At 51.6% G+C, this 57,671-nt stretch carries 47 protein-coding genes (1 of these 47 cut by a window edge); 17 read left to right on the top strand and 30 right to left on the bottom strand.

Annotation, left to right across the window (positions count from 1 at the left end; translation table 11 throughout):
* Positions 1-35: 35 nt before the first annotated feature.
* A complete protein-coding gene (locus tag JJD41_RS11020) occupies positions 36-1,556 on the bottom strand; it encodes a mechanosensitive ion channel (protein WP_370583788.1) in 1,521 nt (506 codons plus the stop codon).
* A 543-nt stretch (positions 1,557-2,099) separates the two neighbouring features.
* On the opposite strand from JJD41_RS11020, the gene JJD41_RS11025 reads away from it, so the two are divergent.
* A complete protein-coding gene (locus JJD41_RS11025; RefSeq protein WP_200665958.1) occupies positions 2,100-2,555 on the top strand; it encodes an SRPBCC family protein in 456 nt (151 codons plus the stop codon).
* Between the two features lie 107 nt (positions 2,556-2,662).
* Here JJD41_RS11025 and JJD41_RS11030 read toward each other — a convergent pair whose 3' ends face one another.
* From JJD41_RS11030 to dxr, 4 genes are all read right to left on the bottom strand, one after another.
* Positions 2,663-3,475: a SirB1 family protein gene (locus JJD41_RS11030; RefSeq protein ID WP_200665959.1), complete on the bottom strand. Its 813-nt coding sequence runs from the start codon at positions 3,473-3,475 to the stop codon at positions 2,663-2,665.
* A gap of 309 nt (positions 3,476-3,784) precedes the next feature.
* The gene (locus tag JJD41_RS11035; protein ID WP_200665960.1) at positions 3,785-4,033 is read right to left on the bottom strand and encodes a hypothetical protein; all 249 of its coding nucleotides are present in this window, start codon (positions 4,031-4,033) and stop codon (positions 3,785-3,787) included.
* A 142-nt stretch (positions 4,034-4,175) separates the two neighbouring features.
* The gene (locus JJD41_RS11040; protein WP_200665961.1) at positions 4,176-4,865 is read right to left on the bottom strand and encodes a tetratricopeptide repeat protein; all 690 of its coding nucleotides are present in this window, start codon (positions 4,863-4,865) and stop codon (positions 4,176-4,178) included.
* A 150-nt stretch (positions 4,866-5,015) separates the two neighbouring features.
* Positions 5,016-6,212 (bottom strand): 1-deoxy-D-xylulose-5-phosphate reductoisomerase, encoded by a 1,197-nt coding sequence (gene dxr, locus JJD41_RS11045; protein ID WP_200665962.1) that lies wholly within the window; start codon positions 6,210-6,212, stop codon positions 5,016-5,018.
* A 534-nt stretch (positions 6,213-6,746) separates the two neighbouring features.
* On the opposite strand from dxr, the gene JJD41_RS11050 reads away from it, so the two are divergent.
* Positions 6,747-6,980 (top strand): Nif11 family protein, encoded by a 234-nt coding sequence (locus tag JJD41_RS11050; protein WP_200665963.1) that lies wholly within the window; start codon positions 6,747-6,749, stop codon positions 6,978-6,980.
* Positions 6,981-7,084: 104 nt separating this feature from the next.
* On the opposite strand, the gene JJD41_RS11055 is transcribed toward JJD41_RS11050, so the two are convergent.
* From JJD41_RS11055 to JJD41_RS11080, 6 genes are all read right to left on the bottom strand, one after another.
* Positions 7,085-8,461 carry a lysophospholipid acyltransferase family protein gene (locus JJD41_RS11055; RefSeq protein ID WP_200665964.1) on the bottom strand — a complete coding sequence of 459 codons (1,377 nt, stop codon included), beginning with the start codon at positions 8,459-8,461 and terminating at the stop codon, positions 7,085-7,087.
* 182 nt (positions 8,462-8,643) lie between these two features.
* A complete protein-coding gene (locus tag JJD41_RS11060; protein ID WP_200665965.1) occupies positions 8,644-12,477 on the bottom strand; it encodes a hypothetical protein in 3,834 nt (1,277 codons plus the stop codon).
* Between the two features lie 107 nt (positions 12,478-12,584).
* Positions 12,585-14,606, bottom strand: a complete 2,022-nt coding sequence (locus tag JJD41_RS11065; RefSeq protein ID WP_200665966.1) for an RNB domain-containing ribonuclease — start codon at positions 14,604-14,606, stop codon at positions 12,585-12,587.
* A 393-nt stretch (positions 14,607-14,999) separates the two neighbouring features.
* Entirely contained in the window at positions 15,000-15,215 is a 216-nt protein-coding gene (gene rpsR, locus JJD41_RS11070; RefSeq protein ID WP_168568149.1) for a 30S ribosomal protein S18, read from the bottom strand.
* 100 nt (positions 15,216-15,315) lie between these two features.
* Positions 15,316-15,504 carry a 50S ribosomal protein L33 gene (rpmG, locus tag JJD41_RS11075; protein WP_168568148.1) on the bottom strand — a complete coding sequence of 63 codons (189 nt, stop codon included), beginning with the start codon at positions 15,502-15,504 and terminating at the stop codon, positions 15,316-15,318.
* Between the two features lie 121 nt (positions 15,505-15,625).
* Entirely contained in the window at positions 15,626-16,207 is a 582-nt protein-coding gene (locus JJD41_RS11080) for an RDD family protein (RefSeq protein ID WP_200665967.1), read from the bottom strand.
* Between the two features lie 35 nt (positions 16,208-16,242).
* Here JJD41_RS11080 and JJD41_RS25330 point away from each other — a divergent pair, with 35 nt between their 5' ends.
* Genes JJD41_RS25330 through JJD41_RS11090 form a run of 3 tightly spaced genes read left to right on the top strand, consistent with a single transcriptional unit; the run spans position 16,243 to position 17,642 of the window.
* Positions 16,243-16,377, top strand: coding sequence for a hypothetical protein (locus JJD41_RS25330; protein WP_255547273.1), 135 nt, complete (start codon positions 16,243-16,245; stop codon positions 16,375-16,377).
* 21 nt (positions 16,378-16,398) lie between these two features.
* Positions 16,399-17,445, top strand: coding sequence for a succinate dehydrogenase/fumarate reductase iron-sulfur subunit (locus JJD41_RS11085; protein WP_200665968.1), 1,047 nt, complete (start codon positions 16,399-16,401; stop codon positions 17,443-17,445).
* Positions 17,442-17,642: a chlorophyll a/b-binding protein gene (locus JJD41_RS11090; RefSeq protein ID WP_200665969.1), complete on the top strand. Its 201-nt coding sequence runs from the start codon at positions 17,442-17,444 to the stop codon at positions 17,640-17,642. Before JJD41_RS11085 ends, JJD41_RS11090 begins: the two co-directional genes overlap by 4 nt.
* A gap of 138 nt (positions 17,643-17,780) precedes the next feature.
* Here the strand turns inward: JJD41_RS11090 and JJD41_RS24760 are convergent, their stop codons facing one another.
* From JJD41_RS24760 to JJD41_RS11110, 6 genes are all read right to left on the bottom strand, one after another.
* Entirely contained in the window at positions 17,781-17,981 is a 201-nt protein-coding gene (locus JJD41_RS24760; protein WP_370583789.1) for a sensor histidine kinase, read from the bottom strand.
* A 12-nt stretch (positions 17,982-17,993) separates the two neighbouring features.
* Positions 17,994-18,647, bottom strand: a complete 654-nt coding sequence (locus tag JJD41_RS24765; RefSeq protein ID WP_234488587.1) for a sensor histidine kinase — start codon at positions 18,645-18,647, stop codon at positions 17,994-17,996.
* A complete protein-coding gene (locus JJD41_RS24770) occupies positions 18,644-18,856 on the bottom strand; it encodes a response regulator (protein WP_234488588.1) in 213 nt (70 codons plus the stop codon). The genes JJD41_RS24765 and JJD41_RS24770 overlap by 4 nt, the downstream gene beginning before the upstream one ends.
* Positions 18,856-19,296, bottom strand: a complete 441-nt coding sequence (locus JJD41_RS11100) for a response regulator (RefSeq protein WP_200665970.1) — start codon at positions 19,294-19,296, stop codon at positions 18,856-18,858. Before JJD41_RS11100 ends, JJD41_RS24770 begins: the two co-directional genes overlap by 1 nt.
* Positions 19,297-19,791: 495 nt before the next feature.
* Positions 19,792-23,187: a PAS domain S-box protein gene (locus tag JJD41_RS11105; RefSeq protein ID WP_200665971.1), complete on the bottom strand. Its 3,396-nt coding sequence runs from the start codon at positions 23,185-23,187 to the stop codon at positions 19,792-19,794.
* A 281-nt stretch (positions 23,188-23,468) separates the two neighbouring features.
* Entirely contained in the window at positions 23,469-23,678 is a 210-nt protein-coding gene (locus tag JJD41_RS11110; RefSeq protein WP_200665972.1) for a hypothetical protein, read from the bottom strand.
* A gap of 114 nt (positions 23,679-23,792) precedes the next feature.
* Between JJD41_RS11110 and JJD41_RS11115 the strand changes: the two genes are divergently transcribed.
* Positions 23,793-25,574 (top strand): glycoside hydrolase family 10 protein, encoded by a 1,782-nt coding sequence (locus JJD41_RS11115; RefSeq protein ID WP_234488589.1) that lies wholly within the window; start codon positions 23,793-23,795, stop codon positions 25,572-25,574.
* 145 nt (positions 25,575-25,719) lie between these two features.
* Here JJD41_RS11115 and JJD41_RS11120 read toward each other — a convergent pair whose 3' ends face one another.
* On the bottom strand, positions 25,720-27,282 hold the full coding sequence (locus JJD41_RS11120) for an FAD-dependent oxidoreductase (RefSeq protein WP_370583790.1): 1,563 nt from the start codon (positions 27,280-27,282) through the stop codon (positions 25,720-25,722).
* 29 nt (positions 27,283-27,311) lie between these two features.
* Positions 27,312-27,506, bottom strand: a complete 195-nt coding sequence (locus tag JJD41_RS11125; protein WP_200665974.1) for a hypothetical protein — start codon at positions 27,504-27,506, stop codon at positions 27,312-27,314.
* A gap of 675 nt (positions 27,507-28,181) precedes the next feature.
* Here JJD41_RS11125 and JJD41_RS11130 point away from each other — a divergent pair.
* Positions 28,182-28,568, top strand: a complete 387-nt coding sequence (locus JJD41_RS11130) for a late competence development ComFB family protein (RefSeq protein WP_234488590.1) — start codon at positions 28,182-28,184, stop codon at positions 28,566-28,568.
* 321 nt (positions 28,569-28,889) lie between these two features.
* On the opposite strand, the gene JJD41_RS11135 is transcribed toward JJD41_RS11130, so the two are convergent.
* From JJD41_RS11135 to JJD41_RS11170, 8 genes are all read right to left on the bottom strand, one after another.
* A complete protein-coding gene (locus JJD41_RS11135; protein WP_200665975.1) occupies positions 28,890-29,942 on the bottom strand; it encodes a WD40 repeat domain-containing protein in 1,053 nt (350 codons plus the stop codon).
* Between the two features lie 142 nt (positions 29,943-30,084).
* Positions 30,085-31,302: an ABC transporter permease gene (locus JJD41_RS11140; RefSeq protein ID WP_200665976.1), complete on the bottom strand. Its 1,218-nt coding sequence runs from the start codon at positions 31,300-31,302 to the stop codon at positions 30,085-30,087.
* Positions 31,303-31,920: 618 nt separating this feature from the next.
* The gene (locus tag JJD41_RS11145) at positions 31,921-33,645 is read right to left on the bottom strand and encodes an efflux RND transporter periplasmic adaptor subunit (protein ID WP_200665977.1); all 1,725 of its coding nucleotides are present in this window, start codon (positions 33,643-33,645) and stop codon (positions 31,921-31,923) included.
* Between the two features lie 68 nt (positions 33,646-33,713).
* Positions 33,714-34,199, bottom strand: a complete 486-nt coding sequence (locus JJD41_RS11150) for a GbsR/MarR family transcriptional regulator (RefSeq protein ID WP_234488591.1) — start codon at positions 34,197-34,199, stop codon at positions 33,714-33,716.
* 349 nt (positions 34,200-34,548) lie between these two features.
* A complete protein-coding gene (locus tag JJD41_RS11155; protein ID WP_200665978.1) occupies positions 34,549-35,553 on the bottom strand; it encodes a pentapeptide repeat-containing protein in 1,005 nt (334 codons plus the stop codon).
* Positions 35,554-36,124: 571 nt separating this feature from the next.
* Positions 36,125-36,739: a CP12 domain-containing protein gene (locus tag JJD41_RS11160; protein WP_200665979.1), complete on the bottom strand. Its 615-nt coding sequence runs from the start codon at positions 36,737-36,739 to the stop codon at positions 36,125-36,127.
* Positions 36,740-36,961: 222 nt separating this feature from the next.
* Positions 36,962-38,110, bottom strand: a complete 1,149-nt coding sequence (locus tag JJD41_RS11165; protein WP_200665980.1) for an alginate O-acetyltransferase AlgX-related protein — start codon at positions 38,108-38,110, stop codon at positions 36,962-36,964.
* Positions 38,111-38,151: 41 nt separating this feature from the next.
* Positions 38,152-39,615 carry an MBOAT family O-acyltransferase gene (locus JJD41_RS11170; RefSeq protein ID WP_200665981.1) on the bottom strand — a complete coding sequence of 488 codons (1,464 nt, stop codon included), beginning with the start codon at positions 39,613-39,615 and terminating at the stop codon, positions 38,152-38,154.
* Between the two features lie 802 nt (positions 39,616-40,417).
* On the opposite strand from JJD41_RS11170, the gene JJD41_RS11175 reads away from it, so the two are divergent.
* From JJD41_RS11175 to JJD41_RS11215, 9 genes are all read left to right on the top strand, one after another.
* On the top strand, positions 40,418-40,801 hold the full coding sequence (locus JJD41_RS11175; protein ID WP_200665982.1) for a response regulator: 384 nt from the start codon (positions 40,418-40,420) through the stop codon (positions 40,799-40,801).
* Positions 40,802-40,870: 69 nt separating this feature from the next.
* A complete protein-coding gene (locus JJD41_RS25715; protein WP_200665983.1) occupies positions 40,871-43,051 on the top strand; it encodes a chemotaxis protein CheA in 2,181 nt (726 codons plus the stop codon).
* A 58-nt stretch (positions 43,052-43,109) separates the two neighbouring features.
* Complete coding sequence (locus JJD41_RS11185) at positions 43,110-43,592, top strand: chemotaxis protein CheW (RefSeq protein WP_200665984.1); 483 nt, start codon at positions 43,110-43,112, stop codon at positions 43,590-43,592.
* Positions 43,593-43,662: 70 nt separating this feature from the next.
* Positions 43,663-45,786 carry a methyl-accepting chemotaxis protein gene (locus JJD41_RS11190; RefSeq protein WP_200665985.1) on the top strand — a complete coding sequence of 708 codons (2,124 nt, stop codon included), beginning with the start codon at positions 43,663-43,665 and terminating at the stop codon, positions 45,784-45,786.
* Between the two features lie 56 nt (positions 45,787-45,842).
* Positions 45,843-48,713: a HEAT repeat domain-containing protein gene (locus tag JJD41_RS11195; RefSeq protein WP_200665986.1), complete on the top strand. Its 2,871-nt coding sequence runs from the start codon at positions 45,843-45,845 to the stop codon at positions 48,711-48,713.
* 60 nt (positions 48,714-48,773) lie between these two features.
* Positions 48,774-49,628 (top strand): CheR family methyltransferase, encoded by an 855-nt coding sequence (locus JJD41_RS11200; protein ID WP_200665987.1) that lies wholly within the window; start codon positions 48,774-48,776, stop codon positions 49,626-49,628.
* A gap of 395 nt (positions 49,629-50,023) precedes the next feature.
* Positions 50,024-50,383 (top strand): response regulator, encoded by a 360-nt coding sequence (locus tag JJD41_RS11205; RefSeq protein ID WP_168568407.1) that lies wholly within the window; start codon positions 50,024-50,026, stop codon positions 50,381-50,383.
* Positions 50,384-50,388: 5 nt separating this feature from the next.
* A complete protein-coding gene (locus JJD41_RS11210) occupies positions 50,389-51,018 on the top strand; it encodes a chemotaxis protein CheC (protein ID WP_168568408.1) in 630 nt (209 codons plus the stop codon).
* A 487-nt stretch (positions 51,019-51,505) separates the two neighbouring features.
* A complete protein-coding gene (locus tag JJD41_RS11215; protein WP_200665988.1) occupies positions 51,506-52,549 on the top strand; it encodes a protein-glutamate methylesterase/protein-glutamine glutaminase in 1,044 nt (347 codons plus the stop codon).
* 98 nt (positions 52,550-52,647) lie between these two features.
* Here JJD41_RS11215 and JJD41_RS11220 read toward each other — a convergent pair whose 3' ends face one another.
* Entirely contained in the window at positions 52,648-53,625 is a 978-nt protein-coding gene (locus JJD41_RS11220; RefSeq protein WP_234488592.1) for a Gfo/Idh/MocA family protein, read from the bottom strand.
* A gap of 383 nt (positions 53,626-54,008) precedes the next feature.
* Here JJD41_RS11220 and JJD41_RS11225 point away from each other — a divergent pair, with 383 nt between their 5' ends.
* Positions 54,009-54,308 (top strand): ferredoxin, encoded by a 300-nt coding sequence (locus tag JJD41_RS11225; RefSeq protein WP_168568411.1) that lies wholly within the window; start codon positions 54,009-54,011, stop codon positions 54,306-54,308.
* A gap of 415 nt (positions 54,309-54,723) precedes the next feature.
* Here the strand turns inward: JJD41_RS11225 and JJD41_RS11230 are convergent, their stop codons facing one another.
* Positions 54,724-56,436 carry a SpoIID/LytB domain-containing protein gene (locus JJD41_RS11230; RefSeq protein WP_200665989.1) on the bottom strand — a complete coding sequence of 571 codons (1,713 nt, stop codon included), beginning with the start codon at positions 56,434-56,436 and terminating at the stop codon, positions 54,724-54,726.
* 134 nt (positions 56,437-56,570) lie between these two features.
* A protein-coding gene (locus tag JJD41_RS11235) for an RNA-guided endonuclease InsQ/TnpB family protein (protein WP_234488593.1) crosses the window boundary here: on the bottom strand, positions 56,571-57,671 show its 3' portion. The gene runs 114 nt beyond the window's last position; only the last 1,101 of its 1,215 coding nucleotides appear in the window; its start codon lies off the right edge, out of view; the stop codon is at positions 56,571-56,573.

The following is a 57,671-nucleotide window of genomic DNA, read 5'->3' on the forward strand; positions in this document are numbered from 1 at the left end:
GCTGTGATAATGGCGATCGCCGCGCGGGGGCGATGTTATTCTTTGTTTTTGAATTGGGCGAGCCATTCGCGCAGTTGTTCTCCGGCGACATCCCGTCCGCCTAAACCGAAGGCGAGGGCAATGGCAATGGCGATCGCGCCGAACAGCAAGCCGAAGGCCAGATTGACGATATGCGGGGCAATTCCCATTTGTTGCAAGGCCATCGCGCCCGCCAAGGCGATAATCGAGATGCGGGCGGCTTGACCGAGAATTTCCGCTTGGGCGGTTTTCGATTGCGCGATCAAGGAGTAGGCGAGATTGGCTAAGTACAAGCCGATGCCGAAGACGATGACGCCGACGAGGACTAACCCGGCAATTCGCAGGATTTCGCCGGAGATAATCGTCAGCACTTCAAATTGCAGCACTTCGGTCGCGGCGACGGCAGCAAATAACAGAATGGCTACCATCACGACGATGCCGACAATTTCCGACGGCGTTTTACTCGTCAGGTCGGATCCGGATTCCGGGGTGCTGTCGGCGGTTGAAGCCGTGGACGGTCTGGAAAAGCCCAGGGCGGCGAAGATGTTGTTAAAGCCGATACTGGTGAGGATGTTGGTGACGAAATCGGAGACGAAACGCCCGACGACGTAAAAGACGCCGAAGATTAAGCCCGCCGTGAAGATTTTGGGAATTGCGTCGAGGATTTGCTGCAGCATGGCGATCGCCGGATCGGAAATCGCTTCGATCTGCAGGGAATTCAACGCCGCGATCGCCGTCGGAATCAGGATCAGAACGTAGACGGTGGTTCCGATCAAGCCGGAGAGGGACATTCCCTCATTTTGTTGGGTCAACCCCATGCGCTGCCCGAGGCGATCGGTTCCCGTCGCCGCCAACAAGTTGGTGACGATCCCGCGCACGATCCGGGCGATCAGCCAGCCGATGGCGCCGATAATGACGGCGGTGAGAATCTTCGGCAATGCCGAGAGGATCTGATCGACGAGGTTTTGAACCGGACCGAGGGCTCCTGGCAGTTGTAAGGCATCCAGGATCGGCGGCAGGAAGAAGAGAAACACGAACCAATACAGGGCATTGGCCAGGGTTTCATTGAGCATGAAGGGGCTTTCCCCTCCTCCCGTCTGTTGGGCGAGGCGATCGTCGAGGCGGAAACGCTGCAAGCCCGTGGTGAGCAACATTTTGCAGATCGTGGCCACGATCCACGCGACGCCCAAGAGTAAGGCGGCTCCACCCAAACGGGGCAAGTAGTTGAAGATTTGATCTAAAAAGCTGTTGAGTGGCTGCGAAACCACCTCTAATTTGAGGGCGTTGAAAAAGGCAACCAAGACGAAGATCATGATTACCCAATAGACGCCACTCGCCGCCCATTTTTCGATCGGCGGTGGTGACTCCTGACGCCCCATCACCGCATTGGCGATCCGATTGTCGATATCGGTACGGTTGAGTAAACCGCGAACCCCCGCCGCAATTATGGTGGCCGCGAACCAACCGACGATCAGGATGGCGATCGCCCCGAGCAAGCTCGGCAGGAAATCCATCAAGCCATTAATAAAGTTTGTCACAGGATCGACCACCATTGCTTGGGGGTCGAATCCGCCTGTTGAAGTCTGAGCCAGTAGCGAGACCGAATTGGGGAGATCCCCCACTGGCTCTGGTCTTATGTACCACATGTCATTCATAGCTGGTTGGTTGTAGTTGGAATAAAAATGTTGCCGACCGACATCCCAAGACAGGATGAGGCCGATACTACCAATAGCAGCATTTGCCACTATCCTACAGGGTCAAGTCGGTTTTTTGCGGTTTTGAGAATGCCTTTTTATGGAGATTTCAGGTCTTTAACCCTATCTTGAAACTGTCTTTCCTGAGATAATGAGTTTAAATGTAACTTTTTGATGAATAAAGATTAAAAAATACGAATTTTTACATTTTTTACAAAATTCTACCCAAGGATAGAGGGCAACGGCGATCGCGCGCTGTCAAGACAAGATCCACTACAGCGAGACTGACGACAGACCGACCGAGGCGATCGCTTCTTCCAGGATCCCAACTCTGGAAATCTAAAATCTAAAATCTAAAATGCCGTCTGTGGAGAAAGGACCGATCGCATGTCACCGCCGAGAGTTTTCGAGCAATCCATCCAAATTCGTGCCAATGCGAGCATTGTCGAGCGTTGCATTACCGATCGCAGTTTGATGCATCGCTGGCTCAATCCCCTGTTGCGCTGCGAACCTGTCGGCGAATGGAGTACGGACATTGGCAGTCGTAGCCGCTTCATCATTCAAATTCCCCTGTTGCAACCGACTTTAAATAGTGTAGTCGCCGAACGCGAACCCGGGGCGATCGTCTGGGAATTTCAGGGCTTTTTCAAAGGTCGCGATCGCTGGGAATGCCTGCCTGAAGGTCAAGGAACCCGACTTTTGAACCGCTTCGAGTTCGAGATTCCCAATCGAGCGATCGCCTGGGGCTTCGATCGCTTCGCCGCCGCTTGGACTCGCGAAGACATGCAAGCGCAATTGCGACGACTCAAGCGACTGGCGGAAGAATTGCAATTGAGGGATTGAGAGAGTCGAGAGAAACAGTGTGGGGAGTCGGGAAAGTTTTGCGCTTTCACGAGTCCCCATTCCCGACATTGCCCAATCTAAAATTCTAGATCTAAAATTGATACTTCTTACAGGCGATCGAGTAACTGACGGATGGCCGTAGCATCGCGCGCTTGTGGTAATAAATTCAAGTACATTTCCAAATCTTGGCGGGCGGCGGTTCGCCGATCCATTTGATAGTATAGTAAACCGCGATCGCGCAACTCGAAGGGGCGATCGGGAAACAGCAGCAAAATTCGCTCGATCGCCGCCAGGGTGCGTTTGGCATCGTGGCGGTGCAAATAAATCATCTTTAAATTGGTCAGCATCCGCGCTAAAAATTGCTTGGGGGCGATCGGCTCCAAAAATTCCGGTTTCAGGCTAATCTTTTTGCCGTAAATCTGCATTAAACGCCGTTCGCAATCCGTGGGAAATAGCACCTCGCCGCCATGAAACGGATCTACAAAAAAGCCGACCTCTTCAAACACCGGGCGAATTAAAAAATGTCCCGGCATTCCTATTCCCACCATCGGAAAATCGATGCGTTTGGCAATTTCGAGATAAATTAACGATAAAGTAATCGGAATTCCCGTGCGGCGATCGATCGCCTCATTCAAAAAACTATTGCGCGGGTCGTAATAATTTTGGCTATTCCCTTTAAACCCCAAATCATCGTAAAGATACTCATTAATTGTCTGAATAATACGCAGGGGATAGCGTTGTTGTGGCAGACGCTCTTGGATTTCTAATGCCATCTCGTCGAGGGCATTGAGGTAGGCATCGGGTTCGAGTTCTGGATACTCTTCTAAGGCAAAATAGAGCGCAGCTTTCGCCAGGTCGATGTCTTCGTCTGGCCGATGAATTTCGCGATAAAATAGTTGTCGGGCTAAAGGAAAATCCATTTAAAACAGGGAATTACGGACGATTTTCGATTATTTTATTATAGGCTTATTTTTATAGCTGTAAACTCTTAAATTTATGAAAAATTTTTATTTTGAATTTGTTTTAAGTAAATTCAAGAGATTGTCCGTAAAAAAACATAAAAAATTTTGTAGGGGTTTGGTTACCAAACCCCTACTACAAGGCACAATAGCAACGTGGAGAGAATTGGGGTAACCCGATGACAGTCCTGTGTCCTTTGATGCTCTAGCGATTGCCTCTTTTCAAACAGGACTCTTAAGGTTAATGTTATAAACAGTGTTTAAATAAATTTAAAAGGCGCGATCGCCTCGATACGGTGGCGGCGGTTCTTCTGGTTGAGGAAAGACGAGTCGGGGTAACTCGATAATTTGCTGCCATAAATCTTGAGGGCCGATTCCGAAAAGTAATTGTAAAGCCAGGACGATCGCCGCGATCGTGATGGCCGTTTTTAAGGTGGCTTTAAGAACATTTAAAACCAACATAAAAACGAGCCAGGTCACGATAAATGCAGCGATAATAATGATTAAATCTACAGGCATTCGCTCTTATGATTTGAGAGTTGAAAGTTGAAATGTTAGATTTTAGATTTGAGACGGGCAAAGTCAGGCATAAGAAGCACAAAAATCTCCCCACTCCCGACTCCCCACTGCCTATTTTTGCCGCTTGTCTTAACTGTGCTGTTTAATTTTGCTGCAACCGTTGAATAAATGCTTGTGCTTGTTGGGATAGGGTATTGTTTCCCTGAGATTGAAATAAACTGGAAGCTTGACGAAAATCGGAAATGGCGGCTTCACGATCGCCCTGTTGGGCGCGAATTAAACCGCGATTGAAATAAGCGGCGCCATCGGCGGGATTAATTTCGACAGCTTCGTTAAAATCGTCCATGGCGCGATCGAATTCGCCGATCGCGGCGTAGGCGGCGCCCCGACCGACATAAGCTTCCGCCGAATTATTATTAATTCGCAACGCTTGAGTGTAATCTTCGATCGCCGAGGCTTGATTGCCGATCGCGGAATACGCACTCCCCCGACCGATATAGGCTTCAATTTTCTTGGAGTTGAGACGCAAGGCTTGGGAATAATCGGCGATCGCCCCGGATTGGTTGCCCGCTTTTGACAACACATTCGCCCGACCGATGTAGGCTTCCACGTAATTCGGCTGCATTTCGATCGCCTGGGAATAGTCCCGGACGGCCCCTTGAAAATCTCCCCGTTCGGTTTTTTCGACGGCGCGATCGAACAAGCTTTGGGCTTGGGATTGGGCGATGAATCCCCTCGGCAACTCGGCGCTGGCGATCGCGGGAGGGGCGCCGATACTGCCGAAAGCGCCGAGAATTCCTAAAATGACAACGCGGTTAAACAGTTGATTCATGGTGAGGGGGCAAAAAGCGCAAACCTGCACTTTTGAAAATGCTACAACTCTAGATTTTACGAGTTTTTTTCACTAGTTGCCCGCCTCCGTCCCCGGGCGATCGCCCCCAATCCGCGCGACTGTCCGCTTCGTTTGGCCGAAATTGCCGATTTATTTGAGCGAAACTGAAAGGGGCGTTTTGGCTAAATCTGCCGCCGTTTCTAAAACCGCCTGTCTCGCCCAGCGATCGGCTTCGATAATCTCCTCTAACGAAGGATTCTCTCGACGATCGTTACGATGGCGATCGCAAGCCCGTTCGATGGTTTTCGGAATCTCTAAAAATCCGATTTTCTCCTCTAAAAACAAGGCGACGGCTTGTTCGTTAGCTGCATTTAACACCGCCGTCATCGAACCGCCGATCCGTCCGGCTTCGTAAGCCAATTGCATACAGGGATATTTGTCGCGATCGGGTTCTCTAAATGTTAAATTACCCGCTTTCACTAAATCCAACGTTTCCCAATCTGTATAAATGCGATCGGGCCAAGACAGGGCATAAAGCAACGGCAAACGCATATCCGGCCAGCCCAACTGCGCCAAAACTGAAGTATCTTGAACTTCAATCAAAGAATGAATAATACTTTGCGGATGGATGACAATATCGATGTTGTCGTAATCCATATGAAATAAATAATGGGCCTCGATGACTTCGAGTCCTTTATTCATTAACGTGGCCGAATCGACGGTAATTTTACGCCCCATCGACCAATTGGGATGTTTTAAAGCATCGGCGACTTTGACCTCTTTTAATTTCTCCACGGGCCAATCGCGGAAAGCGCCCCCGGAGGCGGTCAAAATAATTCGCCGCAAGCCGCCATCGGGAACTCCTTGCAAACATTGGAAAATCGCCGAATGTTCCGAGTCGGCAGGTAATAATTTAACCCCGTGTTTTTCGATTAACGGGTTGACGACCGGACCGCCTGCAATCAGGGTTTCTTTATTGGCTAAAGCGATATCTTTTCCCGCTTCGATCGCCGCAATGGTCGGGAGTAATCCCGCACATCCGACAATCCCCGTGACCACCGCTTCCGCGTCGCCGTAACGGGCCACTTCGATGATTCCGGCTTCTCCTGCTAGTAGAATCGGTTGGGGGTCGAGATCGGCGATCGCCGCTTTGAGTTCGCTTAATTTTTCTTCGGCCCGAATGGCGACGATTTCCGGTCGAAATTGCCGGACTTGATCCGCCAAGATTTTAACGTTACTGCCTGCAGCCAATCCCACCAACCGAAACTGGTCGGGGTATTGCGCGACGATATCTAAAGTTTGGGTTCCGATCGATCCGGTCGAACCGAGTAGAGTAATTGCTTTCAAAATGTTTTCCGAAATAACCGCAACTCCTACAATCTTAAAGTCTCGGGGGTCATTGTTCGCATTCAGTTTTGAGATTTTTAGCGCCGATCCCCCTCCCGAATCGCCCTCTCGATCGCGCGATCGTCCCGTTCGATCGCGCGATCGAGAGGGGAATTGTCAATACATAATCTTTAACTTTTGTCAATTTTTGTCAAAATTTTCCCACTTTTTGCCGATCGCCCTTTATCCTCTAAACTAACTCAGATTACACGGGGATCGACGGCTAATAGACTTTGACCGCACGATTTCAGAACCCGCGATCGCCCTCCGTGGCCGTCAGTGGCGGCTGAAATTGCGATTTTTCCTCTCAAAATCGACGGTAATTTTACCTATCACCCACGGGGGCGATCGCCAGAACATAAAATGCAACTTTTGTGCAAATTTTGCTATCTAAAATTTGGACAATTTCATTAGTCCGTCATCCCCCATTTTTAATGTTTTAACTGAGTTAATTTCAACGATCTATTAAAACTTAAAACCTGGAGGTTTAATTCAATGCTCAGTCAAAATGCAGCTACTTTATTTAAAGAAATTCAAAACAGTTTAGCCCTGCGAGAGAAACGCGACGCGATCGCCAATCTCGATCGATTTATGGAACTCGCCCGCCAAAAAGGCTATCGCTACACCCAGCAAGAATTACGCCAAGAGATTGAAAACTTATCCGAAGAAGAGTTAGCCACTCTCATCAATCCCGGCGTTTCTCCACGCCATCATATTTTGGCGAGATAATCCGAAGTTTTGCGTCTTCCTTCCCTCTTTTGCCTAGGATTAAGAAAAGAATAAAAAGGGCGATCGGTCTCAAGGTCGATCGCCCTTTTTCTGGCCTTAAAATCTCACTGAACGATCGAATTTTCTAACGCCGTTTGGAGGTCTTGAGTCAGAGACGCAACCGCCAAGCGGCGACTATTTTTATATTCATCCCGGCGGTCGGAAACCGAAAGCGGTTCGCCGACTCTGACCGAGACGCATTGATGCCCTAAATTGGGAAAGTTGCGACGTTCTCCCTTAATGCGATCGAAGGTAGATTGAATCAGTAAAAGGGTTTCGGCAAAGCGATCGAAGGTCGGTTTTTCGGCAACGTAACGACCCGTTACGGCGACAAAACTTTCCACTAATCGCATATGCCACATCCTTAAACTGGCTTCTTCCGCCACGCGATCGGCGAGTCCGCGATCGAGGGGAGAAAGACGATCGAAATCATTCAAATCTTCTCGATAAATGCGATCCCATCCCGCTTGTTCCAACCGCCGACAGCGATCGATTAAATTGCCTTTTGGAGATAGACGAAAATAATCTTCCGCGACGGTTAAGGCGACATCTAATAAATTAGAAAGGCGATCGCTTAACTCCGACGGTTCGGGGGGATTTTCCGGTAGCTTTTGGTGATAGAAGCGTCGGTAAAATTCTTCCATTTTAGACAGTAAGTGCAACCCGATCCGAATTAAACGCGGATAAAATCCCGCCGGAAGGGGGGAATCGGGGAACGGATCGCGAACGGCAGTTCCATCGCTAAAAGGAGGCAAACCGCAATCATTTTCGAGGCGATCGAGGACCGTGGCTAACCGATCCCAATTGCGATCGCGGTACTCGTATTGAAGACCTAAAGGAACAATCAAAACTTGTTCCGGGCGATCGCTTTTTTCGAGGTCTTCCACACACCAAAATCCCATTTGGGCGATTCCCGGTTCTAACGGACTAATCACTTCATTGTGTCCGTTGGTTCCACCTTCGGGAGACGCCGCCATCGGAAAACGCCCGTTCGCGAATAAATCTCGTGCCGATTTTAACCCGAGACGGTCGATTTTACCCCGTTGAATCGGCGTGGCCCCGAGTCCGGCGAAGACGCGACCCAGCCACTGTCCCGCCCACAGGGGAATCCCGCGATCGTATAATCCGTGAACGTGAACGGTGTCGGTCAACGGTATCCCTTGCTGGCGGGCAGTTTTTGGAACTTCTTTCCAGAGTAAATGGGCGATCGCAAATGGATCGCAGGTACTCGGATGTCGAAAGGCTAACAGAAAACGAATTTTACCGTTTTGAAATTGACGATACAGTTCGGCGAGGCGATCGACATTTTCACAGCGAATATCGGCGATCGGCGTGTGAAATTGCCGCCACAACGGCACGATAATTTTAGCCGTTTGCAATAAGATCGGATTGAATTGCGGTGCAATAAATTCTAAGGCAGGTTTAGCTTGAGTCACTGTCATCCTTGTGGAAGTTCAGAAGTCGGAAAGTCAGAGAAAATAGCCAAGAAGTCTTTCCTAAGTCGGCATCCTCGCGATCGAGACATCCCTAAAAGGAGGGAAGGAATAAACCTCTGGGGGAGGGGCATCTTGCCCGCGAAAACAATGCCAATCTACAATTACACCATCTAAAATCTAAAATTACCTCATTCCCATTGTTTTAATTCCACTAACCAATTTTGGACAAAGCTAATTATTTGTTCTCGTCGAGTTTCAAACGTTGCTGCCATCCAAATTAAGAAAACACCGACAGTCAAACCGACCAGCGATCGCATGAAAAAAGACAGAGTATTGAGAAAAATCAGCCGTTCGATCGCGTTGAGTAAAAATGTCCCCGTTCCGATATAAAGAAAAGCCCGAACTCGAAACATCAATCCGGCAAAGATAAAGCCCAAACTGACCAATCCGGTCAGAACCCAATTCCCTTGGAAAAAGAGGACGATACAAACTAAACCCGTGGCGAAAATTCGCACGAAGTGGCGCGGTTGTCGTCGGCTGGTCAACCAGGGATCGACGGCGGCCAGGTACAGTAAGGAGGCGGACGGGGGGAGGACGAACCAGAGGGGATCGCTGAGTTGGAGGGCGCCGAGACCGCGCCAGATTGCCCAATTGAGGAGGGCGATCGCGGTATAACCGATCCGGAGGTTGCGATCGCGGCGACTGAGAAAGCCGTAAAAGGAGACGACGATCGCGGCGGAAATATACCAAGGATAGGCGGTGACTTCGCAAAATTGGCTCGTCCAAATGGCGGCGATCGCGGGCCAAAGTAACGCAGTATAACGCCAAGGTCGCGCGGGCCATCCCCACCGTTCCCAGGGCAAGAAATAGAGGAAATAGGCGATACACGAGGCGATCGACCCGCCCCAAACGATCGCGGTCTGTTGCCAGACGGCGGGCAATCGCACGATGAGATAGACAATGACGGCGGAGGCTTCGGCAATTCCGGCATAAACCCACATTTCGGCAGCGATTCCCGCTTGCAGATCCCGTCCTCGGGCGTTCGCGTAGCGGCTTAACAGCGCCCCGGTTCCCAACGCCACCCAGCTCGTTTGTGCGATCGGACGGGAGATGCTATCGACGAGGACGATGCTGCCGATCGCCCAATGCAGGTGAGCGATCGCCTCCACTTCAGCTACGGGTAAGCCGAAATAACGGCTGAATGGGCGTTTGACGACGTGATAAATATAGGCGATCGCGCTGGCGAGGGTGGCGACTAAAACGAGGCGATCGCCGAGGGCCAAGGGAGCGACTTGATACCACGTTAGCTCGAAGGCGGCGGCGGAAATCCCGGCGATCCCAGCGTATAAGACGGGCTTCGCGGCGGGCGATCGCCGTCCGACGCCGAGGGCGATCGCCGCCAAACCGAAGCTGGTCAATCCCGTCCAGGCGGTGGCAGTTCCCGATCGCAGTAACACCCCCAAAACGCCGTAAACTAAGGGAATTGCTTGCCACAATTGGGGGAACGGGCGTTCGGTGGCACGATACCACCATTGGGAAATCCACTGGGTGACCAGTCCGAGGGCGATATTGGCGACGCCCAAGCTCAACACCGAGAGATCGAAGTAGCCCACGGTTTGCGCTACGGCGGATTCCAAGGCCCAGCCAAAGGCCAAGATCGCCCAGTCCGAGGGCTGCCTAGGCAGTCGAAGGGCGATCGCCGCGAGTAGAATCCCGTTGGCGAGGAGGATGGGGATCTCCGGGGTGCTGTAGTCAGAAAAAATACCGACGGTATGAATCGACAGGAACAGCAGTTCGATCGCCCCCAAGGCGATCGCCCAGCCGCCGACACTGCGGGCGTAAACTTGGCTCAGAGGCGTCCCCCGACGGCGTAAAGGCGGCTCGACGAGGGTAAAGGTCGCGATCGCCCCGGAAAGGACGAGCCACCAGTTTTGACCGGAAATCGGGGGGATTCCCCAGACCCCGATCGCCAAAAATTGAGCGCAAAATAACAGTCCGAAGCCGACGGCGATCGCCGCAGTCGGGATCCGTTTGAGCGATCGCGTATTGACGACGGACAAGATCGTGGCGAGTCCGAACCCCATCAAGCGGGTGGCGTCGGTGGTGGTGGTTAACGTAACGGCGGCGATCGTGGCGATCGTCGCCAAGGTGCGACCGAGGCGAGGATCGAGGGGCAAGCGATCGGCGATCGCACTGAGGGCGATCGGAATCGCAAACCAAACTAAGCCCCCATTTCCCAAGCTGGAACCGTCGAGGAGATAGATATTTTGAAATCCCAAATAACTCAAACTCGCCAAGCCCAAACCGAAATATAAGCCGCTTTCTGCGAGGGTCGTTCGCCAGCAAAACCGGGGGCGATCTTCTGTCCCTAAGCGGTTGAAGGTGGCACTGAGCCCCCACTCGGCGATCGCGGTGGCGGTGAGAACGCTCCCCCAGGCGCGCGCGGACAGGCCCGGAATTGCCCAATCGAGCAGGGAACTGGCGCTGAGGAGGATGCCGAAATGGGTCAGGTAGAGGAGGAGGCGCGGTTGGATCGGGTTGAGGGGAAGCGACGCGCGGCGGACGGTGAGAACGGCTAGGGTGGCGCTGCTGGCGAGCAGGTAGAGCGATCGCGTGGGTGGGTTGGCGCTGCCGAGCAGTCCTAAAAGGAGGGCAAAAATGGCGGTCAGCAGGTCTAGGGTAATGGCGCATTTTCGAGCATCCCGTTGGCGTTCGCGTACGGTCTCCACAGCAGAATCGCCGGGAGTATGGGCGTAGAAGCGATCGCCGACCCAGAGAACGAGGAACAGATAGGGTAACAGGGTCAGACTCAGGAGTACCCAGGGATGAGATTGGGAGGCGGTCAGTTGGGTTCCGGTGGAGAAGGCGCCGGAGCGCACCACGGGGGGAATTAAATCGCGAGTCAGCCAATAGGCTTGCAAGCCGATAAAAAATAGGGCGATCGTTTCGCCGACGTTGAAACTGTGGCGGAGGCGATCGCCCAACCACCACAAGGCGAGCAGACTGACGCCGAGGCTCTGCCAAGTCAGGGTTTCAATGGAAAGCAGCCAGCCGCTTACGAGCAGTAGTAGGCCGAGGGTGACGATGGCCGGAGGTTTGATTTTCGAGGGTTTTTGAAGAGTTTTATGTTTTTCGTGCAATGTTAAAACGATCCAGCCGATCGCGCCGACGGCCAGACCGAGGGACTCTGGGGGCAAGGGGACGAGGACGATACCGCGTCCGAGTAAAATTATCGTGGCGTAAAGCAGGAATAAGCTATCGGCGATCGCGATTCGGCGGGGGATGGCGATCGTGACCCCTGTGAGGGCGATACTGAGATAAATGGCTGACACGGGCCAGTTGACGAAGGTCCACCCCCAATGGGCGATCGCGCTGGCGAGGTAAACGGCGCCCGTCCCGAACTTGTAGGATCGGCGATCGTGCCAAGGGGGATAGCGCGCGATGATGGTACCTAAAACTGGGGTGGCGATCGCGATCGTCAGCCATCCTCCCCAGTGATTCCACAACCCGAAGCCGTCGATCGCCCAAAAGTTGACTGGAACGAGCAAAACGCCGATAATTTCTAAGGTTCGGGCGGTTAATTGTAAGTTATCCCGGCGTTTCGCCCACTGGCTGACGCCCCAAAACACTCCGGTATAGGTGAATAAGACTAAATATTGCGCGGTACGGTCGAAGCGTTCCCACTGACTGGCGGCGAGGACGACGGAGGAGATCGCCACCATAAACACGCCTAAAAATAGTAACCACCGCACGCTAAATTCCGCTTTGAGCGATCGCAGCAGTTCGGGCGATCGCCTCGGAGGCGGTGGCGGCGGCGGCGGGCTGGCGGCGGTCTGAGGCGGGGTCTCAACCTCAGAGGGTTCGGGTAAAGCTTCGCTGAAATACTGTAGCGCTAAAACTTTAGCCTGGTCGTCGGTCAGCCACCCCCAACCGATCAGGGTGTCGAGGCGATCGATCAGGTGGGGATCGCCACTGGATACGTCTAGATAGACGGAAATCAGGGGATGCTTTCGAGAGGACATGGTACGGATACCGAGGGCGTTACCCGATTATCCCCTCTGTGGTTCGGCATTCCCGTTTTTAGTTATGCCAGTTGCCCGATCGTCCGTAGGGGCGATCGTCCAAAACCTCAGTTAATCGAAGTTTGAGCAGTTTGATAGAGCATTTCTTGGAAATTAATTTGATCTTCGCGCGGGTCGGAGTGCGTGACCTGCACTTCCAGGCGTTCCCCTAACGAGACCGCACGCGGGAAGCGCCAGGGCAGTTCCATTCCCAACTCTTCTAACAAGATCAGCCCTAAGTTTTCTTCTTCGCGCAGCCAGCGCAAGACCAGCACTTGCCACACTTGGTTCGGATGACGGCGCAGATATTCCAAGGCCCAATACCGATTGGTTTGGCGTTCGACGACAGAGGCTTCTTTGATCGAACTGGAGATCGACAGCATCACGTCTTGCAGGTCTTGGGAAGAAAACGGCACCTCGTCCCCGCGCAAGTACGCCTTAATTTGAAAATGAGCCAGTAAATCGCTGTAGCGGCGAATCGGCGAGGTAACTTGAGTGTAGTTATCCAAAGCTAAACTCGCATGGCGTCCCGGCTTCGTACTCATTTCGCTGCGGGGCATACAGCGCCGGATCGCGCAAGCACGCACCGGACCGGGGGGCAACAGTTGCAATTCTTCTGGGGGCGGCAGTTCCGGGGTCGGTTGGGAACGAAACGGCAGGGGAATATTTTCCCGTTGACCGAAATGTCCGGCGACTTCCCCGGTGAGGATCATCATTTCGGCGACCAGTTGGCGGGCGGGGGAATCGTCGAGGACTTCGACGAAGATTTCGTCGCCGCAGACTTTAATCGTCGATTCGGGCATGGAAATGGCGATCGCCCCTTGGGAGTCGCGCCATTGCTGCCGTTTTTTGGCCGATTCGGCAATTTGGGCAATTTCCGGCTCCGCTTGAATGCCGAGTTGGAGCATTTCATCGACATCGTGGTAGGTGAGGCGATAGGTCGGTTTGATCGTGCTCGGGTGAATCGTGTAGTCTTCGACGGCGCCGTTATCGTCCAAGACAATACCGAAACTGAGCGCCGGACAAATTTTCCCCTGAACTAAGCTCATCGGTCCGGTGGCGAGTTCCGGCGGAAACATGGGAACCATGCCCGTGGGGAGGTAAACCGTGGTGCAGCGTCGGCGCGCTTCTAAATCGAGTTCGTCGCCGGGGGTCAGCCAGCGCGTGGGGTCGGCAATGTGTACCCAAAGTCGTTGGCGCCCGTCTTCGAGGGACTCCACGCTCAAGCCGTCGTCGATCTCCTCGGTGCTTTCGTCGTCGATGGTGTACACCTTTAAGTGGGTCAAGTCGAGGCGGTTGTCGGCGTCGGGATCCGGTGGAGGGGAGGTCAGACAACGGTGAGCCACTTCGAGTACCTTAGTAGAGAAATACGTGGGAAGCTGAGTGCGCCGCACGAATAGGTTTTCGTGTTCGCTCCACAGACCCAAATCGACCAATAAATCAAAAGCACCTTGAGAACTGTCGGGACGTTCTAAGGCGCTGAGGGTTTCTTTAGCGGTCGCTCGATCTTTGGCGTCTTCTCCCTGAGCTGCGTAGCGTTCTAGGGCTTCGATGCGGATGCGATCGCTATTCGACCATTCGGCTTGTTCCCCAGCCAAACTGCGCTCGACCCGAGCGACGAATTCTTCCCATTCTTGTTGTTTTTGCCGTTCGACTTCTTGTTGATGTTTGAGGTCGTTGACTTGAGAGACCGGGCGAGGTTCGTAGCGATCGCCCTTCTGTTTGAAGTAAAGTTTATCTTCCGACAGTAGTAAATAGGCGGCGTAACACGCCACTGGGGTTTGTTCGGAAAACAGAAATTGCGCCAGTTCCGGCGGGTTCACTCCCTGTCCTTCTTCGACGAGAATTTCCCAGGCGACTTCCAAACTCGACGGGTCGATATACGGCTCGGCGTCTTCCCGAAAACGGGGGATATCCGTCGGTTTGTACTGTTCTCCCGTGACTTCGTAACTGATTTGGCGAGGAGGTAGGCTTTGGGACTGACCGAATTCGTCGATGACGATCCAGTTCTTTTTCCCATCCGGACGATCCGCCACGGCGAGACGGCGTTCTCCTTGCAGTCGGTATTCGAGCAGCGTTCCCTTCTCCACGAGCCTTAAAAATCAGTGTCTGAGTGTCTGCATTGTCTTTGAAACAATGGGTTGTTGACAACCCAGGCTGATTCACAGAATACAGCTCGGGCAACAACCCACATCGATGGCTTCCAAGCGAACTTGTCGGTCTTACCTCTAGGCGATCGCTACTATCCGAGTTCCTTTAGATTTAGGAAAGCACGGGCTGTACCAAAAAACTTGTATGGAGCTAGCTTGGTTTTCGCAATTTCCGGCCCGGTCAGGTAGCCGGATTCTACCATGTTTGGGGAGTCCGTAGATCCCAACGCTCAATTGAAAATTTTTGAGCGGGACTTACTGCTCCCCAAACTCCTCAAAAAGTTAAACTTGGGAGGTGGCGATCGCCCGATGCCGGACTGTTCCAGTCTCGGTTTACCCTTCTTTGTTAACAAAGGGCAACAGGGCGAGGATGCGAGCGCGTTTGATCGATTTGGTCAAATCTCGCTGTTGTTTGGCGGTTAAACCCGTAATCCGCCGGGGGAGAATTTTGCCGCGTTCGGTGATGAATTTACGCAGCAGTTCGACATCTTTGTAGTCGATGGGTTCGCCTGGTTTAATCGGAGAAACACGACGACGATAATAAGCCATAGGACTTGGACAGCTCTTCTTTACAGGATCGAGAACAACGGACAGGCAGACGAAACGAATGCCTGAAGACGCCGATACCGCTTGGGGTGGAACGTCTTAGTTACTTGATTTCTTTGTGAATCGTATGTTTGTTGCAGTGCGTGCAGAACTTTTTGAGTTCTAGCCGTGACGTGGTGTTGCGACGATTTTTCTGAGTGGTGTATCGCGAGACTCCCGCAGAGCGTTTGTCAGTATTTGTGCGACACTCAGTGCATTCCAACGTCACTATGACACGGACACCCTTAGCCATAGGTTTACTCGCTCTAAAATGCTAATAAATTTAAACACGAATGATGATTATCTCATAAAAATGAGGTGTTCTACAAGGGCGAAGCGAATTTTTTCGGGGTTCGGCTCCCTAGCAAGGGGAATTAGCGATCGCCCCGACCCCGATTTTGCAATTGGCGATCGATCGCCTGACGCAGTTTGAAATAGCCGTGTTTGAGTTTGAGATCGAGGGAAAAGCCGCGCCGGGTGGCCACTACCATCGTCCCGGCGGCGCGATCGTGTAAGGTACGCTGGAGCATCGGATCGCTCAAGGTGGCGCTACAGTCGATCGCCAAGGGGAGTAAAAACAAGATCCCGGTTCCATCCCCGGGGCTGACGTTGGTCAATCCGATCGCCGCGAGTAGGGCGCCCAATCCGGCGATCGCCTCCCGTTTGGCTAAATCGAGTAAAAGCGGTCTTCTCCCAAATCTTGTTTCGATTAATTTCATATCGAAAGCCCACCGCCCCAAACTTTGCCCCTGGTTGACCATCGCGAGAATGCCGCGCATTCCCAACCATAAAATCACGAATAAAATCCCCTGAGACAGTTCGATTCCCGGGCGGTTCGCATCTCCGGCGAGGGAACTGAGTAACGAAACGACCCAATAATCGACGATGAAGGCGGCGGCCCGTCGTCCGAGTCCCACGCGGGGAAAGCGTTTGTAGACGGGGGGTTCAGTATCCATGAGTTGTCACGCTCGCGAGTGCCTACAGATCTATCTTGACAGGCGATCGCCCGATCGCATCGATTCCACTCCCCGCCATCCGAGGGGCGATCGGGCCGTACACTGGATCGAGTACCCCCGTGCGATCGCTCGTCCATCGCCGTCCCCGTCATTCTTTCTGTGTTGCGTGACTCGTTCACCCCTTCTACACCATGCAAGTTTTATTTAAAATAATTCGACAGAATCCCCATAGCGCCCCCACTGTTCAAGAATACCAACTCGACGTTAGTGAGGGCAGTACCGTTCTCGACTGTCTCAATCGGATTAAATGGGAGCAAGATGGCACCCTCGCTTTCCGTAAAAATTGCCGCAATACCATTTGCGGAAGCTGTGCGATGAGAATCAACGGGCGATCGACTTTAGCCTGTAAAGAGAATATCGGCGCCGAAGTTGCCCGCTTGCAAAACATTCGCCAATCTCAAAGCTCCGATCCCGGTCAGGAGACCGACGATTCGATCCCGGAAATCACGATCGCCCCCATGGGGAATATGCCCGTGATTAAAGATCTCGTCGTCGATATGACCCAATTCTGGGAGAACTTAGAAGCGGTCGATCCCTACGTCAGCACGCGATCGCGCCAAGTTCCCGAACGGGAGTTCTTGCAATCCCCCGAAGAACGAGCCCGACTCGACGCCGTGGGCAATTGCATCCTTTGCGGCGCCTGTTATTCCGAATGTAACGCCCGCGAAGTCAATCCCGATTTTGTCGGCCCTCACGCCCTCGCCAAAGCCTACCGGGCGATCGCCGATTCCCGCGACGACCGCACCGAAGAACGTTTAAATCAGTACGACAACACCCAATCTGGGGTCTGGGGATGCACGCGCTGTTATTACTGCAATGCGGTCTGTCCGATGGAGGTCGCCCCGATGGATCGAATCGGGCAAGTCAAACACGAAATCCTCGATCGCCGCGATCGCGATCATTCCCGTCCCGTCCGCCACCGCAAGGTTTTAGTCGATTTAGTCGAGCGAGGGGGCTGGGTTGACGAGCGCAAATTTGCTTTATTAGTAGTAGGGAATTTCTTCCGGGACCTGCGCGGCTTACTCAGTCTCGGCCCGGTCGGCTTGCGAATGGTCACCCATCGCAAGTTTCCCTTCACCTTCGAGCCTTCGGAAGGAACGAACGAAGTGCGATCGCTGATCGAAGCGGTTCGCAAAGTGGAATCTCAATCTAGTGAGCCTATCGAATCGAAATTATGAGTGTCGAAAACACTGAAACAGAAGTATCTGAAGTTCCCACTCCGACGGAACAACCCCCGGAACCCGAACCCGCGTTCGGATGGACGGAATACGCCGAACGCATTAACGGACGTTTGGCGATGTTAGCCTTTTTTGGCTTATTGTTTTTAGAGTTTGTCACCCACCAGGATTTGTTTTCCTGGTTGGGATTGCGTTAAAAAATCGGCGATCGCCCGGAATTTCTACGGCGGGCGATCGTTCTCTTGGCGATCGCCAATTGATACATTGACGGACATTGATAGTCGATTGGAGAAGATCGGCAACCCAGTGGGAAGATCTGTTTTTATTCTTCAGCTTCATTGTTCACCTTCATCACTCAACGGTAACGACACCTCAAAAGTGCTGCCCCGGTCCAACTCACTGGTAACAGAGATTGCACCGTGGTGGATTTCCACGCATTTCTGGACAATTGCTAAACCGAGTCCAGTTCCGGAAATCGAACCGACGCTAGCTCGATAAAAGTGGTCAAATACAACCGCGCTCAAATCTCCGACCAATTCTAACTCAATTCACTCCAAATTTTCGATTAGGGTTTCTTGTTCCTCTAGAATTTGCCGCAATAACTCGCCCAGGTCGATCGCCGTCGGGTTAAATTCCAGGCGATCGGATTGGGCTTGATTCAGAAAGAACATGGCATCTACCAGATCCGTCATCTGTTTGATGCTGTTTTTAATGCGGGTAAAATGTTTTTGCTTTTTCTCCTCAGTCCACTTATGGCTGTAATATTCCAACAGTTCTGTAGAAGAAGCGATCGTCGTTAAGGGCGTGCGATATTCGTGGGAAATTGAAGTAATAATCCGCGATTTTAACTCATTCATTTCTTGCTCTTCTTCCAAACATCGGCGCAGTTGTAATTGAGCCATACGAAGTTGTAAATTTGCCTTTTCTAACTGCTCGGTGCGCTCTTTGACTTTCTGTTCTAACTGTTGGTTAGCTTCTTGTAGTTCTTTATCTTTGCGATCGAGCAATCTTAAAACCTTAGCCCGTTCGATCGCGTAGTGGATAGAACGCACGAGAATATCGCTGTCAAACTCTCCTTTAACTAGATAATCTTGAGCGCCTTTGTGCACCACTTCGATCGCAAACTCTCGATCTTCCAATCCACTGAGAATGACAATCGGTAAATTCGGCGCAAATTCGTAGATTTTGCGAACGGTCTTCAACCCATAACTGTCGGGTAGTGATAAGTCCAGTAAAACAATATCAAATGATGTTTCGCTCTTTGTAAGGCTTCCTGCAAGCGAACGCACCGTTTTAACTCAAATGAGAATTCGGGGATAGAGTCTAGATAATCTTCGATGAGATCGGCATCTCCCAGATCGTCTTCAACCAGCAGAACGTCAATATTTTGGGAAAAACTGCCATCAATCATTAGGGTCTCCTGGGAGGTAGCTTGACAGTGGTCAGCCAAAAATAACAGAGGGTTTCGACGACTTGAAAAAATGTATTTAATCCCGAGGGTTTAGTGATATAGCAATTTGCACCAGCGTTATAACATTTTAAAACATCTTCTTCCAGATCTGAAGTGGTAAAAATTATGACCGGGATGCTTTTTAAATAGGGTTCGTTTTTGATTTCTGCCAGAAGCTCGCGGCCATTTTTTCTGGGAAGATTCAGATCTAAGATAATCATATCCGGTAAAGGTTCTCGTGAATATTCATCTTCTTTTAATAAATACTTTTTGGCTTTAATGCCATTATTAACCACTTTGAGTTCGACAGAAATCGAAACTTCGCTTAAGGCTTCTTCAAATAAGCCGACATCTGCTTCGTCGTCTTCAACTAACAAAATTGTAAAAGTACGATTCACCATCCCTAGGTCGCCTTATTTGGTCTACCTTCTTAGGTTAACCGATCTTATATAGAATGTCCCGATCGCTCTCGATCCCAAAATTGTTGCTATATTTGTAGCAACATTTAAATCAGTTTTTTGTAGAAGTTCCGTTGAGAAAATTCGATTCTTATTCAAACATCGCGATGGTCTCCTATCGATCGCCTGAAGAGCAAATCGTAGAGACAATTACCGATCGATGCCATAAATAAGTCTGACAATGATAACGAAAATGAGAGTTTATACTCACTGATGACGATCGCCAGAGGATCGCACGCTCTCGATGATTTAAAACCTCTTGGGAATAGCAAGGGGCGATTATTGGCGCACCTAAAGGGATAGAACACAGAGTCAGTTAGATCCTCAATAAAGCTAAGTATTGAGTAACTGTATTTTGCCACGGAAATGACGCTTTAAATGAGTTTACAGAAAGTATCAGTATTTAAAATAATATTCACGTTTGCTAGATTCAATAATTCAAGTGGAATGAGTATAGATAACGTCATTTTCATCAAAGACTCTTGTCGGAATTGTAAAATAAAATGAGGTTCCTTCGCCGAGTTTGGATTCAACCCAAATGCGACCGCCATGACGTTCGACAATCTTTTTACAAATCGCCAAACCAATTCCCGTTCCAGGATATTCTTGTTGGGAGTGTAAGCGCTGGAAAATAATAAAAATGCGATCGCTGTATTCCGGATCCATTCCAATTCCATTATCACGGACGGAAAACATCCAGTGACCATCGCCACAGGTAGCTTTAATCTCAATTTTGGGAGTTCGATCGCCACGAAATTTCAATGCATTGGCAATTAAATTTTGAAAAAGTTGTCCGATTTGAATGGCATTGACGGCGACAGTAGGGAGGGAGGAGATCGCCAATTCTGCCTGAGTTTCTTCGATCGCATGACTTAAATCTTTTAAAGTACGACAAACGACCGCATTTAAATCTGTTGGAGCGAGCGTTAATTCACCGCGACCGACGCGAGAATAAATTAACAAATCCTGAATTAACCCTTGCATTCGCGTCGCGCCATCGGTGATGTAATCCATGTATTTTTGGGCGCGATCGTCGAATCGATCGCTATAACGTTGGGCGAGTAATTCGGTATAACTTTTAATTTTGCGTAAAGGTTCGCGTAAATCGTGGGAAGCGACGTAAGCAAATTGTTCTAATTCTTGATTGGAACGTTCGAGATCGACGATCGCCGCTTTGAGTTTTTCTTGAGCTTGTTTGCGTTCGGTAATCTCTTCAGTAAAGATAATAATTCCGCCAATTTTTCCTTGAGGGTCGCGCCAGGGATAAATTTCCCAACGCAACCACTGGATCGACCCGTCGGCGCGCCAAAAACAATCTTCTTCGCAACGCTCGATGTTACCCGCGAGACAGTGGCGGTGAATCACTTTCCACGATTCGCGAATTTCTGGGAAAACTTCGTAGTGAGAACGCCCGAGAATGGCTCGATCTTCGAGTTGGTAATCACTCAGCCAACGGTTACTCGTGGACAGATAACACATGTCGCGATCGAACATGGCGATCGCGCTCGGTGCATTTTCAATAAACAAGCGCAAGCGTTCTTCACTTTCGGCGAGGTTCCGATTCGCTTGCAACAGTTGCGCCGTGCGCTCTTCCACCCGTTTTTCTAAGATTTCATTAGTCTGGCGCAATGTTTCTTGAGCTTGTTTGAGCTCGGTAATATTGCGTCCAAAACCAACAATTCCGAGGAGATTGCCTTGGGAATCGTAATAGGGATTGACCGTAGTTAAATAGCTATACTCAACGTCTGGAAGGGCGATCGTTTCTTCAAAGGTTCGTCCTTGTTCCGATTCTATAATTTCGCGATCTTCGACTTGAAAGGTTTCCGCAATTGCGGGAGGAAACAAATCGAAATCGTCGCAACCGACAATCTCTTCGGGAGGGCGCTTTAAGAATGCGGCGAAGGCGTGATTGACAAACTGATAGCGATTGTCGATATCTTTGACAAAGATTAAATCGGGAGTCGAATCGACGATCGTCCCGAGTAAGTTATAACTGCACGCTAGTTTAGATTCGGCTTGGTGGCGTAAACTTAATTCTTGGTAAATCGGGGTTAAGTCGCGGATGATGGTAGAAAAATACTCGATCGCCCCAGTTTTTCCCTTGTGGGCAATAATCATTTGAGAAACGGGGATTTCTACACCGTTGGGCGATCTGACTACGGTTTCTCCGACCCAAATGCCCTCGCGCCTAGCAGTGGGGATACCTTCGGTTTGAACGATTTCTAAAGCCCAATCGGGATGGAAATCTTTAATCGAATGTTGTACGACTGGGGCCTCGGGGTCGAGTCCGCAGAAGCGTTTGAACTGGCGATTTTTCCAGAGGCAAATGCCGTCTGGGCTTGAAGTCCCGATGAAGTCCGTAGAGGCTTCGACGATCGAGATCAGGCGCGATCGCTCCCGTTCTAGCTCGTTATATTCGATCGCCGTCGTCGCCAACTGGGACGCCGTTTGCATCACTTCGGTATCGAGTGCTAAGGGATAGCGCACTTCCTTGTAATACATGGCAAAGGTTGCCAAGACTTTGCCTTGACTCGAAAAGATCGGCTGAGACCAACAGGCTTTTAAGTCGTATTCAAAGGCGAGATCGCGGAAATTGTCCCAAAGCGGATCGGTGGCAATATTCGCCGCGATTACGGGTTCGCCTAAATAAGCTGCCGTACCGCAACAGCCGCTATTGGGCGCGACGGGCAAGCCTTCGAGGGCTTCGAGATAAGCTGGGGGTAAGTTCGGCCCGATCGCCCGACCCAAGTGCATACCGTCCTCATCGACAAAGAGAATGGCACAGCGCAAACCCGGAATAGCCCCTTCTACACTGTGAATCAGGGCGTGGAACACATCCGGTAAGTGGTCCATCCGGGCGATCGCTTCGAGTAAATCTTTTTGACTTTTGAGTAACTCAGTGGCGAAATGGAGCTGGTGATTACGCTGGCGTACTCGATTTTCGAGCAACTGATTGAGTTCGCAAAACTCGCATTCAGTAGATTTGGGCGTTTTGACGGTTTGGAATAAAACCAGCAGATCGTCTTGACGGTTCGCCGATGATGAGGCGATCGCGGTTTTGGTCGTTTTGAAATAAACCCAGCGACCGTCTTCGCGACGCAAGCGACAGATGAACGGACGGGAGGGGTACTCGTCCCCATCCGCTTGCAGGAGGTGGAGGTCGTCGGGGTGGCAAATCCGGGCGATCGGCTTGTAGAGCAGTTCTTCCGGTTCGTAATCGAGTAAGTCCCGACACGCTGGCGAGACAAATTCGCAGATTCCGGCGGGGGAGATCCGGACGATCGCATCGCTGCAACGGGCGATCGCGAATCGATACCAATCCGTTGAGTCGTCGCGATCGCGGGATCCTTGGTGTTCGCGATCGCGCTGTCGGTATTGTTGTTTTAACGCTTCGAGTTTTCGTTGAGTTTGTTGGTGTTGCTGCCGTTCTAATTCTAAAGTTTTTAATAATTCGGCGCGATCGATCGCCTTTTCTACTTGACAGGCAGATTCTTGACAATATCGGACTTCATCCTCTTGCCATTCCCGTTCTTTGTAGCACTGCTGGACGACGAAGAAGCCCCACCACCGTTCGTTCGCCTTCAGTGGAATTTGTAAATAGGAAGCAGCAGTACATTCGATCGGAGTTTCGATCGCCGTTTCGCTACGCTTGGCCCGTTTTCCGAGGATCGAGAGAAAGGAAGAGCTGACCGATTCGACTTCGACAACAGCTTCGATGTCGCCGTCGCAGCGATAAATCAGCACGCGATCCGTGTTTAATTGTTCTCGCACCCGATCGAGATATTTGGTTAAACGATCTTGCAGGTCTCGGGAATGAGAAAAGGTGCATAACATTGGCACAACTGAGGATAAATCTTAGAATGAATTATTTTTGAGTTCGGTTCGCAATTGCTTATTAATTTGTCGCCCTACTTTTCCCTATGGATCGGTAGGGATGGATCTGCTCGAAAGCGGCGATCGCCGGGAGGGATTTTCTCAAGGTAGGATCTGGAAGGTCGAGGCGATCGCGAATTTGGCATCGTTGTTGATACGTCTTTGGCGGTCTGATTCTTTTGAGAGAACAATGAGATCGATCGCTCATTCTCTGTTCAATCTAAAATTTTCCTTTTACAATGTCATCGGTATTCTCCGACGATTTCGGGGGTGAGATGCTCGGTAAATTTGCCCCGAGATCGCCGCCGCGGGATCGCCGGGGGATTTTTGAGTAAAAATGAACGAGAAATCGGCAAAACTTCGTTAAAATCTCCTCGATCGGTCAGTTCAGCTCCGGCGATCGCGCTGTTGACGGGCGGCGATCGGTCGGACTTGAATAACCTGATTTCCATTCTTCCTTGAGGACAAGGCGATCTATGTTCGAGCTGCAAAATCAGAAGGGTACATCTAAAGTGACTGCTAAAGGTGCGTCTCAAGTTGTATCTGAAGTAGCATCTAAAATTGCATTGACACTGTTTCCCCTCTTGAGTCTGACCGTCGGCGCGATCGCGCCTGTCGGCGCTCAAACGACTTTACCGGACATCGCCGGACATTGGGCGGAAGATTGTATTCAAGAGTTGCAAACTCGGCGGATTATTAACGGCTATCCCGACAGTACGTTCCGTCCGAATGCCCCGGTCACGCGAGCGGAATTCGCCACGATGCTCGATATCGCCTTTTCCGAACGTCGGGACGTGCGTCCGGCGATTGACTTTGTCGATTTACCTGCCAATTATTGGGCGACTCCGGCGATCGCCACGGCGTACCGACGGGGTTTTCTGCGCGGTTACCCGGGCGATCGCTTCAATCCCGCACAAAGTATTCCTCGGGTTCAAGTGTTGGTCGCCTTGGCGAGTGGTTTGGATTATGCGGCGAACCACAAACCCGAGGAAACCTTACCCCGAACCTTCGCCGACGCGGCGACTATTCCCGAATATGCCTACACCGCCGTCGCCGCAGCCACCGAGCGCCGTTTGGCGGTCAACTACCCCGAGCGAGATCGCCTCAATCCCAACGCCCTCGCCAGTCGCGCCGAGGTCGCCAGTTTCCTCTGTCAGGCGCTGATGCAGTACCAATCGCCGATTCCCTTAGAGTACGTCGCCCGGGTGGCGATCGTCCCGGAAACCGAACTGCGCGGGGTTTGGATTACGAATATCGATAGTGAGGTCTTGTTCTCGAAGGAGAACCTCACGGCGGCGATGGAACGACTGGCCGCCCTCAATTTCAATACCGTCTATCCGACCGTGTGGAATTGGGGTTACACTTTATATCCGAGCGACGTGGCCAAAGCGGTGACCGGGCGATCGGTGCGTTTGGTGACGCCGATTGACGAACATCTCGACCCGGATTTAGGGGCGGGCGATCGCGACATGCTCCGCGAAATGGTCGCCGAAGGCAAACGCCTGGGCCTGCGCGTGATTCCCTGGTTCGAGTTCGGCTTTATGGCCCCGGCAGATTCCGAATTAGCCCGCCGCAAACCGGAATGGATTACGGAACGCCTCGACGGAACCCAGGAGAAAATGGAAGGCATCCACTCCCGGGTGTGGCTCAATCCCTTTCATCCCGAAGTGCAGCAATTTATCACCGATCTGATCGTCGAAATTATCGAAAATTACGAGGTTGCGGGGATTCAGCTCGACGATCATTTAGGCTTACCCTCCGAGTTCGGTTACGACGATTACACCGTCGCTCTCTACAAGCGCGAACACGACGGCAACCCGCCGCCGGAAGACCCGAAAGATCCGGACTGGTTGCGCTGGCGGGCCGATAAGATTACTGAGTATAAAGACCGCTTGTTCCGCGCGATCAAACGCGCCAATCCGGACGCGATCGTCAGTTTGTCTCCCAATCCCCAACGCTTTTCCTACCGGGAGTTTCTCGCCGATTGGGAAACCTGGGAACGTCAGGGATTGGTGGAAGAGATTATCTTGCAAGTGTATCGCGACGATAACCGGGTTTACGCGACCGAGTTGGAAAATCCAGAAGTAGAAACGGCGCGCACTCACGTTCCGTTCGCGATCGGGATTTTAACGGGATTAAAAGGTCGTCCCGTGGAGGGCGATCGCATTGCCGAGCAAGTCCAAATTGCCCGCGAGAAAGGCTTTGCCGGGGTTTCGTTCTTTTTTTACGAAAGTATGTGGAAGTGGAGCGAGCAATCTGCCGAACAACGGCAGGTGTTATTTGAATCTTTATTTCCCGAACCTGCCACGATTCCCAGTTTAGTTGACGATTGGGAACCGTCGAGGTGATGGGGGATTTTAGATTTTAGATGGGAGAGGGAGTAGAAAGGGAAGGAGAGGAGAGGACACGGAGAATCAGGAAAACTCCCTGTGGGGCGGGGAATGGGAGCGCTACCACCTCAATTCTCTCTCCCTTCTTTCCTCTCTCCTTTCTCTAAGCTAAAGCCGACTCGAAATCGCGCAATCTCGCCACCTCCTGCTCTTTCGGCTTGCCGAAAATAGGCGGGAGTTGTCCGGTGGTGCTGAGGGTTTCACGCACTTCCCGATTGCCGATCTCGGCCAAATGACGGTTTTGGAGGACGGCGAGGGTGGCGGCGATGCCGATTCCTTGTCCGACGGCTGCATTAAATTCGACGATGCGTCCGGCGGAAGAGGCGAATCCTTCAAAGCCGGACGCGGGACTGACCACGGCGAGGTTGGGGACGGCTTTGATTTGGGCGTGGCGGATGCCGATGTTGAAAATGGGTTTGTCGAAGACGGTGCTGAGAAAGCCTTTTTCGTTGGCTTTGCGACCGATCCCTCGGATGCCACCGCGCACGTCGAAATGATAGGCGAAAGTGCCGATCGCCTCGTCGGCGGGGACGCCTCCGGCGAGCATTTGGGCGCCGCTTAAGGGTTCGACGACGCCGACGACGTTCCCCGCGTGGCGGATGTAGAGTTCTGAGGCGGGGGTGACGGTTTTGGCGCCGATGCTCTTGAACCAACGTTCGACGTAGGACATTTCTTCGAGCATGGCGGGGGTGGGTTTGGCGCAGTTGCGGGCGAGGGTTTCGGCTTCGCTTCCGGTGACGGTGAACAGCAGGGCGTTCCAGGAGAGGCGATCGCCGCCTAAAATAGCGATGTTACCGCGATCGAGCAGGGATCCGCTTTCTTCGAGGTCGAGCTTTTTACCCCGACAGGCATGATAGACGATCGAGAGGGCGTTGGAGCGCACGTCGATGTGATCTTTTCCGGCCCAGAGGGTTTTTAATTGGCCTCGGGAATCGACTAAATCGCGCTTGAGGACTTCGATTAAGCCGCTTTCGCTTCTAGCGGCAATATCGATAAAGCGTTGGGCTTCGCGATCGTCGTTATTGGTCAATCGTTTTAAGTAGGCATATTCGACCTGTTTGAGCCGTTTGACGCTCAAGCCTTCGGTGACGAAAACGAGGGTCACGGGGAGTTCGGAGTCGGGCAGTCCGAAGGTGGCAAAGCCGTTGTATTTGGTGACTCCGGCGGCTTGTGCCAATTCGGCGTTAACGGTGGCGTCGATAAATTGTTTGGCTTTATAGATTTCTCCGCGTGCGGTGAGGATCTCGACTAACGGGCCGTTGTCGCAGGTGGCGGATTCGATCTCGACGTTGCTTAAAATGGCGACTCCGGCTTCTTTGAGCATGGTTTTGAGCGCGGCGTCGGCTTTGTGCGGGTCGAGGGCGATCGAAACGACTCCGGCTTTTTTCAAGAATTCTTCATAAAGGCTCGGTGGTGCGCCGAAGGTGCCTAATTTGAGGGATTTTCGTAGGTCGATCTCGATTTGGCTGCGATCGAGGTAGGCGAGTCCCCCGCGCACGAGATGCCCGCCAATGCCTTCGCGGGCGTCGGCTTTGGACATCAGTAGGACTTTGGGATGGGTTTCGGTGCGCCGACGGTATTCGCGTGCGGCGGCGATCGCCGCCAGGACGCCGGGAACTTCATCGCCGAAAGTAATGATATCGTAATAACGTTCGTTGTCAGTCACGATCGATCGCCTCCATAGCTCTTCTGTAATCAGTTGTCAACGAGTTCTAAGGCGCCAGTTAAATGCCGTGACGCTGGTGTGAGACAGCGCGGCAATCTCTGGCATAACACGGTATCGAGCCGATCGCCAATCCCCCCACGATCGCTGCGATTGCTTTGCATATTGACTGTAACGGGCGATCGAACCCCCGCCCCCCCGAGGCGATCCAGTTTTCGATCTGGCACGATCGCCGCCGTTCTCTTTTTAGGTTAACTTTTGCAACGGGGGCGCTCGATCGCCTCGCTTCGCCAAGCTGCTCTTTGGGTAACGCTTTTAGCGATCGCGTTTGCTTTTGGCCGGGGGTGCTCGCTCCAGTCTAGGGGAATTTTGGTAAAAATAAGAGCATTTGAGCTATTCTTATTCAAAAAAAATTAACCTTTTCTACTGTTCCGATTCCGGTAAAATCGAGGTATCCTCTGGGATGACCCGGGCGCGCGATCGTGTACGAGGCTCTCTTTTTAAGAGCGCGAATCTATCGCAAATCTATCGCCATTGGAATGCACTATCTCCGTTCATTTTTTCTGTAAAAATAAAAACAATAGAGGGGCGGCGATCGCCCCTTGGCAGCGCCCTCGAATCGGTCGTCAGCCCAGCTTTCCTGTTATCTTTCCCCGCCTAGAACCAAGGTTCGGATCGGCGATCGTTGGATCGTTCGCCGTCCTTGGATCCCGGTAAAATTACACGTCGGCCTTTCCTTAACTTGGCCAAAAAATCCCAGGGAAATCGGTCGGACAAGCGAAGCCGAACCGAACAAAATCAAATGATTTTTCGTCAAAACAGGAATAGTGCGGCTCTGCCATCTTTAACTAACACGAGGGTGAATGAGCAGGGAGGAGTAGTTCACAAGGCTCTCTCAAGTTATGACTAAGATTCCTATGGAAGGTAAGCGCATCCACTTGCTTTATAAAAATGCCATCGAACCTCTCGTCGTCGAAGAAGTGCAACGGCAAATGCAGAGATTGCCCGTCAAACTTTTAAACTCGCTCAATCGCGATGAAATCATGTCCCAGGCGATCGCTTATGCCTTAAATCGTTTACCTTCGATGTACGCCACCAGCGAACGCGGTTGGCATTTCCAATACCAAAAGGCGATCGAGCAATTTCGACCGCAAATTGTCACCGCAGTGCGTCAGGCATTGGCAGCGATTCAGAGGGATCCGTTAACTCCGGTTTGGCGTTTGACCCATCCGAGTGAAGAACGCTCGCAATGGAGCGATCGACAACAACGGCAATACAAGCAAGGTTGAGCGAAGTCGGTCACCTCTAAAAGCGGAGCGAGATCGGCATTGCAGCTCTCGTCCAGTTTCGGTGCATGTCCATCGAAATGCACGGCATTTGTCGGGCGATCGCCATTGATTTTTTAACTAACACGAGGGTGAATTCCCCTTCCTCGCTTGCACAGAGGAGATCGAAGCGAGTCTGACTTTGGCTACGATCGCAGAGTCTCGACCACTTTTCCCTAAGCGAAAACCAAGCTAAACGGGCAGTGTTACAAGACAGAAATTATTGGCCTTCACGGTGACACATCGGGATACTCCCTTGGATCGAGCAAGGGGATAATTTTGTTTCTACGGATAAGCTTGCCAAATTTGAATCGTATTATCCGCACTCCCACTGGCTAGGGTTTTGCCATCGGGAGAAAAAGAAACGGCAAATACTTTTCCTTGGTGTTTGGTCAGGGTGGTTTCTAACGATCCGCTTGCAACATTCCACACTTTAATCGTGCGGTCCGCACTCCCACTGGCGAGACTTTCGCCGTCGGGAGAAAAGGCGACCGACAACACCCAATCCCTATGTCCGGTGAGGGTACTCAATAATTTGCCGTCGTCCACATCCCAAATTTTGATCGTTCCGTCCGCACTCCCACTGGCAATTTTCGACCCGTCGGGACTGTAAGCGACGGATAAAACCGGGGCCGAATGTCCTTTGAACGAGTCGTAACCGCCTCCGATAAACCAGAACAAACTTCCTGTCAGATTACCGACATGAACTTCGTTGTCGTAACCGCCACTGGCGAGTTTTTCGCCGTCGGGACTGTAGGCGATCGCCCAAATATAACTACTGTGACGTTTGAGGTTTTCTTGTTCTTCGGTCGTGTTGACGTTCCAAATTTTGATGGTTTTGTCCGAACTCGCACTCGCCACGCTTTCGCCGTCGGGGGAAAAGGCGACGGATCGCACGGAGAAGCTATGACCCAAGCGGGTTCCAACGAGTTCTCCCGTCGGAACATTCCACAATTTCACAGTTTTGTCGTCACTTCCACTGGCGAGAAGTTCGCCGTCGGGACTGAAACTGACCGAGTTCACGTCCCCGGAATGTCCGCTTAAGGTATTGTCGAGTTGGGCGTTTTCCCAATTCCATAGTTTGATGGTGCGATCGCTACTCCCACTCGCCAAGCGCGTTCCGTCGGGACTGAAGGCGATCGCGTTGACCCCACCGAGATGTCCGGTCAGGGTATTGACGGGAATAAACGTGCGTCGATTCCTGGGGGTCGGGGCGTTGACCGGGGGCGCCGGATCGGTTTGCGAACGACCGTCAGGAATCGAACCGCCAACGGTGACACCCATTAACAACAAGGCGATCGAACTAGAAAGCAACAACCCACGCCAAGACGGTTTCATGTTTTTCGAGATTCTAAATCAGACAATTTCAATTTCCCCATTGAGGATATCTCACCACTCGCGCTAAAAGCGATCCGAACCCCGGCGATCGCCGTTTCTCCTCCCTCGTTTTCCGTTGATGTAAACTCTAAAATCTAAACGCTTAAGCGCCTCGCAACGCCACGATCGGATCGAGTTTCGCCGCTTGTTTGGCGGGAAGCACGCCAAAAACAAAGCCCGTGGCGCCTGACACTCCGGTGGCGAGGGCGATCGCCACGATCGAGATTCCCGCTTCAAATTCGGTTAATTGAGCGATTAAGAAAATCCCACCGACACCGATCCCGGTTCCGATCGCCCCTCCGAGTACGGAGAGAATCACCGCCTCGATCGTAAACTGAAGTAAAATATCGTTTTGCGAGGCGCCGATCGCCTTTCTCAAGCCGATTTCTTTCGTTCTTTCCGTCACCGAAACCAGCATAATATTCATAATACCAATCCCGCCGACTAATAAGGAAATTCCGGCGATCGCCGCCAATAATGCCGTCAACGCCCCGGTAATCGATCCCATAATTTGCTGCAAATCTTTCTGATTTCTGACGGTAAAATCATCTTCGTCGGTAATTTTATGTCGCAGTCTCAATAAGTTTTCAATTTGGAACTGTGCCGCTTCCATATTATTGAGATTTTCAACGGAAACTGAAATAAAATTGACTTGCAATCCATAAGGCGAAGTTTGCCCGACAATGCGATTGGCTAAAGTCGTCACGGGCATAAACGCAAGGCGATCGAAATTCACCCCAAAAGTTGAACCTTTCGGCTTCATGATGCCAATGACTAAAAACGAAACGCCTTTAATCCGAATTTGTTCGCCGATCGGATTCTTCCCTTCAAATAATAAGTCGGCCAGATCGGAACCCAAGGCCACCACTGCTTTATTTTTCTTGACATCCAAGTCACTAAAAAAGCGACCACTCGCCACATCAAAGTTTCTAACGACTAAAACTTCCGGCGTCGTTCCATATAAAAGTGTGGAAATATTTTTACTCCTATAACTGACCCGTTCCGTCGCATTTAATTGTGGCGCAACCGCTTTGACCGAGGGAACTTGTTCGGCGATCGCCCGCGCATCTTCTAGCACCAATGTTTGTGGCGGAAAAACGGGTCTTCTTTGGGCTTTCGGACTCCCGGAAACCACAAATAATAAATTCGTCCCCAGAGAACTCACCTGACTTTCCACAAATCGCCGCGCTCCCTCTCCCAACCCCAAGGTGGCAATCACGGAAGCATTCCCAATAATAATCCCCAACATGGTCAAGGTACTACGCATTTTATTGGCTTTTAAGGTCGTAAAAGCCATGTGGAAGCTTTCAATAATATCCATTAGTTTTTAAGGAAGTAGGGAGTAGTGAAGTAGGCAAGAGATCGGAAGCAAGAGACAAGAGCAACAAATCGACTACAGTGCGGGCATCTTTCCCCGTTCCCTCACCATCTTTCCAAAATACCGATCGCTGTCTAAGAGACTGTAGATCGAGGAAATACAGCACTCGGGCGTCTGATGAGGTACAGTGCCGATCCCTCTATCCCGCCAACCCCCGTTTGAAAGGGGGGCGAAGGGGGGATTTCGGGGGGAACGAGGAAAGTAGGGGTTTGGTAACCAAACCCCTACCTGGCGAGGGGGATTTAGGGGGATCTAAATGTTTTGCATAGCAGAGAAAAATGCTATATCAAAAAATCTAGCAGGGGTTTGGTAACCCAACCCCCACAGAACACCATAGAAACGCCGAGAGCGTTGGGGTAACCCGATAGCAGCCATCGGTCGTTTGATGCTGCGGCGATCGCTTCCTTTCAAACATGACTTTTCATGTTTATTTTACAAACAATTTCTCAAAGAATTCAGGAATTAGACCTCAGAAGAAAAGCATTACTTTTTCAAGCTAAACTCTAAACTCTCAAATCTCTGGCGTAGTTCTAAGAGTATTAGAATTTTGCTCAATTTCGTTTAATCTTCCATGCCTTGTTTGAGAATTTCGTCTAATTTTTGTCCTTCCGGTAACTCGGTAAAGACCCGATCGCCCGCCTGAATACCATCGAGGATTTGAATGCGATCGCCGATCGTCGGTCCGATCGTCACGGGTTGAAACACAGGCTCATTCTTCTCATTGGGAACTAACACCCCCGTTTCCCCTTTTTGGGTCACGATCGCCACCGTCGGCACGACCAAAGCATCGCTCAATTCTTCCCCTAAAAACGTAACATCCACATTCATCCCGGACTGCAACTTATCCGTTCCCGTTTCGATCGCCGCGCGCACTTCAAACAACGTCACGTCTCGCTCTTCGATCGCTTCCGGCGCAATTAACTTCACTTGTCCGTAAAAGGTCAAATCCGGATAGGCATCGGCGACAATTTCCACCTGTTGTCCCGCCTTAATTTGGCTGATATCCGCTTCCGGAACCTTCGCCAGCACCTCCAACCCCCAGGCTAGAGCCACAATCGAGGTCGAAGTTGCCGAAGAGGTCGCCGAAGCGGAAGTCGTCGGCGTCACGAATGCCCCCTCAGTCGCGTATTTCTGGGTAATTTGTCCGGCGAAGGGAGCGCGCACCAAACTATCATTGGCTTGCACTTCGTAAAACTGCACCTGAGCTTGAGCTTCCGAGACTCTCGCTTCGGCGGCGGCAATTTGTTCGTCGCGAGTTCCGGCGAGCAGTTCGTCTAATGCCTGTCGTGCTTCGCGCACCCGGGCTTCGGCTTGTTGGATGTCTTCGCTGCGGCTGCCGTTTTCCAGTTCTCGCAAGTCGGCGCGCGCTTCGGCCACGGCGGCCCGGGCTTGGGCGACATCTTCGCTACGGCTGCCCGTTTCCAACAGTTCTAGATTCTGTTCGGCTTCGCGCAAACTCGCTTGCGCCCGTTCCCACTCGGTGACGGCAGCATCGAGGTCGTCTTGGGAAATCGCGCCTTCTTCGGCTAAATATTGATTGCGTTGTTGGCGTTGCTGGGCCAAACGGGCTTGAACCCGTGCCGAGTCTACCCGGGCGCGGGCTTGGGCGATTTCTTCGGGACGCGGCCCGGCGAGCACTTCGGCTAAATTCGCTTCGGCTTGAGCGACTCTGGCTTCGGCGCGGCTGATGGCTTCGGGACGGGCGCCCCGGCGGACTTCTTCGAGGGCGGCTTGTTGTTGTTCGAGGCGCGATCGCGCTTGGGCGATTTGCTCGGGACGCGCTCCAGCCCGTCGTTCGGCCAGTTGGGCGATCGCGTCGGCCAGGCGAGCTTCGGCTTGGCGCAGTTGGGCCTCGATTTCCTGGCTCTCCATCCGGGCGATCGCCTCTCCCGCTTCGACTCGATCGCCTTGTTCCACGTACAGTTCGGCGAGTCTGCCGGAGGTTTTTGGCGAAATATTGACGCTTTGAATCGGCTGAACTTTCCCGCTTGCTTCGATACGGACGGTCAAATCTTGTAATTCTACCGGGACGGTCAGTTCGGCGATCGCCTCCGCTTTCGGTCTGCGGTTTTGGACGCGGAAATAGCCGAAGGTTCCGATCCCGAGAACGGCAACGATCGCGATCGCGGCGATCGCCTTTTTCCCCACCCCTTTTTTCTTCGGTGGCGGTTCGTTCGGACGCTTTCGCTCCAGATTCTCCCGAACTTCCGGGGTTTCTTCCGCCTTGGCGGCTAACTCTTCTGAGTGGCGATCGGGGTTTTCGGGCGATCGTGACTTGACTTGCATGAGGTTCCTCCTAAATCCAACGATGCCAATCAACTAAGGATGTTTCGCGAAGGGTTTGGCGATCTCCGTTAACGGTGTTCTTGTTGCCAGCGATCGGTCAAAACAGGTAATTCGCGCTCGAAAAACGCATGAACGTCCCGCATTTCTTCCAATCTCCGTTTCCGTTCGGGATCTTCCCCCTCTAACAAGGTCAAACCCCGTTCGGCCACTTCGCGGATGGCTCTGATTTGTGCTACACGCGCACGAATTAACTCCGACCAAGCGCCTAATTGAATCTGAAAATAAGATTGCCGATCCCCCGGTAAGCTTATTTTCTCAACGATTCCCGCCTGAATCAACAAGCGCGTCATGCTACTGATCGAGCCTTTGCTCGCTTGCAACCCTCGTGCTAATTCGCTAAACGACTGGTGCGGCGGAGAGGAAATCAACAGCCAGCCTAAAATTCGTCCCGCCATCCGAGGCAGGCCCATCAACTCGAAGAGTACCCCGACTTCTTCGACAAATCGTTTCAGTTCAAATTGCCGCCGTTCTTCGTCCAACTGACTAATGCTCAAACATGTTTGGCTTTAGTGCGATCCTAACACGTTTCAAATTGTTCAGTAATTATTGAACGATCGCCATCGCCGAAGCTCATCCACCTTGCCCGCGCTGATTCGGCGTATGGCTGGACTCGGGACGGCTTCAGGATTTTATATAAAAATTTAAGAATTGATTATATTTTGAACAAGATTTATATTATTTATGCTTATTGGCCATTACGCTATATATTTAGCGTCTTTCAAACTCTCCAAACCCGTTCAATTCCAGTCAAAATGCTCCAATTTGCGCCGAAAGACGGAAAAAGTTAGCTTCTGTGAACTGTGAACCTCATTGGATCGGGCGATCGCCGATCGCCCGTTGCTCTCAAACATGAAGCGCACCATCAGGCATCACCGTTCCTGTTAAATTGGCATTGCGAAAATCGGCCCCTAAAATTGCCGCATCCCGCAAACTCGCTTCCGTCAAATCCGCTCCGGCAAAACAAGCCCCATCGAGATCGGCTCCCCACAAATAAGCACCGCGTAAATTAGCCCCACTCAAATCCGCTCCACTGAGATTCGCTAAATTGAGATTCGCCCCACTGAGATCGGCATTTCTCAAATCGGTTTCGCGCAGGTCAGTTTTCATTAAATTTGCCCGAGCAAAGCGTCCGCCTTTGAGATTACTCGAATATAAAATCGCTTGTTTCAGATTGCCTTCCTGAAAGTTAGTAAAGCGCATTTGCGCCCCACTCAAATCCGTTCCCTTCAGTTGGGAATGACACAAACTCGCCCCACTTAATTTCGCACCTTGTAACTCCAACGCATTGAAGTTCATGCCATCTAAATTGAGTCCGTTTAAAAATGCTCCACTCAATTTGACGCCATTTAATAACGCGCCTTTGAGAGAAGCCCCACTCAAGCGAGCGCCGCTTAAATTCGTCCAATTTAAGTTTGCTCCCGTTAAATTGGCCGATCGCAAATTAATCCCGTTTAAATTAGCACCACACAAATTAACGCCCGGTAAATTAGCTCGATAAAGGGTCACCCATTTGAGAATGGCTCCACTCAATTTAGCCCCCGCTAAATCTGCATTGGCAAAGTGCGCGCCTTGTAAATTGGCTTTCGTCAAATCGGCATCGAGTAGGGAACTCCCTTTAAACTTAGCAAAACTGAGATCGGCACCATATAAAAAGGCGCCATTGAGTTTAGCTTCGATTAAAAAGGCACGACTCAAATCCGCACGGGCGAGTGATGCCTCCATTAAGTTCGCTCCGACTAAATTAATGCGTTCCAGAGTCGCTCCAATTAAATTCGCCCAACTCAAGCAAGCCCCTTTAAAATCGCGTTCTCCGTTGTTATAGCGTCTGAGCAATTGATAAGCATCCATACAACTTTCTCCTGCGGTCAAATTAGAATAATCTGTCAGTTCTTAGTTCTTAGTGTTCCCCGATCGCGCGCTGGGCGATCGCACCAGACGTCAATAATTGTTGCGCGAACTCTTGGCTTGCCACAACTGACAAGGGTTAAGGCTTGAGCGTGTCCACGATCGCGCGATCTCCGCGATCGTCCTGTTGAAGCCAAAGTTTGAGAGCAAGTTACTCGCGATCGCGCGATCCCCATATTTCAAGTAACATTAGAATTCATGAGATTGAGTCCGTCTGAATTTTGGCGCGATCGGGATAAAAATTTCTCTTCTAATTTGTCCTGAAGTTACAACTCTCCACGCTCATTTAGGAGCGATCCCGATATTAATTATTTTCTCTCGCGATCGCGGATAACAATAATAATTTTCTTTACTTTTGTTTGAATGTTTACTCTTACGTTTATTTAAAAAATCAACATCGAGGGCAATCTCCAACAGAAAAGGGGCCGGAAAAATCCGACCCCAGCCCATTTAATTCGACGAGATCGCGCGACAATGGCAACAATGGCCGTGCGGCGATCGCAGAGTGAGAAACTTATACATCGTAAACTCGCGCTTCGGCGGCTTCTGGATTTTCCTCACAATATTCCTCAAACGCCGATTTCGTCGGCTTGAGAGCTTGTTGGTGCGAGGCTTCCGCTTGCAGCTCTTCCACCGCATCCCAGGCGGCAGCACATTCTTTAGAAGTGGCACCTTTTTCGCTGCAAATAGCACGCGCTTCGGCAATAGCTTTGTCTAATTCCTGTTGTAATAAGGTTGACTTCGGTTTTTCGACAAAATCGCTATGGCGAAGGATATCCGTGACCGAGATAATCCCCATTAATTTACCGTCGATGACGGGAGCGCGACGGATTCCCGTATTAGCGAACAAACGCGCGACATACTCGATCCCTAAGTGAGGATTGACCACGATACAAGGTTTGGTCATGATCTCGAAAACGCGCACTTTTTTCGGATCTTTACCGTAGGCAGCCACTTTATACACGATATCGGTTTCCGTGACGATTCCGTAAGCATCTTCGTCATGACGCCGCTTGACCACTAAAGCCCGTAAATTCTTGTCTTTCATGAGCTTGACGGCTTCAGCCACCGTCGCAGAACCGCGAATGGTGATGACATCACGAGTCATGATTTCTTGGGCTTTCATCATTACGTAACCTCTGAGCGAATGGTTTTTGACTCCTTTTCGATCGTAAATCAAATTGGCTCGTGAAAAACTTATAGATGATAAAATTTCAATTTTAGAGAGGAGATCGGTTGATTTTTACGATCGCTTCCCCCGAGAGATCCGGGAGCTTTTCGAGGGAGCGATCGCCGTGTAGCCCTGCTTTCAAACCCAAATTTCGATCGATTTTCTGCGATCGCGTGGGGATTAATCTTGCGGAACCGATCCCATCAGCGTCCGTTCCGCAATTTCTTGAATGACCAGATTGGGGCGTTCCCGAGTAATAATTTCCCGGTCAAATTCATACTGATTTAAAAATACCGCCCGTTGGAAATGCTCCGATAAAAATGGCCCTAAATTGAGCATGAAAGAATCGTGAAAAATGACCGCTTTCGGTAACTGGCGATCGTCAATTTCCGTTGCCAAAGGTTGTTGATTTTCGGGTAAATCAGCTTGGACTACCCCCGGACTCGCCGGACGGAACCGGGAGGGAAACATCGGCGAAAATCGAATGGCGTCTTCTTTCAAGGTATTCTCTAACCCCAACATCATCGCCAAATCGCCTCCAGGTCGGCGAATCGGTTCCCGACGAAAGGCATCGAGTTCGAGTGGCGTTAAGCCGGGAAAGCGTTCGTTGAGTTCGGCGAAAATGGCCCGGTAAGCGGCAAATACACCGGGTTTGTTCCAGTGAGAATCCGTGCGGTGGTAAACCCGATCGCGCTGTTTGGCGGCGAGGAGGGCGACCCGTAAATCGAGAATTTCAAAATCCGAGTCAGTTTCGAGGTAATCGACGAGCGCATCTAAGCGAGATTTTCGTGCATCTCTGCGAATATGACTGGGCATATATTCGGGATAAATTGTGGATTTATTGGGAACAATAATAAATAAGTAATCGATCCCGCGATCTCCCAACCACTGACGCCGCTTTTCTAACAGAGTTTTCCACTGTTCGAGTTCGCTTTGAGTAAAGGGTTTGACCCGTCGGTAAGAATCCAGTGCATCGCGATCGCCGTAAAATAACCATCCCCGTTTACCGACAATGACTTTCTCCGAGGGAGATAACCCAAATCCGATGAATTTTAACCAATTATGCCAGCGAATTAAATGCGATCGCGGCCAAAAGTTATCGTTATAATAATCCTCGAATTGTTCGGGAAAGGTGGCTAAAGATTTTAGCGATTTCGGCCACCCGGGAAAGCGAACGAACTCCCGTTTTTCCCAATTTTCTCGGGCTTTATGTTCTCCGAAATTATTGTCCACTGCACTTGCTAACGGCGGCAACCCGATCGCCGCTAGAAAGATTAAGATTAACAAGCGATCGTACAATTTCCGGGGCGATCGCGCGGTTTTTGTCATTTTAACTTATTCTAAAATCAAAAATTCATTAAATTCATCCATTAAAAGCGAAAATAAATAAAAGGTTGATAAGTTTCTGCGGCTATTTTCGCCGTCGATGCCCAAAAAATAGAGGCGATCGCCGTAATTTCTACACTGGCCATACAATGGGATAAGACGATTTGAGAGATCGGCAGTGTAGATGACACTCGATCGCGCCATTGCCGATACCATTGTATGGCGATCGGATAAATCGGTAAAGCGGCGATCGCACCGACGACGAGGGTGACGGCAATCTCTGAATTCCAATAGGCTTGAATGCTATATTGTCTTGGACTCAATTCGACCGTACCGAACATAATTTTTAAAAAATCTATTGCATATTCTAAATTCGGCGATCGGAAAAATACCCACGCTAAACCGACGACGATCCAAGTGTAGACGATGCTACCGGGAAACCGTTCGATACCTAAATTAACCCGATCGAGTAGTCGTTCCACGATTAAAAAAGCGCCGTGAATTAACCCCCATACAATAAATGTCCAGTTGGCGCCATGCCACAAGCCGCATAATAGAAAAACTAGGGTTAAATTAAAATAGGTTCGGCAGGGCGATCGCCGATTTCCGCCTAAAGGAATGTACAGATAATCGCGAAACCAAGTGGATAAAGAAATATGCCAGCGTTGCCAAAATTCACGCAACGATCGCGCACTATAAGGATAGTTAAAGTTTTCGGGTAAGTCGAACCCAAACAGGCGACCTAAACCAATTGCCATATCGGAATAGCCGGAAAAGTCGAAATAAATTTGCAAGCTGTAGCAGGCAATCGCCAATGCGGTTAAACTCGGAGTGAGTTGACTGGTTTCTAAGCCAAAAATTGCATCACTCGGTTTTGCTAAAGTATTGGCAATGAGTATTTTTTTGCCTAAACCGATCGCGAAACGTCGAATTCCGCTAGCAAATTGTTCGACGGTGACTTGACGCCGAATCAGTTGAGGGGCAATCTCAATATAGCGGACGATCGGTCCGGCAATTAATTGCGGAAAAAGGGCGATGTAAAGGGCAATTTGAATCGGGTTTCGATTGGCTTTAACTTGGTTTCGATAAACATCGACGAGATAAGAAAGAGCTTGAAAGGTAAAAAAGGAAATGCCTAGGGGTAAGTGAACGGAAGAAATAGGAATGGCGATCGCCTCGATTGAGGAGAAGAAGCGATCGAGAGCTTGGCTAAAAAATGTACTATATTTAAACCAGAAGAGGATGCCGAGATTGGCGGTAATTCCGAGAGTTAAGAGGAGTTTTTTTTGAGACTTTTGGTGATAGCTTTCGATGGCAAGGGCGATGGTGTAATTGATGGCGATCGAGGCGAGTATGAGTAAGGTAAATTGTAATTCTCCCCAGGCGTAAAAAAAGAGGCTGGCGAACAGTAGAACCAGATTGCGAAGCGATCGCGGTTTTACCGTCCAATACGCGAGTAAGACGAGGGGAAGGAAGAGGAAAATAAAAATTGTCGAACTAAATAACATATGACTGTCGTTCGGGCTACAGTCGATTTCCGGTTGAGTCAGCCGATGGCGGTTGAATGTTGAAAATCGAACTTTAAAGATATAGGTTAATGAGATAATTTTATCCCTTATCTATCGGTCAAAATTGAAGACAAGGATTTTGAGAGTATGAATAGAATTGACGTTTAGATGGGTTGAGAACGAGGAACCGCTCGTTACTGTCAAGAGTAGAAATCGGACAAATAGAATCGTATTCTAATTTAAAACTTATCGGTTTTCAAGGGATTACAAAAAAATGATAAATTTTTGGCTATATCGTATTTTTGGGAGACTGTTTTTTGATATAATAAGGTAATTTAAGGAAAAAACAGCATTGAGAGGTCAGGGGTCTGGGTTAAGTCTTTTGCGGGGTAGAGATGGCCCGGAGGCGGTCGGCGATCGCCCGGGGAAAGACGAAGGGCAAGAAAATGACGGGCTTTTGGACGATTCTGCTGAAAATCAGTCATTTCATTTCGTTAACAGGCGGGTGCAAACTCCTCAATTAATGCGAAACTAAATGTAATTGAACTATCCCGCATCGCACGGCGATCGCCGACTCGTAAGATGTGCCAATCGAGTTATTGCCAACAACCAAAGCCATCAAAATCTTAAGAGTATCTAAAGAAAATAAATGATGGTTGGGCGATCGGTGGATCTTGAAATCGACTCGTTGTTTTTGCTGCTTTTTGAGAGTCGGGGGGAGGGAAAAACTAGCTTATTTTCCAAGACGCATGGGGGCAAAAAAACACCGATCGTGGGGAATCAGCGAAGTATAGGAACGATCATGAAACAGATTTTAGTGGTAGATGATTCGGCGACAATGCGTCGGATGGTCAAAGCATCGCTGCAATCCTTACCCGACGTTACGTTTGGGGAAGCGAGTACGGGATTGGAGGCGATCGAACAACTGGCGATCTCGTCGGTAGATTTGATCGTACTGGACTTAAATATGCCCGATATGCACGGATTGGAGGCGATCGAATTCGTGCGGGGTCACGATCTTTATCGTGCGATTCCGATCGTGGTGTTGACCACGCGAGGGGATGACAACAGCCGCGAACGGGCCATGAGTGCGGGGGCTTCGCGCTACCTAACCAAACCGTTCGACCCGCGCACGTTAGCCCGGGAAGTGCTCGACTTGCTCAAGCAACCGATTGCCAACGAGTAAATTGGGGCATCCGTCGGTTGTCCGCAGGCCAGTTAGAGGAGGCAACCACCATCGAGAGGGATTTGAGTCGTGTCCAATGCAGACGAAACCAACAATTTTTTCGCCGATTTTTTAGATGATTATTTTGCCGAATGCGAAGAACATCTTACCCTAGCACGTCAAAACTTATTATTATTAGAAACTTTTGTCGGCGAGCCGTCCGTAGAAAAAACGGTCGTTCACGAGTTATTTCGAGCCTTTCATTCCCTCAAGGGACTGTCGGGAATGATGGCGGTGAAGGAAGCCGAAGCGGTCGCCCACCAGATGGAAAGTTATTTGCGCGGGTTGCGCGATCGCGATTTGGTGTTGTCCGAGGGGGGATTTGACGCGCTCTTGAATGGAACCAAAGCGATCGAAGAGATCGTCGAGGCGCGTCGCAACCAACAACCGATCCCCGAGATCGACAAGATCCTCGCCGAACTGAAAGCGGCGATCCCGCCAGAAACCCCCTCGGCGAGAGACGATCGCCCGTCGTTCAAACTCAAACCGGAAGAACGACAACAGCTCGACGCCGCGATCGCCCGTGGGGAAACGATTTGGCACTTTAGTTTCTCGCCGAGCGCCCAACTGGCGGCCCGGGGAATCACGGTCAACCAGGTTCGCGATTTACTCGGACAATGGGGAAATCTGATTCATGCTGCCCCTCGGATGGGGGAAAAAGGCAGTATTAGCTTTGATTTTCTCGTAGCGGGGAGCGATGCCGAGGGGGAATTCGGGGAATCCCAAGCGGACGGGTTGACCTGGGAAGCCTATCTCGGTCACCGGGGGGCCTCGGAAAGCGAGACCCCGGAACCGAGGGTCCCCGAGACCCCAGAGCAGCCAGCAGCCCGCGAGAGTAAGCCGGAAGAAGTGCCGACCGAGGAACCGAAAGTGGCGCCGAGAGGAGCGATCGCCCCTCCGGTCGTCCCGGCGCCGATCGCCGAAAAGTCCTCGAACGTGGTGCGGGTAGACCTGCCCAAACTCGACGAACTGATGCGGATGGTCGGGGAATTGGTGATCGGACGGGCGCGGTTGGAAGATTGGAGCGATCGCGTGACCCGCAATTTACCGGGGGCCGAAGCCAGAGCACTACAAGAAATCAACCTAACCTTAGAACGACAACTGCGCGACTTGCGCGAAGGGGTAATGCGGGTGAGGCTGGTACCCGTCGCCGAAGTATTCGCGCGGATGCACTTCGTAGTGCGCGATTTAGTGCGAGAAACGGGCGTTCGCGAAGCGTCTACCCAGGAGAATCGCGCCACGGTGCCGCCGTCAGAGCGCAAACAGGTCAAACTCGAACTGAGCGGACAGGAAACCGAGATCGATAAATTCGTAGTCGAGCGGATGATGGATCCCTTGCTGCACCTAGTTCGCAACGCCATCAGTCACGGGATCGAACCGGAAGTCGAACGAGTCGCCGCAGGCAAAGCGGCCCACGGGACGATCGCCTTGCGCGCCTCCACCGCCGGGGAAATGGTGGCGATCGAGATCGAAGATGACGGACGGGGTATCGATCGCGACAAGGCGATCGCCGTCGGTCGAGCGCGCGGACTGATCGATCCCGATCTCAGCCCCGACGAACTCGCCAATCAGTACGATGCAATGGCCTTGTTAGACCTGCTGTGCGCCCCCGGATTTTCCACCCGAGACGTGGCGGATCTGACGAGCGGACGGGGAGTGGGGATGGCGATCGTCAAAAACACCGTTTACGAACTCGGCGGCACCGTGACGATGACGAGCGAACGGGGACGCGGCACCCGATTTCGGATCGAATTGCCCCTAACACTGGCGATCGCCGACGCCGCGATCGTCAACGTCGCCGATCAAACATACGCGATCGTCCAATCCGCCCTGCGCGAAGTCCTCCAAGTCAACATCGAGACCCTCGTGCGCTTTGAAAACAACGAAGCGATCGCCTATCGCGGTTCCCTGCTGCCCTTACTGTACCTCGCCGACCTGTTCGGCTTGGAGCGCGATCGCGATCGCCGTTCCTTGCGCGTCGTCGTCGTCGGGACTGGCAGCAGCGCGATCGGGTTAGCCGTCGATCGGATCGTGCGCCAGTGCGAAATCGTCGTGCGGTCCCTCAACGACCCCTTCGTGCAGACCGTCGGCATTGCCGGGGCCACCGAACTCGGCGACGGTCGAGTCGTGTTAATTCTCGACATCCCCAGTTTGGTTCGCCATCGCGAATCCATGGGCGCCAACCGCGAAATCAGGCGGCGATCGCGCTAAAGGCCCCCGCACCCCACCCCCCCGAATCCTACCCTATCGATCGCGTTGACTAAAACCGATGAGTATCAATACCACTGCATCGTCCTCCTCCGAGGAGATCCAAAACTTTATCTTTTTTGAACTGGCGGGAACCACCTACGGCATCGAGGCCACTTACGTCCAGCAAATGGATACCGTCGAGCGCATTACCCCCGTTCCCAATGCCTTGTCCTTCGTCGAAGGCGTCGTCTTTTCCCGAGGACAAGTGCTACCCGTGCTCAACTTGCGAGTGCGATTCGGCTTTGAAAAAATCCCCTACGACATTCGCACTCGTTCGATCGTCGTGCGCCACCAACAACGAACCGTCGGTTTGATCGTCGATACGGCCAGAGAATTTATTTCCCTGACGAACAACGTCATTCAACCCTTGCCGGAAGGCATTTCCGGATTGAGCGGCAAATATTTAAAAGGCATTATCACCCTCGAAAATCGCGTCGTGCTGGTGTTAAACGTCGAAGAATTATTAAAAGTAGAAGAAACCCCGATCGTCGCTGGAGAATAAACCGAAACAATCTCGATAGTTATCGATAGCGCCTTAAAATGCTTCTTAAAGATCGATTCAGGACAAGAAAATGGCTAAAAATCAAAGCAATAAGAAAAAGAAAAACGGATCCAAAAACGGCCAAATAGCCGACAGGGGACGAGAGCAAATTCGGGATGAATTTCGCGGTCGCTTTCAAGAACGGGCCGCCGTCGTCAGCAGCCAAGCCAACGAAATTTACGAAATTGCCGCTCAAGTTGCCCGAGGGGCCGAGTCCCAACAAGAATCGATCGAGCGCAGTTGTAGCGAAATGAGGGAAATGGCGGCTTCCCTCGCCCAAACGACCAGCCAAGTCGAATCCGTGGCCAGTTCCTCCGAGCAAATCGTTTCCTCGATCAACGAAATGGCCGCCTCCATCGAGCAAGTCACCGCCAGTACCCAAGAATTGGCCACCGGGTTGAAGCAAACCAGCGCGGCGATCGAGCAAACCACCCACTCGATCGCCCAAGTCAACAACAACGCCCAGGAAATGTCAACCTCGGCGACCCAAGTCACCGCCTCGATGACCGAGATCGCCAGTTCCATTCAAAGCGTCAACGTCGATACGGACAATCTCGCCTCCGGACTCAACGAAACCGCCGCCTCGATGGAAGAAATGACCGCTTCGATCCAGGGAGTCGCCGAGAACGCCGACGATTTGAGCGCCGCAGCCGAACAAACCAGCGCGTCGATTAACGAAATGGCCGCCTCCGTCGAAGAAGTCTCCGCCACCAGCGAGAACATGGCGGTCAGCGTCGAAGAAGTTTCGACCTCGATCGAAGAAATGGCGCGATCGATCGAAGGGGTTGCCGAAAACGCCAAACAGATTACCGAAGCCGCCAGCAGTGCGGCGACCAGTGCCGAACAACTCGATCGCTCGATCCACTCCGTCGCCACCCTCACCCAAAAAGCAGACCAGATCACCCGCCGGGTCGCCAGCGATGCCCAAGACGGCGGGGCGACGGTTGAAAAATCGATCCAAGGACTCACCCGAGTCCGCACGGCGATGGTAGACTCCGCCAGTGCGATTCGCGAAATCGGCCAGCGCACCAACGAAATCGGCACGATTGTGGATACGATTAACTTAATTGCCGAACGGACGAATTTACTCTCGCTCAATGCCTCGATCGAGGCCGCCCGGGCGGGCGAGGCGGGACGCGGCTTTGCGGTGGTCGCCGAAGAAATCCGCAATCTGGCCGATCGCGCCGCCCAAGCCACGGCGGAAATTGGCGGGATTATCAAAGCCTTGCAAGTGTTCGTCCAAAATGCGGTGAGTCAGTCCGACGAAGGCTTGCGAGTTGCCGAAGAAAGCGGTCGCCTCTCGGAAGAAGGGGCGGCGGGCTTGCAGAAAATTCTCGACGGCGTGGGGGAAACTGCCGAGTTAGTGGCTCAAATTACCCGCGCGTGCGAAGAACAACTCGATGCGGGTCAGACGGTCCTCAACGCGGTGCATATGACGGCGGAACAAGCGAAAGAAGTTTCGACGGCGACGAGCGAACAATCGACGGCGGCGCAAGGGATCGTGCGTTCGTCCCTGGAAATGCGCAAAACCGTGCAGCAGGTGGCGAAAGCGACGAACGAACAGGCTCGTTCGGCGCGAGAAGTGATGAAAGCGTCCCAAAATACGACCCTATTAGCGAGCCAAGTGCGCAAGGCGATGATGGAGCAAGCCAAAGGGACGCAACAGGCGATGCAGGCGATCGAGGTGATGAGAAAGGGAATGATGAATATTACCCGGGCCTTGAGCGAGCAGTCCCAAGCGGGGGAACAAATCGCCCAGGAATCCCAACGGTTGAGCGGGTTGATTCAAAAGGTTTCCCAGGGGATGAGTTCGCAATCGACCGATGCGACCCAAGTAGTGGCGGCAGTGGTTTCGATGCGGCAGCAGTCCGAACAGGTGGCGAAAGCGATGAAAGAGCAAAACTTCGGGATCGAACAGATGACTGAGGCGATCGCCGCGATTTCGCAGGAAATGCGGACGATCGCCAAACACAATCGGGAACATAGTAGCGCCTCTCAAGTGGTTCTCGATGCCTTGGAGGACATTCGTAAGATTACCCAACGCAATGCCCAAGGGGTTTTGCAAACCCAAAAGGCAACGGCGCAACTGCTCGAACAAGCGGGGGAGTTGACCCAGTTGGTCGCACAGGGGTCGGCGGATCGCGACGGACATTGACGGATCCGGCAGAAACGGTTGGCTAGAGTTGGCTGAGGATAGAGGATGCTGCGCCCATGACGATTGGTATTTTTACGACGGATACAGAGGGGATCGTCCGTTCTTGGGACGATCGGTTGGCGGCGATGACGGGGATTCCGGAAGCTGCCGCCCGGGGTCGGGAGTTGAGCGAGTTGATTCCCGATCTCGAAGCGCGGGGGTTGGGCGATCGGTTTCGGCGGGTGTTGAGCGAGGGAACGGTGGAAACCCTTTCGCCGTTGTTCCATCGCTATTTGATTCCCTGTCCTCCGGCGATCGCCTCGTCGGGTTTCGAGTACATGCAGCAAAAGGTGACGATCGCCCCGTTACAGGAGGATACGCGGATTGTTGGGGCGATCGTCACCGTGGAAGACGTGACCGAACGCTTGGAACGGGAACGACAGGGGGGTTCGGAGGCTTCGGCGGCGGCAGTGAAGGCGCCCGCCGCCGCCGAAGCCAAAACGCGCTTGGAAGACCTCCGGGACGATCGCTGGGACGTCCGACGGGCGGCGGTGGATTCCCTAGTGCGCGAAAGCGATTCGGAGACGATGGTAGAACTGTTGCGATCGCTGCGGGCGGAACACGCCAATCCGAGCGTCCTCAACAGTATTTTGCAAGTGTTGGTCTTGAGCAATCTCGACCCGCTTCCCGCCTTGATCGAATGTCTGCGCGATCCGGAAGTGGATTTGCGGATTTACGCGGCGCTGACCTTGGGCGATCGCCGCGATCCGCGCGGGATTCCGGCCCTGATCGAGGCCCTCGACGACCCGGATGCGAACGTTCGCTATCACGCGATCGACGCCTTGAAACTGTTGAAAGCCCGCGAAGCGGTCGATGCGATCGCGGCGATCGCCGAATCGGAAGATTTCTTTTTGGCCTTTCCCGCCCTCGAAGCCCTGATCCGTATCGGGGACGGTACCGTAGCCCCGCGTCTGGTTCCCTTGCTCGATCGCGAGCTGCTCTACCCCACCACGGCTCAATTGTTAGGAACCCTCGGCGATGCTAGCGTGGTGCCGCCGATGGTGGCCACGATCCGGCGCTGGTGCGAGCCGCCTCCAGAGAGTTCGGCAGCGCCGCCGGATTCCCTGTCGCCGCCTTTGAGCGAACGCCTGCGGGCTGTCGTCGGCGCGATCGCGGCCATTTACCGCCGCTACGACAAAAATTATGGGGAAGGGGCTTATATCGTCGAACTCACCCGCCACGCCTTCGGCGCCGATCCTCCGGCGCTGATGCCCCCCCGAGAATGCGAAGCGCTCCTGTGCGCGCTCTCCGGGGCCACGGGTTCGGAACTGAGCGACTTGGTGCTCCTGCTCGGATGGTTCCAGGGAGAGGCGATCGAAACGGTCTTGGTGGAACTGTTAAACGAACCGAGTGTTAGAAATCAGGTATTATATACGATTAGTCGCTACGGCAGACGGATATGTGAGAAAGTGTTGGAGCAGTTGGAAGCGCCCAGTTCCTCCACCCGCAAAGCCGCCGCGATCGCCCTCGGACGCATCGGCGACCCCCGCGCCGTCAATCCGTTGACCGAACTGCTGCACGCCGAGCCGGAGCTGGGGGTAGCGGCGGCCAATGCCCTCGCTCAAATTGGGGACGCTCAAGCGTTCGAGTCCTTGCTCGAATTGTTAGGCCATCCCGAAGCCAGCCTGCGTCTGGCGGCGATCGGCGCCCTCAATTCTTTGGGACATCCGGACTTGAGCACTCGGATTTTCGAGTGCTTGGGGAATTTCGACCCCTACGTGCGCGAGTCGGCGGTCAAAATTGCCGGATATTTCGCCTTTCCCAACTGTTTCGAGCGCCTGTTCGCCTGTTTGACCGACCCTCACGAACGGGTTCGCCGCGCCGCGATCGAACAGTTACCGTTATTTGAGGACCTCGGTCACTTCGGCCAAACCCTGCCCCACGCCTGCGAGATTTTGCGTCAAGCCCTGCGAGAAGAAACCCCCCCGGTGCGAGCGGCTGCCGCCCACAGCTTGGGTCACTTCCCCTGGTCGTTGGCCTTCGATCCTTTGCGCGAGGCTCTCGACGACGAGGATCCCTGGGTTCGCTATCATGCGGTGCGATCGCTGATCAAAAGTGCGAAACATCAGGTTCGAGGCGATCGCACTACCGCGATCGACGGCGAGGCGATCGCCCTGCTGCTGGACCGACTCCAACACGACCCGGCCAATCCGGTGCGGGCGGCGTCGGCAGAAGCTCTCGGACATTTCGGCGCGGTGGAAGCAGTTCCCCTGCTGGTCAGCTTGAGCGACAGCGACGAAGGCGGCGGCGACGTGGCCCGGGCTGCAGTTCAGGCATTAGGGGAAATCCTCAGCGAACCGGACAGCAACGAAGAGACCGAGGAAGCCCTCGCGGCCTTGTTGAAAGTCCTGCGATCGCGCGATCCCCAACGACGGCTCCACGCGATCCGCGCCTCGGTGGACTGTCCCAACCCGGAGATCGAAAAGGTTTTGCGCTGGCAAGCCGCGACCGAAAACGATCCGATGGTGTTCTTGGCGGCGATCGATGCCTTGTCCCGACGGGGAACGGATTCGGCGATCGCCACCTTGATCGAATTGACCTTAGAATCGCGCTGCCGCGAGGCTTGTATCGACGCCTTGGCCCATCGCGAACCCCGCGACTGCCGCCCCCTGGAACGACGGATCGCCGCGATCGCCCAAGGATTGAGCCACCGCCATCCCGAAGCCCGACGCGCCACCATCGAAGTCCTCGCCCGCTTGAAACATCCGGAAGCCTCCGCTCTCGTCCTTTCGGCCTTAGACGACGGCGACGCCAGCGTGCGTCTGAGTGCCACCGTCGCTCTCGGTCACTTGGGCAATCCCTGTGCAGAAACCAAATTGGCTCACTTAGCTCGCCACGACCCAGATATCGGCGTGCGACGGGCCGCTCAAAAGATCCTGCAACATTAGTAGAGGCGATCGCCCCGCTTGCCCTATCTTTTGGGGTTAACCTTTCAACGCAAACCAACAATGACTTTCGTTTCAGAACCCCTGGATTTACCCGATACGATATTTGTCCTCTTGCGCGATTTAATTCACGAACGCACGGGCTTGTATTACGAACCGGGCAAACGAGAGATGCTAGCTTACAAGCTTTCCCCGCGCGCGATCGAGTGTGGCTGCGATTCTTTTTTGGACTATTATTACCTGCTCAAATACGATGCCAATGCCCATCATGAATGGATGCAAGTTTTAGATGCCCTGGCGGTTCCCGAAACTTTTTTTTGGCGCGAAAGCGAGCAAATCGAAGCCCTCGTCGATGTCATTCTTCCTCAATATTGGCAGGCAAAAACCGGAACCTCAATATTGTCAAGACCGTTGCGGATCTGGAGTGCGGCTTGTTCCTCCGGGGAAGAACCGCTCTCGATCGCGATCGCCCTTCACGAAGGGGGCTGGTTCGAGCGAATGCCGATCGAAATTTATGCGACCGATGCCTCCACTCGGGCGATCGCTCAAGCGAAAAAAGGTCTCTATCGCGAGCGTTCCTTTCGCACGATCTCGCCGACGCTCAAACGCAAATACTTTATTCCAGACGGACACCAATGGCAGATCGCCCCCGAGATTCACCGCCGCATTCAATGGGCCGTTACCAATTTACTCGTTCCCAGTCAAAATTGGAAATTTGCCGGGTCGGATGTTATTTTTTGCCGCAATGTTTTTATCTATTTCTCCGAAGATTCGATCCGCAAAACCGTTTCCTTTTTTTTCGATCGAATGCCCAGTCCCGGATATTTATCGATCGGCGCTTCCGAATCTCTTTTAAAACTCAATACCGATTTTCAGTTTCAAGAAATTGGAGGTGCTTTTGTTTATCTTAAACATTAAATGACTGCCCCGTCTTCGACACTCGACGTGGCTTGAGGATTGAAAAGTCCTCGTACTCATCGGGAAAAGGATTGAGAACGAGCGATCGATCGCCGATTGATGATAATTGCCGATGAATTCCCGGGAAATTCGGGAAAACTAAGACTGGGAAATCCGACCACATTTTCTCTTCTCGCTGCGGTGCATTCAGACGAAACTTGAGGACATCAATTTTACATAATTTTCGCGCGAACGCACCCACTCTTTTCGCTTTTTTCAGTCACCCCTGGGGAACCATTGTCTTAACAATCCCCCCCGTAAACCCTCCCGATTCTGGCAATCTCAACGTCGATCGTAGGTTCGAGTCTCATTCCAGCCAATGTCCCAAAAATGTTTTTATTTTGGAGATTGTTGCAATGGCTAAAATCTTAATTGTAGATGATTCGAGTTTGGCTCGCCGGATGTTACGTCAAATTTTAGAACAACGGGGTCATACGACCCTAGAAGCATCCGAAGGACTGATGGCGATCGAACAGTATTTTATCGAAAAACCCGATCTAGTTCTGCTCGATTTAGTCATGACGGGAATGCCGGGTCTTGAAGTACTCGAACAGTTATGTCAAATGGATCGAGATGCCAAAATTATTGTCGCGACTGCGGACCTTCAAGACATAACGCGATGCGAAGTGGAAAAAGCCGGAGCAAAAGCCGTTATTAACAAGCCATTTATGGCCACCAAAGTGATCGATGCAGTCAATGGCGTTTTAGGAGGCTAGTCACCATGACCATACTTAACGAACAGCAGCAAGATGCAGTTACCGAGTTAATTAATATCGGTTTTGCTCGCACGGCAGCATCGTTATCGGACTTGACCGGACATCGCATTTTACTCAATGCTCCCCAAGTTTCCGTCCATCCGATGGAAGAACTTTTACCAGAACTCAGCAGTTTTATTCAAGGAGAAGTCGCAACAGTCAGTCAAATTTTCAACGGGTCGATCGCCGGAAATGCTTTATTAGTTTTGAACTACGAAGGGGCAATGATGCTTACCGATTTGCTATTGCCTCACGATTACCCATCGAGTCACCGTCTCGACGCTTCCGCCTGTGAAGTTTTGACGGAAGTTGGTAATATTTTGCTCAATGCTTGTTTGAGTGTGTTCGGTAATCTTCTCAAGATTTATATCTCTTTTTCCGTGCCGAGTTTGCATCTCGAAGCCCTCAGTGTTTTACTCGATTCCCTGACCATCGGCGATGAGGGAATGAAATACGCCCTCGTGGTTTATACGAAATTCACAATGCGCGATAGTTCTGTCAATGGATATTTATTAATTGTTTTGGGGGTTCTGTCTTTAGATTCATTTCTTGAGGCGATCGATACTTGGTCGCAATCGGGGGAATTGCCAACTTAATCGCAATCGATAGTTAACGGAACAAATCTAGGGTTAGATCGCTCGAACAGAGCAATTCAACTGAGTTTTAATAACCGAGGGATTTTCCAACCGTCGAACTCCTGGGAAATCATAGCTCTCAAGATATAGGAATTTCATTGAAAATGTAAACCAATTCTATAAAAGGTCACAGGCGATCTGAGGGAAAATAACAAAAAAACAACAAGATCTGAAAAGTCAATTAGAAGAAAACTTTCAATTATCCTTTAAATTTGTAAATGGCGGATTTAAATCGATGAAAATGGGTTTTTCAAGCATTTTAAAGAAGATTTTTAATTTTCATTCCTAGAAGGGCGATTCTCCTCGATCCACGCTCCGCGATCGCCCCTACAATAAGTCTGCAACAACTCGGATAAGGCGAGCCATGTCTACCGTCCTCCAACATCATTCAAATCAATTTGAGATGTTTTATTTTCTCTAATATTTTCTCTAATTAGGCCAGTGACACATGAATCAAATCATCAAAGTGCTAATTGTGGACGATTCTGCTTACGTCCGTAAAATGGTTAAAGAAATGTTGTATCGCAGTCCGTTTATTGAAGTGGTAGGGACGGCGCATAACGGTCAAGAAGCATTGGAACTGGTAGAACAACTCAACCCAGACGTGGTGACTTTAGATTTGATCATGCCGGAAATGGACGGGGTGGAGTTTTTGCGCCAGCAAATGGCAAAGCGACCGATTCCGGCAATTGTTGTCAGTATTGCCAGTGAAGATGGCCAAAAAACTCTCGCTGCTTTAGAAGCGGGAGCGGTAGATTTCGTTCACAAGCCGACGGCGTTAGCGACAGAAAAAATTTTTGAAATTAGTGACGATCTGATTGAAAAAGTGAAAGCAGCCGCCACGATCGCCCCCCATCATTTATTAGGAACTGAAGTGAAACCGCAGGTAGTTTCGTCGCCGCTTTCGGCTCAATTTCACAAATCGGTGGATTTGGTGGCGATCGGCATTTCTACAGGCGGTCCGCAAGCTTTGGCGAATTTGATTCCTCAGTTGCCCTCCGATTTTCCCGTTCCGATCGCGATCGTGCTGCACATGCCTGTCGGCTATACGGACATGTACGCCCGCCGTCTGGACGAGCAATCCTCCCTGACGGTCCTGGAAGCGGAAGAAGGGCAAATTTTACGTCCCGGTCTGGTGACGATCGCCAAAGCGGGGCGCCATCTCAAGTTCCTGGTTCACTCGGACGGGACCACTCGCGTCCATCTCGATGCCCGTCCCTTCGATACCCTGCACCGTCCCTCGGTGGATGTCATGTTTCGCTCGGCGGCGGATATTTTCGGCGCCCGGGTCTTGGGAGTTGTGATGACGGGTATGGGTTGCGATGGCAAGGAGGGAGCCGCCTGGATTAAGGCGAAAGGCGGCACGATCGTGACGGAAGCCGAGGAAAGTTGCGTGGTTTACGGAATGCCGCGATCGCTGGTAGAAGCGGGATTGAGCGATCGCCAGGTTCCCTTAAAACAGATGGCTCAAGTGATTCTCAATTCCATTTGAGATGGGGGAGTTGAGAGTTGAGAGTTGAGATGGAGACGGATTGGTGAACTCTCTGGCTGTTTTTTATGGAATGGTTCCCACGCCCTTCTCGCCTCCGGCTAATCTACCAAGATCGTCTGTCCCGTGTCGCAACTTTGACGGATGGCGTCGGCGACTTGTAAAGAATAGAGACTTTGTTCGGGGGTGACGTAGAGGGGTTTTCCCGTGGTGAGGGTATCGAGGACGGCTGCGGTGTCGCGGGCGAATAAACCGCGACGGGAAGAGACGGGGAGTTCGGTGGTTTGGTCGTCGCGCACGAGGAGTGCCGTATCGCCATCGATCGTGAGGGTGGCGCTACTCCCATAAACTTCTAATTTTCGTTCGGCTTTCCAGAAGCGATCGCCTTTCCCATACACGATTTCGGCGATCGCGCCGTCGGCGAGACGCAGTTGGGCGTCACACAAACAGGCGGTGTAAAATCCCGGTTCGGAGGCGTCCCAAAATTGGCTCTGTCCGCTTACGGTGGCGACGCGACCGAGGGCATCGGTGATTCGGTGAACTCGGGAGAGGGCGCCGACGAGAGGAAATCCAAACCAATCGCGATGGTAGGTCCACTTTTGGGGGGCGGGGCGTTTGGGGGAAAAGGTGATGTAACGGGCGTAAAAGACGCGCCCGACGGCTTCGAGGGCGTCTTTGAAGGCTTGATGAACGCCGCCGAGGAGTTCGATATGTTCGACGTGGAGCAGTTGACGGCGATCGCGCGCCAGTTGGACGATCGCCCGGGCTTCGCCGGGGTCGAGGGCGAGGGGATATTCGACGATGACTTGTTTTCCGGCTTCCAGGGCGGCCCGGGCAATCGCGCCGTGGTCGCGGTTAATCGTACAGATAATAATGAGGTCGAGATCCGGGCGATCGAGCAGGGTTTCCCAGGAGTCGAAGGCTTGAGCGCCGTAAGTTTGGCTGAATTCCCGAGTTTTTTCGGCGCGGTGTCCCGCAACGGCGACCAAGCGGGCGCGATCGTCTTGTTGTAGGTAATCGGCGCGCAGTTTCGCCGCAAATCCAGTTCCGACCAGTCCGACAGTAATCGGAGTTTTCATAGACAAATTCATAAACCATCCAGTGGCGATTGAGTGGCGATCGCGCGGCGATCGCTGTTTTCACGTGCATTATCCACTTATCTGGTCTTGCCCGATCGCCGTTCGAGCTTGAATTCTAGGCTCCGTAGCGGCGATCGCGAATCGTGGGTCGGAGATCGGGCAACAGAAGGACCAGCATAGGTATAAGCAATCAGGATGAAATTAGAAATTTTTATAATAAATTTTGTTTAAAACTCAGCCTTTAGTGGGGTTGCAACCTTCGATTTTTCCCGTACTATCTATGATATGAGAAACCTACAACTTGACTTACCTCTTGATTGAGCCGTAAGTTATGTATTAGGTAAACTTATCTTTATCGTCGATTAATTTGAGAGGATTACTGAATGGCCAGTTATAAAGTCACCCTGGTTAACGAAGCTGAAGGACTCAACACCACCATCGAAGTTCCCGACGACGAATACATTCTCGATGCTGCCGAAGAACAAGGCATCGACCTCCCCTACTCCTGCCGTGCGGGTGCTTGCTCCACCTGTGCTGGTAAAATCACTGCCGGAACCGTGGATCAATCCGATCAATCTTTCTTAGATGACGATCAAATCGAAGGGGGTTACGTCTTGACTTGCGTCGCTTACCCTACTTCCGATTGCACGATCGAAACCCACCAAGAAGAAGCTCTCTACTAGGAATAGCGAACGACAAGCGGTCTGGGTGCCGCCACTTCGGCTCTCAGGATCCCGTCAGCCGCAGGAGAATCGCTCAGATGCCCCGTGCGGCGATCGCGAAGAAATAAAAATCAAAGAATTGAACAGTAGGGTAGGGCATACCCGAATTCACGCTTGGGGAGTCGTTCCGTCAACAGACTTGCTGTAACAACTGTAGTCGGACGCTTCAATGAAACGGTAAAACCTATACTAGCCCTTCGATTTTGCTCGGGGTTGGTGGAGGCCAGATTCAGCCCAAGAATCCTCGCTCTTTAAGGACGAGGAATGCCAAATTTTAGGGGTTACCTATTTTAGGTAACCCTATTTTGTAGCAAGGGAGTCGCGAGAATTCTATATCGTTCCAGATTCACTCAATCTAAACTCTAAACTCTAAACTCTAAAATTTCTCCTCCCGACCTCCTTGGGGATCTTGCCAAAAAACAATTTCTCGATCGATGGGACGCACTTCGGTTCCGGGGAAATAAAAGGTAAGGATGCGATCGCTGGTCCATCCCAACCGAGCTAGATTGTGGGAACCATACTGACTCAAACCGACGCCGTGACCGAAACCGCCGCCGATAAAGGCATAACCTTCGAGCTTTTTATCTTTGTCGTACATCGGTTCGAGATAAAATAAGGTACTCAACGGGGCGTAAAAGCCTTGCAAAATTTCATCTTTTCGCAAGGTCACCGAACCGAGATCGGTGGTGACTGTCAGTTCGATCGCCCGTCCGGAGGGACTGCGTTTGACAACTTGTGCTTCTCGAATCGTTTTAAAATTGCGTAGGGGATGATTTTTGGACTGGAGATAGTCTTTCAAGTCCTTATTCATGTCCGCCAGTTTGCTTTCTTCCCGCCAGCGAAATAAATCGGTTTTGTCTTCGTTAAACCCTTGTTTCAAGCCGATAAAACGGCGAAAATTCTGCTCGTCACTGAGGGAATTGCGCCCTAAATCCCAGATGTTGGTTACGGCGTCGAGGCGCGTTTGCAGGTAGGGGCGATCGTTGCCGTCCCACATATCCGTATAAGGAGAGGTGACGCCGCCACTGGTGGAAGAATACAACGCATCGACCAGCTCGTTATTGTAGGTCAGCACTTTACCCGCCGTAGCGGCGATCGCGCGATCGGCGGGTTCCCAAGTATTCCCCAGCCCTTTATACACCTGACAGGCACTACTGGCGCACAGTTCGTAGCCGTCGGTCTCGAAGCGCCGCAAATTTCGTAACGCATAAGTCCGCGCTAAAATCGCCTGGGCTTCCACGGCTGCATCCGGCGCCCCCGCCCCGATTTCGTGAGGGACGACGCCGCGCAAATAACTTTCTAACGGGACTTCGTTGACGAGGGTGTAAGTCCCGTAAGCGTCCGGTTGCAGTCGCAGTTCGCCCCCATACAGTCGCGGTTCTGGGTCTTTCTCGCCTCTGGCGACTTGGATGCGATCGTTACTCGCAGAAATTTCTAAAAACCGACGGTGATAGCGAAAACCGTCGAGGGTCCAACTCAAGTGAGGAATGCTCTTATTCACTTCTGTATTGAGAAAGGTCAATTCGTGACCGTTGGTTTGCAAACTCTGCAAGAGCAAACGACGCAATAGGGGCGTATTGTATACGTCGCGCTTCGCCCAGACTTGCCAGCGCCCGCCGGGACTGGCGAGTTCGACCTCGATCCCTTGTTGCTGCCATTCTTGGGCGCTTTGTTCGGCATTCTCGAAACTGCGGTGAATGCTCAACACGACCCGTTCCTCAATTTGCGGTTGGGGGAGGGGTTGGTTTTCGAGTTCGATTTTGACTTGTTCGGCTTCTAGGGTTTTGGGATTGCCGTCGCCGCCTTCAAAGCGCAAATAAAGGGTATTTCCGGCAAGGGGTTTAACAATGAGGTCTCTTGTCTCTTTGCTCCCAAAACGCTGGATGACGCCGATTTCCATGAGGCGGTTGGACTCGCTGGCGCGGGTCGCGTCCGGGAAGGTCGCCGCGCCACACAGGAGGGTGAAGGCGCTGATGGCGGTCAGGGAGAGTCGCCGCCACCGGGTTTTTCGGCGATCGCGCGATCGTCTCCCTGCAAACAGTCCGGCAAGACGAGCGATGTTAACCTGAGTGCGATCTCGATAGGACATGGATGGTCTCGGTTGGCGAAAGGGCTAAAAACACGATCTATTGCTTGCAAATCTCATCACCGGTAAAAGCGGTCAGGATGGGATCGCTCGCTTCGATGTTGAGTGGGGTCGAGAGTGAATCCGCTAGATAAAACTTACCCAAACTTACCCATCAAGTCTGAAAGCTTGATGAACAATACGTTTGAGTCGATTTTACTTCCTGCTTCTACCAAGGGAGTTGGCTCGCTCTTGTCCACAGGCGTTAATTTGGCCGTAGCTCGACCTATTTTTTCCAGATTTTTGGCTGCGTTTAAATCTCTGTCTATTTTGAGATGACAATGGTCGCAACCAAACAGTCTTTCTGATAAGAGTAATGAGTCTTTAATGCTTCCACAATTAGAACAGATTTTACTAGATGGATAAAATCTGTCTACGATTATTAGTTGTGACCCATATATTTGGCTCTTATATTCCATCTGCCGTCGGAATTCATAAAACCCCATATCGGCGATAGATTTAGCTAGTTTATGATTGGCCATCATGCCTGATACGTTTAAGTCTTCTATCACATTAACGGCGTGGTTCTTGCATAATTGTGAGGTCAACTTATGTAACGTATCTTTTCTGAGATTAGCGATTTTCCGATGGAGTTTTTGGACTTGAAGCTGGGACTTTTTTCGATTGGCAGAGCCGAGACTTTTTCGGCTAACTTGTCTTTGGAGTCTAGCTAGTTTATTTGAATGCTTTTTATATGCTTTTATTCCTTCTATACTTACTCCCGTTGATAAGGTGGCAAGCGCTTTTATCCCCAAATCTATCCCCACTACATCTGTTTTCTTATCGGTGGGGGTCACGTTGACATCTATTTTAAACGAAATAAACCAGCGATCTGCCTCTCGACTAATCGTCACATTTTTGGGTTGATAATTCCCCGATAATCTTTCATAAGTTTTCAGAATTCCAATGACAGGAACCTGAATTTTATTTTCAGATAATATTTTTATGGTTCCATCTAGAGTAAAGCTGTCTTGTCTGCCTTTTTTCTTAAATTTAGGTCTAGATTTCTTTTTTTTAAAGCAATCTTGCCACGCCTGGGCGAGATGTCTGAGAGCGTATTGAGGGGCACACTTAGAAACTTCGTAATACCACAGATTCTCTGGTTTTACTAACTTATTTAACCACTTATGTAAGTCAATAGCTGTGGGAAATTTGATTTTTTCATCGGGACTACAATCGGCATTATGTGATAAAATTCC

The organism is Oxynema mangrovii CENA135 (assembly GCF_016632315.1).
GTDB classification, from domain to species: Bacteria; Cyanobacteriota; Cyanobacteriia; order Cyanobacteriales; family Laspinemataceae; genus Oxynema; species Oxynema aestuarii.

What these genes read in the sequence shown, in the direction of transcription:
- JJD41_RS11025 (WP_200665958.1), top strand. Translation starts at nt 2,100, where the DNA reads ATGTCACCGCCGAGAGTTTTCGAGCAATCCATCCAAATTCGTGCCAAT.
- JJD41_RS11030 (WP_200665959.1), bottom strand. Translation starts at nt 3,475, where the DNA reads ATGGATTTTCCTTTAGCCCGACAACTATTTTATCGCGAAATTCATCGG.
- JJD41_RS11035 (WP_200665960.1), bottom strand. Translation starts at nt 4,033, where the DNA reads ATGCCTGTAGATTTAATCATTATTATCGCTGCATTTATCGTGACCTGG.
- JJD41_RS11040 (WP_200665961.1), bottom strand. Translation starts at nt 4,865, where the DNA reads ATGAATCAACTGTTTAACCGCGTTGTCATTTTAGGAATTCTCGGCGCT.
- JJD41_RS11050 (WP_200665963.1), top strand. Translation starts at nt 6,747, where the DNA reads ATGCTCAGTCAAAATGCAGCTACTTTATTTAAAGAAATTCAAAACAGT.
- JJD41_RS11055 (WP_200665964.1), bottom strand. Translation starts at nt 8,461, where the DNA reads ATGACAGTGACTCAAGCTAAACCTGCCTTAGAATTTATTGCACCGCAA.
- JJD41_RS11060 (WP_200665965.1), bottom strand. Translation starts at nt 12,477, where the DNA reads ATGTCCTCTCGAAAGCATCCCCTGATTTCCGTCTATCTAGACGTATCC.
- rpsR (WP_168568149.1), bottom strand. Translation starts at nt 15,215, where the DNA reads ATGGCTTATTATCGTCGTCGTGTTTCTCCGATTAAACCAGGCGAACCC.
- rpmG (WP_168568148.1), bottom strand. Translation starts at nt 15,504, where the DNA reads ATGGCTAAGGGTGTCCGTGTCATAGTGACGTTGGAATGCACTGAGTGT.
- JJD41_RS11080 (WP_200665967.1), bottom strand. Translation starts at nt 16,207, where the DNA reads ATGGATACTGAACCCCCCGTCTACAAACGCTTTCCCCGCGTGGGACTC.
- JJD41_RS11085 (WP_200665968.1), top strand. Translation starts at nt 16,399, where the DNA reads ATGCAAGTTTTATTTAAAATAATTCGACAGAATCCCCATAGCGCCCCC.
- JJD41_RS11090 (WP_200665969.1), top strand. Translation starts at nt 17,442, where the DNA reads ATGAGTGTCGAAAACACTGAAACAGAAGTATCTGAAGTTCCCACTCCG.
- JJD41_RS24770 (WP_234488588.1), bottom strand. Translation starts at nt 18,856, where the DNA reads ATGATTGATGGCAGTTTTTCCCAAAATATTGACGTTCTGCTGGTTGAA.
- JJD41_RS11100 (WP_200665970.1), bottom strand. Translation starts at nt 19,296, where the DNA reads ATGGTGAATCGTACTTTTACAATTTTGTTAGTTGAAGACGACGAAGCA.
- JJD41_RS11105 (WP_200665971.1), bottom strand. Translation starts at nt 23,187, where the DNA reads ATGTTATGCACCTTTTCTCATTCCCGAGACCTGCAAGATCGTTTAACC.
- JJD41_RS11110 (WP_200665972.1), bottom strand. Translation starts at nt 23,678, where the DNA reads ATGGAAATCAGGTTATTCAAGTCCGACCGATCGCCGCCCGTCAACAGC.
- JJD41_RS11130 (WP_234488590.1), top strand. Translation starts at nt 28,182, where the DNA reads ATGACTAAGATTCCTATGGAAGGTAAGCGCATCCACTTGCTTTATAAA.
- JJD41_RS11135 (WP_200665975.1), bottom strand. Translation starts at nt 29,942, where the DNA reads ATGAAACCGTCTTGGCGTGGGTTGTTGCTTTCTAGTTCGATCGCCTTG.
- JJD41_RS11140 (WP_200665976.1), bottom strand. Translation starts at nt 31,302, where the DNA reads ATGGATATTATTGAAAGCTTCCACATGGCTTTTACGACCTTAAAAGCC.
- JJD41_RS11145 (WP_200665977.1), bottom strand. Translation starts at nt 33,645, where the DNA reads ATGCAAGTCAAGTCACGATCGCCCGAAAACCCCGATCGCCACTCAGAA.
- JJD41_RS11155 (WP_200665978.1), bottom strand. Translation starts at nt 35,553, where the DNA reads ATGGATGCTTATCAATTGCTCAGACGCTATAACAACGGAGAACGCGAT.
- JJD41_RS11160 (WP_200665979.1), bottom strand. Translation starts at nt 36,739, where the DNA reads ATGATGAAAGCCCAAGAAATCATGACTCGTGATGTCATCACCATTCGC.
- JJD41_RS11165 (WP_200665980.1), bottom strand. Translation starts at nt 38,110, where the DNA reads ATGACAAAAACCGCGCGATCGCCCCGGAAATTGTACGATCGCTTGTTA.
- JJD41_RS11170 (WP_200665981.1), bottom strand. Translation starts at nt 39,615, where the DNA reads ATGTTATTTAGTTCGACAATTTTTATTTTCCTCTTCCTTCCCCTCGTC.
- JJD41_RS11175 (WP_200665982.1), top strand. Translation starts at nt 40,418, where the DNA reads ATGAAACAGATTTTAGTGGTAGATGATTCGGCGACAATGCGTCGGATG.
- JJD41_RS11185 (WP_200665984.1), top strand. Translation starts at nt 43,110, where the DNA reads ATGAGTATCAATACCACTGCATCGTCCTCCTCCGAGGAGATCCAAAAC.
- JJD41_RS11190 (WP_200665985.1), top strand. Translation starts at nt 43,663, where the DNA reads ATGGCTAAAAATCAAAGCAATAAGAAAAAGAAAAACGGATCCAAAAAC.
- JJD41_RS11195 (WP_200665986.1), top strand. Translation starts at nt 45,843, where the DNA reads ATGACGATTGGTATTTTTACGACGGATACAGAGGGGATCGTCCGTTCT.
- JJD41_RS11200 (WP_200665987.1), top strand. Translation starts at nt 48,774, where the DNA reads ATGACTTTCGTTTCAGAACCCCTGGATTTACCCGATACGATATTTGTC.
- JJD41_RS11205 (WP_168568407.1), top strand. Translation starts at nt 50,024, where the DNA reads ATGGCTAAAATCTTAATTGTAGATGATTCGAGTTTGGCTCGCCGGATG.
- JJD41_RS11210 (WP_168568408.1), top strand. Translation starts at nt 50,389, where the DNA reads ATGACCATACTTAACGAACAGCAGCAAGATGCAGTTACCGAGTTAATT.
- JJD41_RS11215 (WP_200665988.1), top strand. Translation starts at nt 51,506, where the DNA reads ATGAATCAAATCATCAAAGTGCTAATTGTGGACGATTCTGCTTACGTC.
- JJD41_RS11220 (WP_234488592.1), bottom strand. Translation starts at nt 53,625, where the DNA reads ATGAAAACTCCGATTACTGTCGGACTGGTCGGAACTGGATTTGCGGCG.
- JJD41_RS11225 (WP_168568411.1), top strand. Translation starts at nt 54,009, where the DNA reads ATGGCCAGTTATAAAGTCACCCTGGTTAACGAAGCTGAAGGACTCAAC.
- JJD41_RS11230 (WP_200665989.1), bottom strand. Translation starts at nt 56,436, where the DNA reads ATGTCCTATCGAGATCGCACTCAGGTTAACATCGCTCGTCTTGCCGGA.